Annotated in this window: 45 protein-coding genes and 2 pseudogenes (1 of these 47 cut by a window edge); 25 read left to right on the top strand and 22 right to left on the bottom strand. The window is 60.3% G+C overall.

Going from position 1 to position 49,965, the window contains the following annotated elements; all coding sequences use genetic code 11:
• Window positions 1-273: 273 nt before the first annotated feature.
• Window positions 274-427: pseudogene (locus tag GFM02_RS15930) on the top strand (helix-turn-helix domain-containing protein); the annotation flags it as partial.
• Between the two features lie 31 nt (window positions 428-458).
• Here GFM02_RS15930 and GFM02_RS15925 read toward each other — a convergent pair.
• From GFM02_RS15925 to GFM02_RS15910, 4 genes are all read right to left on the bottom strand, one after another.
• On the bottom strand, window positions 459-1,283 hold the full coding sequence (locus GFM02_RS15925) for an SDR family NAD(P)-dependent oxidoreductase (RefSeq protein WP_168273228.1): 825 nt from the start codon (window positions 1,281-1,283) through the stop codon (window positions 459-461).
• A gap of 20 nt (window positions 1,284-1,303) precedes the next feature.
• The gene (locus GFM02_RS15920; protein WP_205930326.1) at window positions 1,304-1,807 is read right to left on the bottom strand and encodes a nuclear transport factor 2 family protein; all 504 of its coding nucleotides are present in this window, start codon (window positions 1,805-1,807) and stop codon (window positions 1,304-1,306) included.
• A gap of 84 nt (window positions 1,808-1,891) precedes the next feature.
• Window positions 1,892-2,704, bottom strand: a complete 813-nt coding sequence (locus GFM02_RS15915; RefSeq protein ID WP_168273227.1) for an SDR family oxidoreductase — start codon at window positions 2,702-2,704, stop codon at window positions 1,892-1,894.
• Between the two features lie 34 nt (window positions 2,705-2,738).
• Complete coding sequence (locus tag GFM02_RS15910) at window positions 2,739-3,152, bottom strand: GlcG/HbpS family heme-binding protein (RefSeq protein ID WP_168273226.1); 414 nt, start codon at window positions 3,150-3,152, stop codon at window positions 2,739-2,741.
• 177 nt (window positions 3,153-3,329) lie between these two features.
• Here GFM02_RS15910 and GFM02_RS15905 point away from each other — a divergent pair, with 177 nt between their 5' ends.
• Window positions 3,330-6,113, top strand: a complete 2,784-nt coding sequence (locus GFM02_RS15905) for an ATP-binding protein (protein ID WP_168322123.1) — start codon at window positions 3,330-3,332, stop codon at window positions 6,111-6,113.
• A 3-nt stretch (window positions 6,114-6,116) separates the two neighbouring features.
• Here the strand turns inward: GFM02_RS15905 and GFM02_RS15900 are convergent, their stop codons facing one another.
• Together GFM02_RS15900 and GFM02_RS15895 are read right to left on the bottom strand one after the other, a co-directional pair.
• A complete protein-coding gene (locus GFM02_RS15900) occupies window positions 6,117-7,253 on the bottom strand; it encodes an MFS transporter (protein WP_168273224.1) in 1,137 nt (378 codons plus the stop codon).
• Window positions 7,254-7,419: 166 nt separating this feature from the next.
• Window positions 7,420-7,698, bottom strand: coding sequence for a hypothetical protein (locus GFM02_RS15895; protein ID WP_246764378.1), 279 nt, complete (start codon window positions 7,696-7,698; stop codon window positions 7,420-7,422).
• 184 nt (window positions 7,699-7,882) lie between these two features.
• Between GFM02_RS15895 and GFM02_RS15890 the strand changes: the two are divergent.
• Window positions 7,883-8,251 (top strand): annotated as a pseudogene (locus tag GFM02_RS15890) (helix-turn-helix domain-containing protein); the annotation flags it as partial.
• A gap of 75 nt (window positions 8,252-8,326) precedes the next feature.
• Here GFM02_RS15890 and GFM02_RS15885 read toward each other — a convergent pair.
• The 3 genes from GFM02_RS15885 to GFM02_RS15875 form a co-directional block, all read right to left on the bottom strand.
• On the bottom strand, window positions 8,327-9,352 hold the full coding sequence (locus GFM02_RS15885) for an ABC transporter permease (RefSeq protein ID WP_168322122.1): 1,026 nt from the start codon (window positions 9,350-9,352) through the stop codon (window positions 8,327-8,329).
• Between the two features lie 41 nt (window positions 9,353-9,393).
• Complete coding sequence (locus GFM02_RS15880) at window positions 9,394-10,935, bottom strand: sugar ABC transporter ATP-binding protein (protein WP_168322121.1); 1,542 nt, start codon at window positions 10,933-10,935, stop codon at window positions 9,394-9,396.
• Window positions 10,936-11,014: 79 nt separating this feature from the next.
• On the bottom strand, window positions 11,015-11,977 hold the full coding sequence (locus GFM02_RS15875; protein ID WP_131642690.1) for a sugar-binding protein: 963 nt from the start codon (window positions 11,975-11,977) through the stop codon (window positions 11,015-11,017).
• A gap of 349 nt (window positions 11,978-12,326) precedes the next feature.
• Here GFM02_RS15875 and GFM02_RS15870 point away from each other — a divergent pair, with 349 nt between their 5' ends.
• Window positions 12,327-13,415 (top strand): LacI family DNA-binding transcriptional regulator, encoded by a 1,089-nt coding sequence (locus GFM02_RS15870; protein ID WP_027665803.1) that lies wholly within the window; start codon window positions 12,327-12,329, stop codon window positions 13,413-13,415.
• Window positions 13,416-13,832: 417 nt separating this feature from the next.
• Entirely contained in the window at window positions 13,833-15,539 is a 1,707-nt protein-coding gene (ilvB, locus tag GFM02_RS15865) for a biosynthetic-type acetolactate synthase large subunit (protein ID WP_168322120.1), read from the top strand.
• A 182-nt stretch (window positions 15,540-15,721) separates the two neighbouring features.
• On the opposite strand, the gene GFM02_RS15860 is transcribed toward ilvB, so the two are convergent.
• From GFM02_RS15860 to speB, 5 genes are all read right to left on the bottom strand, one after another.
• Entirely contained in the window at window positions 15,722-17,158 is a 1,437-nt protein-coding gene (locus tag GFM02_RS15860; RefSeq protein ID WP_168322119.1) for an NAD-dependent succinate-semialdehyde dehydrogenase, read from the bottom strand.
• A gap of 17 nt (window positions 17,159-17,175) precedes the next feature.
• Complete coding sequence (locus GFM02_RS15855; protein ID WP_168322118.1) at window positions 17,176-18,765, bottom strand: gamma-glutamyltransferase family protein; 1,590 nt, start codon at window positions 18,763-18,765, stop codon at window positions 17,176-17,178.
• Between the two features lie 17 nt (window positions 18,766-18,782).
• A complete protein-coding gene (locus GFM02_RS15850; protein WP_168322117.1) occupies window positions 18,783-20,165 on the bottom strand; it encodes an aminotransferase in 1,383 nt (460 codons plus the stop codon).
• Window positions 20,166-20,289: 124 nt separating this feature from the next.
• Window positions 20,290-21,132, bottom strand: a complete 843-nt coding sequence (locus GFM02_RS15845; protein ID WP_020049964.1) for a transporter substrate-binding domain-containing protein — start codon at window positions 21,130-21,132, stop codon at window positions 20,290-20,292.
• Between the two features lie 80 nt (window positions 21,133-21,212).
• Complete coding sequence (speB, locus tag GFM02_RS15840) at window positions 21,213-22,259, bottom strand: agmatinase (protein WP_168322116.1); 1,047 nt, start codon at window positions 22,257-22,259, stop codon at window positions 21,213-21,215.
• Window positions 22,260-22,412: 153 nt separating this feature from the next.
• Here speB and GFM02_RS15835 point away from each other — a divergent pair, with 153 nt between their 5' ends.
• From GFM02_RS15835 to GFM02_RS15810, 6 genes are all read left to right on the top strand, one after another.
• On the top strand, window positions 22,413-23,138 hold the full coding sequence (locus tag GFM02_RS15835) for a GntR family transcriptional regulator (RefSeq protein WP_168322115.1): 726 nt from the start codon (window positions 22,413-22,415) through the stop codon (window positions 23,136-23,138).
• 33 nt (window positions 23,139-23,171) lie between these two features.
• Complete coding sequence (locus GFM02_RS15830) at window positions 23,172-23,897, top strand: ABC transporter permease (RefSeq protein ID WP_168322114.1); 726 nt, start codon at window positions 23,172-23,174, stop codon at window positions 23,895-23,897.
• The gene (locus GFM02_RS15825) at window positions 23,894-24,595 is read left to right on the top strand and encodes an ABC transporter permease (RefSeq protein WP_168322113.1); all 702 of its coding nucleotides are present in this window, start codon (window positions 23,894-23,896) and stop codon (window positions 24,593-24,595) included. The genes GFM02_RS15830 and GFM02_RS15825 overlap by 4 nt, the downstream gene beginning before the upstream one ends.
• 12 nt (window positions 24,596-24,607) lie before the next feature.
• Window positions 24,608-25,411, top strand: a complete 804-nt coding sequence (locus GFM02_RS15820) for an ABC transporter ATP-binding protein (protein ID WP_168322112.1) — start codon at window positions 24,608-24,610, stop codon at window positions 25,409-25,411.
• Window positions 25,412-25,560: 149 nt separating this feature from the next.
• Window positions 25,561-28,806 carry an adenylate/guanylate cyclase domain-containing protein gene (locus tag GFM02_RS15815; protein ID WP_168322128.1) on the top strand — a complete coding sequence of 1,082 codons (3,246 nt, stop codon included), beginning with the start codon at window positions 25,561-25,563 and terminating at the stop codon, window positions 28,804-28,806.
• A 73-nt stretch (window positions 28,807-28,879) separates the two neighbouring features.
• Complete coding sequence (locus GFM02_RS15810; protein WP_020049958.1) at window positions 28,880-29,560, top strand: peroxiredoxin-like family protein; 681 nt, start codon at window positions 28,880-28,882, stop codon at window positions 29,558-29,560.
• 73 nt (window positions 29,561-29,633) lie between these two features.
• Here GFM02_RS15810 and GFM02_RS15805 read toward each other — a convergent pair whose 3' ends face one another.
• From GFM02_RS15805 to GFM02_RS15790, 4 genes are all read right to left on the bottom strand, one after another.
• Window positions 29,634-30,188, bottom strand: coding sequence for a cytochrome c (locus GFM02_RS15805; protein WP_168322111.1), 555 nt, complete (start codon window positions 30,186-30,188; stop codon window positions 29,634-29,636).
• A 111-nt stretch (window positions 30,189-30,299) separates the two neighbouring features.
• The gene (locus GFM02_RS15800; protein WP_131666950.1) at window positions 30,300-30,632 is read right to left on the bottom strand and encodes a four-helix bundle copper-binding protein; all 333 of its coding nucleotides are present in this window, start codon (window positions 30,630-30,632) and stop codon (window positions 30,300-30,302) included.
• An 11-nt stretch (window positions 30,633-30,643) separates the two neighbouring features.
• Window positions 30,644-31,063 carry a CopM family metallochaperone gene (copM, locus tag GFM02_RS15795; RefSeq protein WP_168322110.1) on the bottom strand — a complete coding sequence of 140 codons (420 nt, stop codon included), beginning with the start codon at window positions 31,061-31,063 and terminating at the stop codon, window positions 30,644-30,646.
• Between the two features lie 39 nt (window positions 31,064-31,102).
• Window positions 31,103-31,432: a hypothetical protein gene (locus GFM02_RS15790; protein WP_168322109.1), complete on the bottom strand. Its 330-nt coding sequence runs from the start codon at window positions 31,430-31,432 to the stop codon at window positions 31,103-31,105.
• Window positions 31,433-31,586: 154 nt separating this feature from the next.
• On the opposite strand from GFM02_RS15790, the gene GFM02_RS15785 reads away from it, so the two are divergent.
• On the top strand, window positions 31,587-32,090 hold the full coding sequence (locus tag GFM02_RS15785) for a cytochrome b (RefSeq protein WP_168322108.1): 504 nt from the start codon (window positions 31,587-31,589) through the stop codon (window positions 32,088-32,090).
• On the opposite strand, the gene GFM02_RS15780 is transcribed toward GFM02_RS15785, so the two are convergent.
• Window positions 32,073-32,513: a YqaA family protein gene (locus GFM02_RS15780; protein ID WP_168322107.1), complete on the bottom strand. Its 441-nt coding sequence runs from the start codon at window positions 32,511-32,513 to the stop codon at window positions 32,073-32,075. The two genes, GFM02_RS15785 and GFM02_RS15780, sit on opposite strands and share 18 nt — an antisense overlap.
• A gap of 150 nt (window positions 32,514-32,663) precedes the next feature.
• On the opposite strand from GFM02_RS15780, the gene GFM02_RS15775 reads away from it, so the two are divergent.
• From GFM02_RS15775 to GFM02_RS15735, 9 genes are all read left to right on the top strand, one after another.
• Window positions 32,664-33,077: a hypothetical protein gene (locus GFM02_RS15775; RefSeq protein ID WP_205930324.1), complete on the top strand. Its 414-nt coding sequence runs from the start codon at window positions 32,664-32,666 to the stop codon at window positions 33,075-33,077.
• Between the two features lie 94 nt (window positions 33,078-33,171).
• Complete coding sequence (locus GFM02_RS15770; RefSeq protein WP_168263045.1) at window positions 33,172-33,399, top strand: hypothetical protein; 228 nt, start codon at window positions 33,172-33,174, stop codon at window positions 33,397-33,399.
• A complete protein-coding gene (locus tag GFM02_RS15765; protein ID WP_168322106.1) occupies window positions 33,396-34,862 on the top strand; it encodes a TolC family protein in 1,467 nt (488 codons plus the stop codon). Before GFM02_RS15770 ends, GFM02_RS15765 begins: the two co-directional genes overlap by 4 nt.
• Window positions 34,863-34,877: 15 nt before the next feature.
• Window positions 34,878-36,224 carry a multicopper oxidase family protein gene (locus tag GFM02_RS15760; RefSeq protein ID WP_168322105.1) on the top strand — a complete coding sequence of 449 codons (1,347 nt, stop codon included), beginning with the start codon at window positions 34,878-34,880 and terminating at the stop codon, window positions 36,222-36,224.
• Between the two features lie 31 nt (window positions 36,225-36,255).
• A complete protein-coding gene (locus tag GFM02_RS15755) occupies window positions 36,256-36,735 on the top strand; it encodes a cupredoxin domain-containing protein (RefSeq protein ID WP_020049948.1) in 480 nt (159 codons plus the stop codon).
• Window positions 36,736-36,757: 22 nt separating this feature from the next.
• The gene (locus tag GFM02_RS15750; protein ID WP_168322104.1) at window positions 36,758-37,045 is read left to right on the top strand and encodes a copper-binding protein; all 288 of its coding nucleotides are present in this window, start codon (window positions 36,758-36,760) and stop codon (window positions 37,043-37,045) included.
• Window positions 37,046-37,179: 134 nt separating this feature from the next.
• Complete coding sequence (locus GFM02_RS15745; RefSeq protein WP_168322103.1) at window positions 37,180-38,535, top strand: adenylate/guanylate cyclase domain-containing protein; 1,356 nt, start codon at window positions 37,180-37,182, stop codon at window positions 38,533-38,535.
• Window positions 38,536-39,154: 619 nt separating this feature from the next.
• Entirely contained in the window at window positions 39,155-39,490 is a 336-nt protein-coding gene (locus GFM02_RS15740; RefSeq protein WP_020049945.1) for a hypothetical protein, read from the top strand.
• A gap of 262 nt (window positions 39,491-39,752) precedes the next feature.
• Entirely contained in the window at window positions 39,753-40,286 is a 534-nt protein-coding gene (locus GFM02_RS15735; protein ID WP_131666959.1) for a YidB family protein, read from the top strand.
• Window positions 40,287-40,333: 47 nt separating this feature from the next.
• On the opposite strand, the gene GFM02_RS15730 is transcribed toward GFM02_RS15735, so the two are convergent.
• Window positions 40,334-41,842: a winged helix-turn-helix domain-containing tetratricopeptide repeat protein gene (locus GFM02_RS15730; RefSeq protein WP_168322102.1), complete on the bottom strand. Its 1,509-nt coding sequence runs from the start codon at window positions 41,840-41,842 to the stop codon at window positions 40,334-40,336.
• 124 nt (window positions 41,843-41,966) lie between these two features.
• On the opposite strand from GFM02_RS15730, the gene GFM02_RS15725 reads away from it, so the two are divergent.
• The 3 genes from GFM02_RS15725 (at window position 41,967) to GFM02_RS15715 (ending at window position 44,526) form a co-directional block, all read left to right on the top strand.
• Entirely contained in the window at window positions 41,967-43,187 is a 1,221-nt protein-coding gene (locus tag GFM02_RS15725) for an MFS transporter (RefSeq protein WP_168322101.1), read from the top strand.
• 116 nt (window positions 43,188-43,303) lie between these two features.
• Window positions 43,304-43,795 carry a MarR family winged helix-turn-helix transcriptional regulator gene (locus GFM02_RS15720; protein WP_168322100.1) on the top strand — a complete coding sequence of 164 codons (492 nt, stop codon included), beginning with the start codon at window positions 43,304-43,306 and terminating at the stop codon, window positions 43,793-43,795.
• A complete protein-coding gene (locus tag GFM02_RS15715) occupies window positions 43,792-44,526 on the top strand; it encodes a GNAT family N-acetyltransferase (protein ID WP_168322099.1) in 735 nt (244 codons plus the stop codon). Before GFM02_RS15720 ends, GFM02_RS15715 begins: the two co-directional genes overlap by 4 nt.
• On the opposite strand, the gene GFM02_RS15710 is transcribed toward GFM02_RS15715, so the two are convergent.
• The gene (locus GFM02_RS15710) at window positions 44,469-47,387 is read right to left on the bottom strand and encodes a M16 family metallopeptidase (RefSeq protein ID WP_168322098.1); all 2,919 of its coding nucleotides are present in this window, start codon (window positions 47,385-47,387) and stop codon (window positions 44,469-44,471) included. The genes GFM02_RS15715 and GFM02_RS15710 overlap by 58 nt on opposite strands.
• A gap of 191 nt (window positions 47,388-47,578) precedes the next feature.
• On the opposite strand from GFM02_RS15710, the gene GFM02_RS15705 reads away from it, so the two are divergent.
• Entirely contained in the window at window positions 47,579-48,559 is a 981-nt protein-coding gene (locus tag GFM02_RS15705; RefSeq protein ID WP_168322097.1) for a substrate-binding domain-containing protein, read from the top strand.
• Between the two features lie 723 nt (window positions 48,560-49,282).
• Here GFM02_RS15705 and GFM02_RS15700 read toward each other — a convergent pair.
• Window positions 49,283-49,965, bottom strand: the 3' portion of a protein-coding gene (locus GFM02_RS15700) for an ABC transporter substrate-binding protein (RefSeq protein ID WP_168322096.1). Its footprint extends 583 nt past the window's final position; only the last 683 of its 1,266 coding nucleotides appear in the window; the start codon falls outside the window, past its right edge; it ends in the stop codon at window positions 49,283-49,285.

Below are 49,965 nucleotides of genomic sequence, written 5' to 3'. Positions count from 1 at the left end.
TGCTGCAACTGTCAAAGCTAAAGCCAATGGGTGCGTCTCATCCGCCCCCTCCCTTCCCTTGCAACCCGGCCCAGCCGGTCCGGTCGGGGGCTTGCCTCAGCGCAAGTGGACATGCCGAGTGTCGCATGGCTGAAGACGCACCCAAAGTGACACTTCTACTTTGCACACAAACGGACATTCCAACCCTGCCGCCACAATCCTTGTAAGGGGGTACATTCTATTTCCAAGTGCGACATGCCAGAAAAAACAATGGCTTCCCTTTGGAGATTTTGGATGTCTCGATGCTATTTGCAATTGACCCTCGCCGACCGGCGCCGTCTGCACCAGCTTGTCGAACGTAAGGTGCCGGTCAATGAGATGGCGCGCCAGCTCGGACGACAGCGTTCGACGATCTATCGCGAGATCCGGCGCAATACGTTTCATTCCGATGGCATGCACTCAGACGCAGCACATCGTTGTCAGAAGTCAGTGGATACGGACGTTTGCCGCCACCGCCGGATGATCTCCCCGTCCGACATATGCTTGGCTTCTATCGCGGCGACGGTGTCGCTGCCGAAGGGCATGCGAACGGGCGGGCCCGCCACATCTGCGAATGCCACGACTTGCCGGGCGAATTTCTCCGGATCGCCGGGCTGATTGTGGTTCATTGCTGAAGCGTGGTCGCGCACGGCTCCTGCGGTTCCGTCGTAGTCCGGGATCCTGTTCCCGCTCACCGACAACGAACTGGAGTCCAGGAAGTCCGTCCTGAAGTAGCCCGGTTCTATCACGGTCACATGGATCCCAAGAGGTGCCAGCTCGGCGTGGAGTGCCTCCGACAATCCTTCGACCGCGAACTTCGTCGAACAATAGACGCCGAAGCCAGCTCCTGCGCGGTAGCCGCCGATAGACGAGATGTTGAGGATGCGTCCTGACCCCTGCGCCCGCATCTTCGGCAGTACCGCCCGCGTCACGGTGAGCAGACCGAACACGTTGGTCTGATAGAGGCGTTCGACCTCTTCGGCTGTCGCCTCCTCGACCGCTCCGATGAGGCCGAAGCCCGCATTGTTCAAAAGGACGTCAATGGAGCCGAAGTGCTCGACCGCCTGTCGGGCGGCATCTCGCGCGTGCTGTTCGCTTGTCATGTCGAGCGTAGCCGCGAGGAGGTTCGGCCGCTCTCCAAGGGCTTCCTTGATCGCTCCCATGCTGCGTGCGGTCGCGACGACGTTGTCGCCCCGCTCGAGTGCAAGCTGCGCGATGCGGGCGCCGAAGCCGCGCGATGCGCCGGTGATGAACCACGTCTTCATTGTGACCTCCTTCGCTCGCCTCACTCGGCAGGAACGAGCTTCCATAGTTCGTTGAACGCAATGCTGTCGAAGAACGCCGATGCGTTCACGATCTTGCCATCCTGCATATCGAGGAACCACGCATAGGTGTTCATGTATGGCTTTCCATCCTTTGCAGTCCCTGCCGCATCGAAGAAGACGATGACAGTATCACCGTCGGCATACATATTCCGGATCGTCGGCTTGAGGCCGACACTCATGCGCGCGTTGAACGGCTTGATCACCTCGCTGATGAAGGCGTCCCGGCTGCCGTAGGCCTTGGATGCAGCCGAATTGCCCGTGATGGTCCATTCCACGTTGTCAGCGAGGAGATCGTAAGGACTTCCGGTCCCTGATGACCACGCGTCAAACGCCTTCTGTACCGTTGCCTTATTCGCGGCTTCATCGGCAGCGGCGGCCACGTCGAATTGCGCCAAGAGTACACTAGAGAGGACCGCGGCGGCGACTCCTCTCGCAATGGCTTGGATTGGTTTCCTCATGCTCATCTCGAAGCTCCTTGAACGAGTCGTTGCTTCCGCCGGGCCGATCCCGGCGGTGGAGGTGAGCGGCGGAGCAACGCCGCGATATGCTTAGATCTGCGCTTCCCAGGCCTTGAGCTGATGATCCTTCAGCATGTCTTCGATGACTTTCGGGCAGACGTTGCGGAATCTGCCCGTGTCGGCCGGAACGATCTCGATCATGCGATCGATCATTTCCTTGGGGTCCATCTTGCCTTCAGGCGTGGCGAAGAAGTCGTCGAAGCCTTTCCGGAGATCAGCACGCTTCGTGAAGTTCTTGCTGTCATCCATCCAGCGGAACGGATTGTCGGCCATCGTCTCGTTGTAGCCGGTGTAGTAGGCGCCGGGATTGATGGTCTGGATCTTTATGCCGTATGCGGCGAGTTCCTGCTGCAATGCTTCGGCGATAGATTCCAGCGCATGCTTCGTCGATACGTAGGTCCCCCAGTTCGCCGGGGTGAACAGACCGCCCATGGACGAGGTGAACACGACCTTCTTTCCATGATGCTTGCCTTCACGGATCCAGCGCTGGATGACGCCCTGGGTGAGCGTCAGCGGAAGGAAGACGTTCATTTCGAAGTTGCGACGGACGATGTCGACAGGAATCTCCCAGACCGGACCTGGTTCGCCCTGCCCTGCGTTGTTCCACAGAACGTCGAAGTCCCACCCCTGAGCCTGTTTGATGTCGTAGGCATCCGTGAGATCGAGACGCTCGACCCTGATGCGCCCACCGAGATCCAGCGCTGCCACTTCTTCGCGCATGGCCGTCACCATCGGCGAAACCTGGCACGTCGCAATGATGTTGTGGCCGTTCCTGGCCATGCCTATCGCCGCTGCCTTGCCGAAGCCAGAGCCGGCGCCTGTGATGAGAATGGTCTTAGTCATGTCATTGTCCTCTCGTCGATGGTGGGGTTAGTGATCAGCGAAGTATCGCCTCGAAGGCCGCGAGCCCGGCCTTAGCGATCTTGGTGTCCTGTTCGATCGTTCCGCCGGAGACGCCGAGCGACCCGGCTAGCCCGCCATTCGGACATTTGAGCGCGATGCCGCCGCCGTAAGGGGCCAGTCCGTCATTGGTGAGTTCGAGATGCGGGGCTGGCGCACCGGGCTTCAGGTACTCCCAGACATCCTCGCTATTGCATTGAAAGAGCGCGGCAGTCCGGGCCTTCCGGATGGCGATATCGATGGATCCGAGTACCGCGCCGTCCATGCGGTGAAACGCCTTCAAGTGCGCGCCGTCGTCCAGGACGGCGATGATCGCGGCAAGTCCCATCTCTCGAGCCTTCGCCTCTGCGTGATCGATGATCGCCTGCGCGTTGTGAGCCGAAATCGGCATTAGCAAAACCTCCCATCCGTCTGTCCAAGTGTGCGATGGCCGAACTGTCGGACGGGAGCGCAGGTCGTTCAAGTTGGGAAGTGTTAGGAGTTGTTAAGACACGGTAGTGAGCGTCCTGAGGGGCCGCGGTCGCAGCAACTTGCCGCCTATTGGAACTTCGAGTACCTAAGGCGTGTCATGGCTCTCGCGGAGTTGGTCGTGCCAGTGCAACGGTTCACATTCGGCCCCTTCGAACTCGACCCTTTGCGGCTCGAGCTGCGGCGCGATGGCGTCAAGTTACGCGTCGGGGCGAAGGCTTGTCGGCTGTTGCTGGCACTCGTGGAGCGTCCTGGTCGCATTGTCAGTCAGAGAGAGCTACTAGCCGCTGCCTGGTCGGGGTTGAACGTCGAGGACGTCAACCTTCGTGTGCATATCGCGGCCCTGCGCAAGGCCCTTTCAGACGGAGTTGATCGCAGCTTCGATATCACCACGGTTCCGCGCGAGGGATACGTATTCGCTGGAGCGGTGTCAGTGGCGGGTGCCACAGAGATGTCAACCTCGCCCCCATCGCGCGTACCACGACAGCTCAATACCCTATTTGGCAGACGCGAAGCGTTGGCCCGCGTTGGAGACGCGCTGACAGTACACCGCATCGTGACGATCGTCGGGGCCGGAGGCATCGGCAAGACCGCACTGGCGCTGGCGGCCATTGAGAAGCATGTGGGTACGGACTGCGTGTTCGTCGACTTCTCCACGTCGGTGTCATCGCTCCATGTGCAGGGATGCATATTTGAAGCGCTTGAGCTGGATGGAACTCCGAACGACATCGCCGCTCATATCGTGCGCGCCCTCGTGAACAGGACGATCCTGCTCGTCTTCGACAATTGCGAACACGTCGTCGGCGAAGTCGCGGCGATGGTGGCAAGGCTGACGAGCAGAACCGAAGGCGTTTCAATCCTCGCTACAAGCCGTGAACCGCTGCGGGTTCCAGGCGAGTGCGTCATCCCACTGGAGCCATTGGGTTGTCCGCCTGAGGGCGCCGCGCTGACGGCGCAGTCGGCCATGGGTTACCCGGCAGTCCAGATGTTCGCGGAGGCGGCCGGACGTCGGTCGAACGCGTTCGCGATAGAAGACGGCAATGCAGTCCTGCTGGGCGAAGTTTGCCGCCGCCTGGATGGAAGTCCGCTTGCCATAGAACTCGCTGCGGCCACCACCGATACCATGACGATAACTGAACTCGCCCGTCGACTTGACGACAGGTTCACCGTTCTGACCCGCGGCACGCGCACCGCCTTGCCGAAGCATCGGACCCTGCAGGCAACCCTCGATTGGAGCTACGATACTTTGACCGAGGTAGAAGCCTTGGCGATGCGCCAGCTCGGCGTGTTCCCCGGACGGTTCACGGTCGACGATGCGCAAGCGATCGTTGGTATCGACGCATCGTCCGGCGCGGCAATTCATGACACCCTGGCGAACCTGGTCGCCAAGTCCCTTCTCACCGTGGAGTCGAGGGATGAGGCCTCTTCGTTTCGTTTCCTGGAAACGATGCGAGTCTACGCTAGGCTCAAGCTGCTTGAGGGCAACGAGGCTTCCACCGTCTATGCCCGCTTCGTCGGGTACACGCTGCTTCGACTTGCCGCGATAGCCGACCAAGAGGGTTCCGCCGCCGATCTCAAGCGAGGCCAGGTCGGCGTTGTGGACGATTGGCGCGCAGCGCATGATTGGTCGGTGAGAAACGGCGATTGGCACATGGCCCTGAGGTTGATGGCAGCAGGAATCGGCTTATGTCACTCCCTCAACATCAGGGCGGAATATGTCAACCGCTCGGCAGAGACCATCCGCGCAGTGCCGACCGATGCGCAGAATGGAGACGCCCTGCGGTTGGAGATGCTCGTCTGTGACCAAACGGCACAAATGCTTGTCGACACGCAACCGCCGGGCCCATCAGACTTCCTGGAACGGATCGAAGCCGCAGCGCTGCGAACTCTGGAACTCTCGAGGCAGTTGAACGCGCCCGATCAGCACATGAGCGCACTCGTGACCCTCACCGTCGCAGCAGTGACCGGGGCGAATATAGAGAAGATGGAAGTCCACGGGTCGGATGCATTTGAATTCGCGCAAAGTTCGCAAAACCCCGACTTCCTTCGAAGCGCCCACTACGTCAAAGGCTTCGTCAGGTATTACGGCTCCGACTTCGATGGTGCGCTGCGCGAGTGTGATCGCTCGCTGATCCTCGCCGGAGAGGTTAAACCTGGCGTTCCTATTGCGTTTGACCATACGCCGAGCGTTCGAATCCTCCGCTCGCGTGCGCTCTGGGTTTGCGGCGAATTCGAGGCGAGCTTGGAGGAAATGGAAGGGGCACATCGCTCTGCAATCGAGGGCGGCCACGCTCCGACGATCGCCTGGGCAGCATGGAGCGGCGTCTGTGCCTATCTGTGGGCGGGCGCCATTGAGCGGGCATCTGCCAGCGCAGAGCTCTACGAACAACTCGCAAGCGAATACAGCAATCCCGGCTGGGCAGGATATATTCCAAGTCTACGTGTGGCGATGGAGCGCCTTGGTGAGGGACGCAGGTCGTTTGACGCCGCACCACTAGATTGGACGCCGCATGTGCTCTCGCATGCGGACATTATGACGAGTATCCATTGCGCATTCCACAGGCCGACCGACCTCCAGCGCATCGAGACCACGCCGCGGCATTGGTGCGCGGCGGAGCACTTTCGCGCAGCCGGGGAACACCACCTTGTCGGGAGGCGGACGATCGACGCCGAAAAGTTCTTTCGCCGTGCGCTGACGACTTCCCAGACACAAGGCGCGATCGCATGGGAGATACGCGCCACCCTAAGTCTCGCGCGCCTCAGAGCTCAACAGGAGCAGGCTTCGGCCGTCCGATCGCTTGTGGAACCGCTCATCGACCGCTTTGCAGGTTCCCGCGTCAACGCAGATCTCGTCTACGCCGAGCAACTGCTCGCCTCCTATTGACGGCTACTGCGTCGATGTGGATGTAGTTTCCAGCAGGGAGTTGGATCTTTGTCGTGAAGACCATGCGGCACACCCCACGTAGAGAAGGAAGGATGCAGCGGTCATGGCGACGGCGGCCCAGCCGCCGCCGAGCACATCGGCTTCGGTCGTCGCGAACGAGGCGATCAAAGGACCCAGCCCATTGCCGAAGAGGATCATCGGCAAGATCAGGACGGCCGCTTTCCTTGTCGCGTCAAGTCTAACGATCTCGGCCATCTGGAAAGCCTGCAGAGCACATGCGGCACCCGCGAAGATACAGACCGCAGCTATGAAAGTCGTTGGCAAATCGGTGATGATGGCAAGCGCGATGAACCCGGCCTGCGCAAGGACAGTCATTAAAAGGGTTGGCCACTTTGCCATTTTCGGAACAAGCCATGCCGAGAGCCATGCTGCAGCCACCTGGGTGGCAAGACTGGCAGAAAAAGCTAGTCCGACCACAGAAGGGCTGAAACCGTGCTGACTTGCGACGCGCTCTATATAAGTCCAGGCCGCGCCTAGCCCGCCAGCTTGAAGGACGGTTGCGGTTCCGAACAATAGTACCGTTCCACCAAGCCGCATTCCCGTTCGTTCAGGGTGCTCCAGGTCACCGAGCTTGTCCAACAAGGTGACAGAAAAGAGAGCGGCGATCACCCCTCCGGCGGCGAGCGTGTAAAGCCCCGCTGCGACGCCGAAGCTCGGTATCAAAAGAACGGGGAAGAGATAGGCGAGCCCGATCTGGGGAACCACAGATGCGCCGCATAGGATTCCGGTAAGGCGGTCGGGATTGTTCGAACGCACGATGATTGCATTCGCCGCTCCGAAGAGAAATCCCGCAAGGAGGCCTGCAATGGCCCGGTCGAGCAGCACCACGGCCGTGGTTTCCGCGTGTGCGTTCGCAACGTTGATCGCCACCAATCCAAGCGCGACAGCAGCAGTCTTCAAGCGCATCGCACCCCGCGCCATCCAGTAGCCGCCACCAGTAGAACCCAAGGCGAGGCCGAACAGTTCGAGCATCGCTGCTTGGCCGACGCCCGCCTTGGTCAAAAGCCCTGCGTCGTCGAGCCCACCAAGAAGGATCGGAAGGACGCCCAGCGAAAGAAGTGATGCGGTGCCGATGACCATGGCCCCGCATATTGTTATCGGACTCATGCTCACCAATCCCCTAGGACATAGTTGATGCCCGACGGAATTACCATTTCCTTGAAGTATTGATAAGACTTCAGCGAGCACGTTGGTGAAATTTGCTAAAGACGACGCAGGCGTTGCTGGGCGGCCTAACCCGGAGCACTTACGGGACATATTCGAGAACGAACCGCACAACCTTCTCGGACGACATCTCGCAGGGCTTCAGTACGGGAAGATTTGCGGATGCGATGTAAAGATTGAAGGAGACCACGTCCGTGCCGCCAAGTTCCTCGGCATACAGCCAGGTCCGACGGCCGTCGTCCGAGCGCTTTATGGTCGATCCCCACTTCCGCCCTTGGAAGGTTCCCTCGACGTAGCCGTCCGGAAGCCTTTCGAGCGCCTCCACGAAGTCAGGCGTAACAGCTTCGACAGTCCGGTTCACGGCGACAGGCACTCTTCGCAGATGCCACAACAGTCCTCGTCCATCACGGCCGGCCGGCCCTTTCGTCCGGGCGGCTACCCTGCCCGGCTGGCATCCGACGAAGAAGTCCGTGCGCGGCATCGTGCGGACGCGAGAGCCATTGATGGCCGACGCGATGATCCACATCGACACCAACCCTTTCAACATGGCGGTGACGTCGGCGGCGCATGTGCTTGATCTGAGTACGCGCCAGGTGCGTCGTCTGCTGGAGCGGATCAGCACGGGCGGTGCGGCGTCGATCCGGCACAAGGCGATCGGCCAACCGTCGAATAACCGGATTTGTGACGGTGTTCGCGATTACGTCGTGACGCTGGTTCGCGAACGCTATGCGGATTTCGGTCCGACATTGGCGGCCGAGAAGCTTTCCGAACGCGATGGATTGCGGGTGTCGCGCGAGACGTTGCGCGGCTGGATGACGGAGGCCGGACTTTGGCTGTCGCGCCAGCAGCGGCGAACGTTTCATCAGCCGCGCTTGCGGCGTGAAGCCTATGGCGAGTTGGTACAGATCGATGGCTTAGTGCCCCTCACCCGCCCCGATCTAATCTTGCAACGGGGCAAGGTCACGACACGCATGGCCCGATGCACCGACCTAATCCTGATTGGCAACCACTGGCAAACTGCCTTCGTTCGAAAGACGAGTTTCGGTCTGCCGGGCGGCCGAGACAAGGCGGCGCCTTGCGCGGATCGCGTGCCATTGTTGGTCGATCAAGACGCCGATGAGGATCACGCCACCCATGACAGCGAAATTCAACGACGAGGGTATACCCAGTAGATTCACGAGATTCTGCAGCTCCTGGAGCAGGACCGTGCCCAGCACGACGCCGACGATCGATCCCTCGCCGCCGCGGAGCGAAAAGCCGCCGAGTACGGCGGCGGCGATCGCGTAGAGTTCGTAGAACTGACCATGGCTCGCCGGCGAGATCGAGCGTGTGTACATGGCGAAATAAATCGCCGAAAGCGCCGTCAGCAGCCCGCAGATGACATAGGCCGACATGACCATGCGGCCGGTACGGATACCGGAATAGCGGGCCGCCTCCTCGTTCTTCCCGATCGCGTATAGATAACGCCCGAAAACAGAGCGATGCAGCATGATCCACATGACCACGGCAATGATGACGAGTGCGATGAAGGTGTTGGGAACGCCGTAAGACCGTCCGGCGGTCAGGAATTCGAGGTCTGGAAAATTCTGGCCGAAAGCAAAGCCCGCGGTTCCGTCAGCCGTATAGAAGCGCGCTGCCCCACGATAAATCAGGAGGCCGCAGAGGGTGACGACGAAGGGCTGCAGGTTGAGCCGAGTAATCAGCCAGCCGTGGACGGCGCCTATGACCGCGCCGAGCGCGAGAATGAGCGGCAGCGCCAGCATCCATGACATATCCTGGACCGCGATGAAATCGACGAAGAGCACGCCGAGAAGTGCTACCAGCGAGCCCACGGAAAGCTCGATACCGCCTGTAATGATGACAAAGGCCTGGCCGATCGACAGGATGCCGAACAGACCGATCAGGTTGGCAGTGTTGGCCAGGTTGATCGGCAGCAGGAAGCGCGGGTTGATGATGGCGACGACGATGCCGACGACGACGATCAAAAGCAGCAGTCCAAGATCTTTTTTGATCATTCGAGATCCATCCCCCGATACTTATTTGTGGGTCGCAGCCGCTATTTTACCCTTTTGCCGACGGCAAGCAAAAGGACGCTTTCCTGGCTGATTTCGTCCTCTTCCAATATGCCGGCGATCTGGCCCTCGTGCATGACGGCGATGCGGTCAGAAACGCCGATCACCTCTTCCATGTCGCTTGATATCATCAGGATCGCCACTCCGGCATCGGCAAGCGCTCGCATCAGGCCATAGATCTCGTTCTTCGCGCCGATATCGATGCCGCGTGTCGGCTCGTCGAAGATCATCACCTTCGGGCTCATCGACAACCATTTGGCAAGCACCACCTTCTGCTGGTTGCCGCCGGACAGAGTGCCGGTTCGCGTCGAAACGGAGGGCGCCTTGATACCAAGGCGAACGCGCTGCTTTTCGGCCGCCGCCCTCTCCCGCTCGGCAGAAAGCATGAAGCGGCTGGAGAGCTTGGGGAGATCGGCAAGGGTTATGTTCTGCGCGATCGGGAAATCAAGAAGAATGCCGTTGCGCTTGCGATCCTCCGGGACCAGGAAAATGCCACGAGCGACGGCGTCCCGGGCAGAACTTACCGCAATTTGCCGCCCGTCCTGCAGGATGGCTCCGCCGTAGCTCCGGTCGATGCCGAAGAGTACTTTTGCAAGCTCGGTGCGGCCCGACCCCACGAGCCCTGCAAGCCCCATGATTTCTCCATACCGGATTTCCAGATCAACGGGACGGCCGGGATAGGCCTCGGTGCGCACGCCACTTGCCTTCAGCGCAACCGAGCCGGGCGAGCGCTGCGGTTTTGCGGTCCGGGCCGCAAGCACCCGGCCGATCATCAACTTGACCATCTGGTCGTGACCGATATCTCTCTTGGCAAGCGTGCCCACTAGCGTGCCGTCGCGCAGGACTACGACCCGGTCTGCGACGCGCTCAACCTCGTGGAGGCGATGCGAGATGAAAACCACACTGATGCCATCGGCTTTCAGCGATTTGATAATGCTCAGGAGACGCTCGGTTTCGGCCAGCGGCAGGCTGGACGTGGGTTCGTCGAAGATGACGAGCCTGGCATTGATGGACAGCGCCTTGGCGATTTCCACCATCTGCTGCTCGGCAAGGGAAAGCGATGCCACGGGTGTGTCGGCGGAAAAATGAGCCCCTACCCGCTTCAAGAGCGGCTTCACCATGTCTCGCAGCCGATTGCGATCGACGAGCTTGAGAGGTCCGGCCTTCAGCGGCTCGCGGCCCAGGAAGATATTGGCGGCAACGTCGAGATTCTCAAAGAGATTGAGTTCTTGGTGTACGAAGGCGATGCCGGATGCGATGCTCGATTCCACAGTGAGGAAACGAAGCTCTGCGCCGTCGAGCAGAATCGTGCCTCGGTCCGGTGCGATCACGCCGCCGAGAATCTTCATCAACGTCGATTTTCCAGCCCCGTTCTCGCCGACGAGGCCGATGACCTCGCCCGGTATGATGTCGATTGACAGGCCCTCAAGCGCAACGACGCCCGGATAGGTCTTGCCAACGCCGGAAAGCGAAAGGAATGGCGTTGCAAGCGCGTCCGGTGACGGGATGTCGGAGCTGTGGTTCATCGCCTGTCCATGGCTGCCAATACTGTCGGCATGAGACGTCTTTCGCGGCGGCGGCAAGTGCCCCCGCCGCGAAGGAGGGTTATTTTCCAGACATGGCCTTCAGGCTGGCGGCATATTTGTCAACGTCATCCTTGCCGATGATTACCGTCGGGATGATGATCAAGCCGTTGCTGGGAACGCCGGATTTGTCGCCCTTGAGGTAGGCCGCCATCAGCTTCATGCCCTGATAGGCCCATTCGAACGGCTGTTGCACGACGGTCGCTGCGACCGTGCCTTCCTTGACGCCGCCGAGCGTGATCGGATCGTCATCAAAGCCGACGACAGTGATCTGGCCGAGTTTGCCGGCGTCGCGCAACGCTTCATAGATGCGCGGCGTATTGTAGGAGTAGAAGCCGACCATGCAGGTGACGTCGGGGCTGGCCACCAGCGCGTCCTCGACGTTCTTCTTTGCGCGCGTCTGGTCGATATCGTCGCCGCGTACATCTGTCAGCTCGATCTTCGTGCCCTTCAGGCCGTCCTTCATGCCCTGGATGCGTTCCTTGGCATTGTCGGCGCCGAGCAGGCCAACGAAGCCGATGCATTTGCCGCCGTCCGGCATCGCTTTCTTGGCGATTTCGGCGGCCTGCATGCCGGCGTCGATATTCGATGAGCCGATATAGGCGACGCGGTTGGTCTGCGGCGCGTCGCTATCTGTGGTGAAGAGAGCAGTCTGCGAGCCGATCTTGTTCAAGCCGTCCGTCTGGGTCTTGGGATCGACTGCGGAAACCATGATCCCCTTGACGCCGGCACTGACCAAGTCTTCCATAAGCCGCTGCTGAACGGCGACAGATGCCTGCTCAGGGTACTTCAGCTCCATCTGGTAGTCGGGCATCTCGCCCTGCGCCTTCTTCACGCCCGCCTCTGCGGCTTTCCAGAAGTCGGATGCGCCGTTGACGACAAATGCGAGTGTCGGCTTGTCGGCAGCATTTGATACGGCAATCGGTGCCGCGCTCAGCATCAACCCGGCGAAGAACAAGGCTGCATTGCGTTTCAGCTGTTTCATAATACACCTCCCGAGGGGCCGCAGTTGCACGGGCCCGTTTCCGATTTACGGCCGGCCGGATGCGCGCCCCCTCCTAGGGCCGTCGCAAAGCGACGAGTGGCATAGGTTCCGATCGCTCCTTGACGGTATACAAGAAATTTAATTAGTAAATAGTATTATCAATGCAGATCAAAACATTTCATCGTGCAATGGCTACGATGGCGATTTTGTACTGACACTTGCCAATAACTGATAGAGTTGCAACAATTCCTGCAATTGCCAGCGCTTTCAGATAGATGATAATATTAATTACCAAAACCGACAATCAATCACCCTGAACCGTTATCCCAAGCAGAGACAGTCTCCACGAATGCGAAAGTCCAAGACCCAAAATAAGCCTGTGCGCGTGACGATGATGGACATCGCCGCGGCGGCTGGCTGCTCGCAGGCGGCCGTCTCCTTCGTCCTCAACGACACACCCGGCACCCGCATCTCACAGCAGACGCGCGATCGCGTATTGGAGGCGGCGCGCGCGCTCGGTTACATGGAGAAGACCTATACGACGAAGGCCTCTTATTCGGGACTGGACAACGTCATCGGTTTCGCCGTGGATCAACTCGCCACCAGCCCGGAAGCGATCGTTGCGATCGAAGGCGCGCGGCAAGCCTCCTGGAACGCCGGCAATGTCCTTCTGGTAACCCAGACGCTCAGTGACCCCGTCATGGAGCCGAAAGCAATCGAGGCGTTGACGAACGGAGGCATATCGGCGCTCATATATATGACAATCTATACTCGCCAGGTGGAGCTTCCATCCTATGTCAGCAAGCTCAACATCCCGACGGTCCTGCTGAACTGTTATACCGCGGACCATGCCTTTCCCGCCGTGGTGCCGAGTGAGATCGCGGGAGGGCAGAGCTCCACCCGGCATTTGATCATGCACGGACACCATCGCATCGCGACGATCACCGGCGAAATCTGGATGCAGGCGGCGCAGGACCGGCTGACGGGATATCGCCGCGCATTGGCGACCGCCGATATCCCCTTTGATCCGGAATTGGTCATTGAAGGCGACTGGTCGGCCGGTGCCGGCTATGCCTCCACGATGAAACTGCTTGCTCTGAAAGAGCCGCCCACCGCGATCTTCTGCCAGAACGACCGCACTGCCATCGGGTGCTACGAAGCGCTCAAGGATGCCGGGCTTCGCATTCCCCAGGACATGTCGGTGGTGGGTTATGACGACGAAGAAATTTCACGACATCTCGTCCCTCCGCTGACGACTTCGGTTCTTCCACATCTTGCCATGGGGCAATGGGCGATCGAACATCTCAACCCGGAAAGTACACCCGGCAAGCGCTATCCCATTGCGAAGCTCGAATGCTCGCTCGTCAAGCGTCATTCCGTCGCCGCGCCGCGGGCCGAGGCGCGGCAGATCCTCGATGGTGCATATACCTCGCCATAGAACTTGGGCTCGCGCCGGTACCGGACGCCGGTGGCTGGCTCGGAAACCCTGACGGGCGCACACTGGAAGACGTGGTCGAAATCGCTTGGGGGCGATGGAACGGGCAGAGTTTGCCTTGTCGATCGGTTGCGAACGGGTTGCCACCCTGCCCTTGCCTCATCATTGACCGAACCAACCGATCTCAAATATTCTCAACCACAGATACGATCTGCGCAGCGACGTCGTTGACGACGTGTAGATTTAGAGCTAGCTCTATCGCCGATGAAAATCGCAATGGTTCTCGTAGTGGTGATATCGCGCATGGGCAGGACGGTCTGATCGTCCGGCAATAGCCACCCATGCGCCGAAAACAGGTCCCTGACGGGGCCTTTTTTATGCCCCGTCGCACCATCACCTCACTCACGACGGAACCCAGATATGACCGGCGAGACAGCCAACTCTTTTCTCAACACCCCCTCCGATCGTCGCATGAACGGCGGCGAGATCGTTCTGCAAGCGCTGCGCGACAACGGTGTCGAACACATTTTCGGTTATCCCGGTGCAGCGGTGCTGCCGATCTATGACGAAATCTTCCAACAGGAGGACATCAAACATTTCCTGGTGCGCCATGAGCAAGGCGCCGGACACGCCGCCGAAGGCTATGCCCGCTCGACCGGAAGAGTTGGCGTCATGCTGGTGACATCGGGACCAGGCGTTACAAATGCGGTCACGGCGCTGCAGGATGCCCTTATGGACTCCGTCCCGCTCGTCTGCCTCGCCGGCCAGGTGCCGACAAGTCTGATCGGTACCGACGCTTTTCAGGAATGCGATACGGTCGGCATCACCCGCCCCTGCACAAAGCACAATTTCCTCGTCAAACACGTCGACGATCTGGCCAAAACGATCCATCTGGCTTTCCGGATCGCGACGGCCGGCCGACCCGGCCCTGTTCTCGTCGACATGCCCAAGGACGTGCTCTTCGCTAGCGGGACCTACGTTGCACCTGACCAGGTAGCTACGCTGCCGAGCTACCAGCCGGCAATGCAAGGCGATCGGAACGCGATCCGAGCGGCGGTCGCATTGATGGCCGGAGCCCGGCGACCCATCATCTGTGCCGGCGGCGGCATCATCAATTCGGGACCGGAGGCGTCGAGATTGTTGCGTGAGTTCGTCGACCTCACCGGCTTTCCCGTAACGTCCACTATGATGGGGCTTGGAGCCTATCCCGCCAGCGGGCGAAACTGGCTGCGCGTCGCCGGACAGGACGGATCGCATGAAGCCAATATGGCAATTGGCGACTGCGATCTGATGGTCGCCATCGGCGCGCGGTTTGACGATCTCGCGATCTCGCGCGTCCATGAGTTTTCGCCTCACTCGAAGAAAATCCTGATCGATATCGATGCCTCGTCGATCAACAAACGCGTTCCCGTCGATATCGGCATTCAAGGCGACGCCGCGCACGTGCTGGCGGATATGATCCATGCCTGGCGGTCGCTCTCCACCATGCCCGACCAGAAGCGGTTGCGGGCGTGGTGGTCGCAGATCGACCATTGGCGAGCCCACCATTCGTTTTCCTACGAGCGGCTGGACCACGCAATCATGCCGCAACATGCCCTGCAGCGCCTGCATGCGTTGACAAAGCCGCACGACCCGATCATCGCCACGGAGATCGGTCAGCAGATGTGGGTGGCGCAGTTCTTCGGCTTCGACAAACCCAATCGCTGGATTACGTCAGGGGGGTTGGGGACGATGGGTTTCGGTCTTCCCGCCGCGCTGGGGGCGCAGATCGCACATCCCGGCCGTCTTGTCATTGACATTGCCGGCGACGCGTCTGTGCAAACGACGATGAAGGAGCTGTCGACGGCGATACAGCATCAAGCACCGATCAAGATCTTCATCTTGAGCGATGAACATCCGGGCATGGCGCGAGAATGGGGTCAAGTGCCGGAGGGCAGTGGTCGATTTCGCTCTTATTCGGCTTCGCTGCCCGATTTCGCCAAGCTCGCGGAAGCCTATGGCGCCATCGGCCTTCGTTGCGAGAGCCCGGGCGAACTCGACGCCAGGATCGGGGAGATGATCGACGCGGACCGGCCGGTGCTCATTCACTGTCGGGTCGCGAGGCTCGCCGGCACCCACCCGCAGTGATGGCGGCAGCTCCCATCCGTTCAATGTGCTTGATCAGGCCCCTCCTGGGGGCCTGAGGATTGACGGTACACAGGCGGGCGCCTGGTCCGTCTCCGGAGAACGGGCGGTTCTGGCATGGCTGAGCGATACCACGAAGCATGTCGCCCACGAGTGAAAGCGCCAAGTGGGTGGGATTCGGTCCGCTAATTAACCGTCTCGGTTACCAGCTTCGCATTGAAATAAGCTTCTAGCGCTTCGCTGCCGCCTTCTGACCCGTAGCCGGAATCTTTTATGCCGCCGAAGGGTAGCTCTGGCAGCGCCAGTCCATGATGATTGATCGAGAGCATGCCACTTTCGATGTCGCGGGCAAGGTCGGCGCTCGTCTTCGCAGACGTCGTGTAGGCATATGCCGCCAGCCCGTATGGCAGGCGGTTGGCTTCCGCAATGGCAGAACCATAATCCGAAAATGCACTGACGATCGCCATCGGACCGAAGGGTTCTTCGTTCAGCACGCGCGCATCTTGTGGAACGTCGGTCAGAACTGTCGGCTGGAAGAAGTTGCCGAGGTTGCCGATTCTTTTGCCGCCGGTTGCGATCTTTGCGCCACGCATCACCGCGTCGGCCGTCAGCGACTCCATGGCCTCGACCCTTCGCGGATTGGCAAGCGGCCCCATGGCTACGCCGTCGCGCAATCCATCGCCGACATCGATTGCCTCGGCCGCCTTCACGAAGCCATCGAGGAATTTTTCAAAGACGCGTTCCTGGATGAGGAACCGCGTCGGTGCCACGCAGACCTGGCCAGCATTTCGAAACTTCGCACCAGCCAATAGTCTGACCGCAAGATCGATATCGGCATCATCGAAAACGAGAGCTGGCGCATGGCCGCCGAGCTCCATCGTCACCCGCTTCATGTGGGCGCCGGCCAGTGAGGCCAGTTGCTTTCCAACGACGGTCGATCCGGTGAAGGAGATTTTGCGGATAACAGGGTGGGGGATGAGGTGATTTGAAATATCGGCTGGAATTCCGAAAACGAGATTGAGTACTCCTGCCGGCAGGCCTGCGTCAGCAAAGGCGCGAACAAGCTCGGCGCAGCTTGCCGGCGTCTCCTCCGGCCCCTTCAGAATAATCGAACAGCCGGCGGCAAGGGCCGCCGAAACCTTCCGTACGGCTTGATTCAACGGGAAATTCCAGGGACTGAAGGCCGCCACCGGACCGACAGGCTCCTTGACAACCATTTGCCTGATATTGGTCGCTCTGGGTGGAACCAAACGGCCGTAGGCACGGCGAGCCTCTTCGGCAAACCAATCGATAGTGTCGGCAGCTCCCGCCGTTTCCGCTTTGGATTCGGCCAGCGGCTTGCCCTGCTCCAACGTCATTATTCTCGAGATCGCCGCTGAACGGTCGCGCAAGATCTCGGCGGCTTGGCGCATAAGCTTTGACCGCTCGAACGCACTTACGCGCCGCCATTGTTCAAAGCCGGCGGCAGCGGCTGCAAGCGCTTCATCGAGATCACCCTTGCTGGCATTCGAAACGCTACCGATGACCTCGCCCGAAGCAGGATTGACGATGGAGAGATGGGCGTTTGACCCGTCCCTCCAAAGGCCATTGATGTAAAGTTGGGTATCCGGATATCCCGACATATCGCTCTCCATTGCCGTCAGTAGCCGAGTGCGCAACCATCTTTTCGATGATCAGAAGCGCCCAACAGTGTGTTGTGTTGATCGTCAATCCAGATCGCCTGGGCACCGCCAATCGCCCAATTCGGAGCGACAACCCTGAAGCCGCGCGCTTTGAGATCATCGCCGATCGAGATGCGAAGACGTGCTTCGGCTTCGATCGTCGCCGTGCCGGGAAGCGGAAAGAGCCGAGGTAAATCGATTGCGCTCTGAATGTCCAAATTGAAGTCGAACAGCTTGGAGAGGAAGTGGGCGTGGCCCATCGCCTGATAGTGTCCCCCCATGACGCCGAACGACAAAACAGTTTTGTCATGGCGTGTCACCAGCCCTGGGATGATCGTGTGCATAGGCCTCTTGCGCGGCCCTATCGCGTTCGGATGGCCCTGCTTCATAACGAAGCTTTGCCCCCGATTGTGGAATAGGACGCCGAAGTTTGGCGCCATCAAGCCGCTTCCGTAGGGATGGAAGACCGAGTTGATGAAGCTGGCAACATTTCGATCCTTGTCGACAACCGAAATATAAACCGTGTCCGAATGCTCGACGCCGTCGAGAACCGCCTCGGCGTCGGAGGCCGTGGTCATATCGATCTTGGCAGCAAGACTGTCGGCGAGTTCGTCGGACAACAGAAAGTCGACCGGAACATCTACTGCCGCGTCGGCTACCCATCGATCACGGGCGGCATAAGCCAGCCGTGTGGCTTCGATTTCGACGTGCAGATTGTCGACGCCCAGCGGATCGCCTTTGCGTTCGAAACGCTCCAAGATCTTCAGGATCATCAGAGCGATGATCCCCTGCCCGTTTGGCGGGCATTCATGCACCGTCCATCCTCGATATGTCGCGCTGACGGGCTTCACATATTCGCCGGCGGCAGATGCAAAATCTTCAAGTGTATGGAGACCGCCAAGCGAATTCAGCCGTGTCACCATGTCGTCCGCCACTGGACCACGATAGAAGCCGTCACGGCCTGAAATCCCGATCGCTTCCAGTGTCTGTGCCAGTTCCGGCTGACGTTGAACCGATCCGACAGGCGGCGCCTGATCGTCGATCAAGAAAATACGGCGTGTCGAAGGATCACGCAGCAACAAATCACGTTGGTTCGAAATATCGACGGCAACGCGTGGCGTGATCCCATAGCCGTCGCGCGCCAGCGCTATTGCGGGAGCAAGGATTTCAGCCAGCGACATCCTTCCATGATCGGCAACGAGACGCGTCCATGCGTCCACCGCACCGGGAACGGTCACCGCATGCGGCGACGATCGCTCGATCGAAGTGATGCCGTTTTCCCTGAACCAATCAAAATGTGCCGCCGCCGGCGTGCGTCCCGAGCCATTATAGGCAACGACATCATCATTTCCGTTTGATGTCAGCAGCGCAAAGCAATCGCCACCTATGCCGGTGGATCCGGCCTCGACCACGCATTGCACGGCGCAGGCACCCACCGCAGCATCGATCGCCTTGCCGCCGGCTTTGAGGATCTCGATCGCGGTCAAGGTCGCCATGGGGTGCGATGTAGCTGCCATCCCATTGCGGCCGACAGCTATCGATCTTCCCGGCATTTCGAAGTTTCGCATATCGTCGGTTCCTTCGCTCAGTAGAGGCCGGTCGCCCTGGCCCAGGTGTAGGTGTCGTCCAACGCCCGGGTGGAGCGGTCGAACAATTCATTGATCTGTGCTTCGGTGATGATCAGCGGCGGGCAAAGCGAGTAGTTGTCGCCAAGAGCGCGCGTGATGACGCCATGGACCTGGGCCTGCTTGCCGGCGTGAATGGCAATGCCGTCCGCTGGCTTGAACTGCTCTTTGGTTTCCTTGTTGCGAACCAGCTCGAGTGTGCCGATGAGGCCACGACCGCGGGCGTTGCCCACAAGCGGATGGTCGCCAAGTTCGTTCAACCGTCGCTGGAACACCGTCGCGACGTCCCTGACGTGGCCGACAATGTCGCGCTCCTCATAGATTTTCAGGGTTTCCAAAGCGACGGCGGTCGCAACAGGATGGCCGCTATAGGTGAAACCATGTCCGAATGTTCCGATTTTCTCGCTTTCGGCAACGACCGCGGAATGGACCTTTTCGTTGATCATCAGGGCGGATATCGGCTGATAGGCCGCCGAAAGCTGCTTTGCCATGACGATCATATCCGGCTGAAGCCCGAAGCTTTCCGAGCCGAACATCGTGCCGAGCCTGCCGAAGCCGCAGATGACTTCATCGGCGATCAGCAGCACGTCGTATTTCTTGAGGATTGCCTGGATCTTCTCGTAATAGGTCGGCGGCGGAACAATGCAGCCACCGGACGCCATCAATGGCTCAGCGAAAAATGCACCGATGGTTTCCGGCCCCTCGGCGAGGATCATCTGTTCAAGCGAATCGGCACAGCGCGTCGCAAATTCTTCCTCAGTTTCGCCCGGGCGGCCGTAGCGATAAAATTCGGGGCAATCCGTATGCAGCACCCGATCAATAGGCAGATCGAAATCGCGGTGGTTGTTCGGAAGCCCCGTCAGGCTCGCCGAAGCGATGGTCACGCCGTGGTAGGCCCGCATCCGCGATATGATTTTCTTCTTTTCCGGCTTGCCGATGGCATTGTGATAATACCAGACAAGCTTCATGGCCGTATCGTTGGCCTCGGAACCCGAATTGGCAAAGAACACTTTCGACATCGGGACCGGTGAAAGCTGAATGAGCCGGTCGGCAAGCTCGACCGCGGTCTCATGCGTCTTGCCGCCGAAGCTGTGATAGAAGGGCAATTCCTTCATCTGGCGGGTTGCCGCGTCTACCAGCCGTTGTTCGCTGAAACCCAGCGAGGCACAAAACAGCCCGCCAAGACCCTCGATGTATTTATTGCCGTCGCTGTCGATGATGTGGATCCCCTCACCCCTGGCGATGACCAGCGGGCCGTCCTTCAAATGCTGCGAGGCGTTGGTATAGGGATGAAGAACGAACGCGGCGTCGCGGGATTCAAGGGAGTTGAGAAGGATGGTCACAGGGTTCTCCAAATATTAGCTTTGTTTCGATTGCGACGCTTGGCAAAGCTCCGTCCGTCAGCCGGTGCGACCTCTCGGTGCACCGGCTGCCGATTGCTGCCGGAATAGGAGCCTTACCGTTTAATCAATCAAGAGTTGTCTTTATCCATTTCTCTGCGAGCTTATTGATCGTGCCGTCGCCTTCGGCCGCTTCGATCGCCGCATCGAACATCGACTTCAAAACGGTATCGTCCTTGCGAAGGCCCGCCGCGATGCCTTGTCCGAAGACCCCGCCTTTGAAGGTCGGACCCGCGATCTTGTAATCTTTGAAGTCGTCCTTGCCGAGCGTTGCAGTCAATGAGGTTTTCTGGGCAACGACGGCATCGATCCGACCCGCCTGGAGGTCCAGATCATGCTGTTCGACGGTCTTGTATTCCCTGGGATCGACGACGCCCTTGAAATAGGTATCGAGAAACGCAGTGTTCGCTGTCGAGACCTGGGCGCCGACGGCCTTGCCCTTCAGGGCGTCTCGAAGCGGCTGCAATTCCTGCTCGACCTTCGCCTTGTCGCCAGCGAGGTCCACCGTCGTCCCGGTTCCCGGCAGATCGGCGAGAGGACCAGTTTTTTCGACCATGAAAGCGGCCGCGGTCGGGGCATAGGGCATGCTGAACGAGATCACGGCAAGGCGCTTTTCGGTAACGATCATCGAAGCCATGATGGCGTCGAACTTCTTCGCAGTGAGCGATGGAATCAGTCCATCCCAGTCCTGGGCGACGATGGTGCATTTGACCTTCATACGAGCGCAAAGGTCGTTGGCAAGATCGATCTCGAACCCTGCAAGCTTGCCGTCAGGACCGGTAAAATTCCAAGGCTCGTATGCGCCCTCGGTCGCAATGGTGATCTCGGTTGGTTTTGTCTCAGCGGCGGCGGCGCCGACAGAGACGACGCCGAGCAGAGCGGACGTCAACAAGAGTTTTGATATTTGCATTTTGCATTCCCCTTTTTGGTAGACCCTACCCTTTTCCCAAGGCAAGGCTGTTGCAGACTCCGCGACATCCAGCCCGTTTGCTAGGACGCGCGAACCTTGATTGCCTCGGCCGTCAGGCAGAGGAGTTCGAACAAGACCTGAGCGGCAATTTGCGCCGTGTTCGACGTTGGATCGTATTGCGGAGCGATCTCGACGACGTCGCCGCCGACGATGTTCAAACCTGCAAGACCGCGCAGAATTCCGAGTGCCTGGGCAGACGTCAGCCCACCGACCTCAGGCGTTCCCGTGCCAGGCGCAAATGCCGGATCAAGAGAATCGACGTCGAAGCTGATGTAGGTTGGGCCTGATCCGGCGACTTCTCTCGCTTTGGCGATGACGGCCTTTATGCCGAGGTCGCCAACGTCTTCCGCATGGATGACGGTCATGCCGGACGCGTAGGAAAATTCCCACAGATACTCGGAATTCCCTCGAATTCCGATCTGGATCGTCCGCCTGGGATCAAGCACACCGTCCAGAACCGCTTGGCGGAACGGTCCGCCATGATGGAATTTGCACCCCTCGAATGAACCACCGGTGTCGCAATGCGCATCGATGTGGATCATCCCGACGGGCTGATGCTTGCCAAGGGCCTTGAGAATTGGAAGGCTGATCGAATGGTCGCCGCCGACTGCCAGAGGCACAACGCCCGCTTCTACCAGCCCGCGGACAAATCGTTCGATATCTTCATGGGATGCAGCAAGATCAAAGCGGCTTTTGAACGGAACATCGCCCACGTCGGCAACGCGTGCATGGGCAGTCGGGACGGCTCGCAAGACATGATCGTAAGGACCGACCCGATCGACATTGCGCACGGCCCTCGGCCCGAATCGCGCGCCTGATCGGTTCGTCACCCCGAGATCCATCGGAATTCCGAAAAGCGCTATGTCTATATCGGCAAAATTGGGTGATGCGTCGGGACGATACGGTGCCTTCAGCAATGTCGGAACACCGCAATAGGGCGCCTGACGACTGTCTCCCTCGCCGAAGACCAGTTCGGCAACCTTTCGAAACTTCGGATCGAATACTTCGCCGCCCGAAGCGTTCGAAAAACGCTTGCGCAATTCGTCCAGGCTGAGAATCTCCGGCATCTGGCCTCCATGTGTTCTGAAGCAATCTCAAGCGACATTCAAAAAGCGAATGAGGAGCCATTGCTTGTTGTCGCCAACATTGTATACATAATCGTATTCTTCTTGATCAAGCAAGAGGGAAAAAGTTATGGTGACGCTCGCCGGGCCCGGTGAATGGACCAGAGATGGAAGGGGAATCGATTGGTAGCGACCAAGACGGAACAGCGAGGGTCATTGCGTGAGAGCACATATGCCCAATTGAAGGACCTGATCCTCAGCGGCCAACTTCGCCCCTCGGAGCGCCTTTCGGAAGTTTCGCTTGCCAAGCGCTTTGGCGTCAGCCGCACGCCGTTGCGTGAAGCGCTGATGAAGCTTGAAGAGGAAGGGCTTATCGTTGGGCAGCGCAATTTTGGCTACACTGTGACCGATCTCGACGTCACCAAATTCTGCAATCTGCTGGTTGTTCGCGAAGCGCTCGATGTTTGCGCGGCACAACTCGCCTGCGAGATGGCGACCGAGGAAGACCTCGATCGGCTTCGCGGCGTCATCGCCCAGATGGTGGAACTCAAGGAAACGACCAACGAGACGCCGTCGGACGCGGCGCGGAATCTCGATCTTGGACTGCACATCCATCGCGTCATCGTCGAATCGACCCGAAACGAGGCCCTCGTGAGGGCAACGGATCAAATTTACCAGCAGCTTCGGCTGGCACTTTGGCTCGAAGTCCTTTGGGTCGATCTGGAGCACACGGATCTCGACGAGCACCGGGCAATCGCAGACGCCATCTGCTCACGCGACCGGGAGGCCGCCGCCAGTGCAGCGCGGGCGCATGTTCAAAGCTCGCTTAAAAATATGTCGAAGCTCCAGCGCATCTGGGCGCATCGCCGGGCAGCCGACTGACACAAACCTGATCTTTCACCAAGAGGTCCACGCATGGCACCTATCGATAGTTACCTGGCTCTCGTTGGCTTCGGGCCGACGGGTTGGGGTTGGCTACTTCTGACCGCAGCCGCCATGACAATCGGTGTATCCGTCTGCGGTTTTCTGGCTGGAACGGTGATCGGCTCGATTGTCACCTTCATGCAGTTGTCCCGCCACATGGCCGTCCGGTGGCTGGCGGACTGTTACACGACGGTTCTGCGCGGCGTGCCGGACCTTCTCGTCATCTATCTTTTCTATTTTGGCGGCAGTGCGTTCCTTGGATCTGTGGGCGGCCTGTTCGGCTATCAAGGGTTCATCGGAATGCCGGCCTTTTTGACAGGAACCCTGGCGCTCGGCGTGGTTTCGGCAGCCTATCAGGCCGAAGTATTTCGCGGGGCCTACAGATCGGTGGCACGCGGCGAACTCGAAGCCGCCAGCGCCGTCGGTATGCGGCCATGGCCTAAATTCAGGCGTATCATCGCGCCGCTCGTCCTGCGCTATGCCATTCCCGGCCTCGGAAACACCTGGCAACTCGTCTTGAAGGAATCGGCATTGATCTCCGTCACAGGTCTGGTCGAACTGCTGCGCCAATCGCAGATCGCCGCCGGATCCACACGCCGCCCCTTCGAGTTCTACCTGTCGGCGGTTGTTCTCTATCTCATCGTCACCTGGTTCTCCTCGATTGTATTCAGGCGAATGGAAGCTCGAACGACCCAGGGCGTAAGGAGGGCGTTATGACGGATATCGGTTTCATGTGGGATACGTTTCTCACGCTTCTGAGCGGTGTGCCGCTCACCCTCGAGCTTGCGATCACGTCCATCCTGGCAGGCAGCGCGTTGGCGCTTGCACTCTCGCTGCTGGCCGTGACCGGCGGCGCAATGGGACGATCCATAGCCGGTGCCTATGTCTTCGTCTTCAGAGGTTCACCTCTCCTCGTGCAAATGTTCCTGATCTACTATGGCCTCGGCCAGTTTCGGCACGGGTTACAGGACCTCGGGCTCTGGTCGTTCTTTCGCGAACCCTATTGGTGCGCGGTGCTCGCACTCACTCTCAACACTGCTGCCTACTGCAGCGAAATTTTCCGCGGCGGCCTGCGCGCCGTCTCCAGCCAGGAAATCGAGGCGGCACGCGCCTGCGGCATGTCGGGCGTTCTTCTGTTCAGACGGATCATCCTGCCGATTGCCATCAGGCATGCGCTGCCGGCCTACGGCAACGAGATCATCCTGATGCTCAAGGCAACGGCACTCGCTTCTGTCATCACGATCATGGAAGTCACCGGCCTGGCCGGGAAGTTGATCGCCGACAGCTTTCGCGCTTTCGAGATCTTCATCGTCGCAGGGGCGATCTACCTTGCGATCAATTTCGTCGTCACGCGCATTCTCATGGTGGTCGAATTTTGGCTTTCGCCTCACATGCGCATGCGGCTGCAATCTTAAACGGGAGTGTGCATGTCTGGCAGGGGATCAGTTTTGGCTAGCGACAACAACGACAAAAACGCTGCCGTTTCGGTTAAGGATCTTCGGAAATGCTTTGGCCCATTGGAGGTCCTGAAGGGAGTCTCGCTGGAAGCACATGAAGGCGATGTGATTTCCATTCTCGGTTCATCCGGCTCTGGCAAATCGACGATGCTCAGATGTCTCAATATGCTCGAAGTCCCCGACAGCGGTGAAATTCGTATCGGCGGGGAGATGTATGCTCTGAAGAAAGCCGGGCATAGAACCGAGCCGGCGGACCGCCGGCAAGTCGATCGGATGCGCGAGCACATCGGCATGGTGTTTCAAAGCTTCAATCTTTGGTCGCACATGACCATCCTGGAGAACGTGATCGAAGCGCCGGTGCACGTGCAGAAACGCAACCGCGCAGAATGCATCGCGGAGGCCGAAGTCCTGCTCGAACGGGTCGGTATCGCCGACAAGCGAAATTTTTATCCCGCGCACTTGTCCGGAGGGCAGCAACAACGGGCTGCAATCGCGCGCGCACTTGCGCAGCGGCCGAGGGTCATGTTGTTTGATGAACCGACCTCTGCGCTTGATCCCGAACTCGTCGGCGAAGTGCTCAAGGTGATGCGCTCCCTCGCTGAAGAAGGCCGGACCATGCTGGTCGTGACGCATGAGATGGCCTTCGCGCGCGACGTTTCCAATAAAGTGGTGTTTCTCCACAAGGGTGTCATCGAAGAAACCGGCGCGCCTGCTGAGCTATTTACGCAGCCGAAGTCTGAACGATTTCGACAGTTTCTTGCGGGAACGAGGTGACGTCGCCTGACGTCCGGAACGGATCTCGCCGGCAGCGCTTGTTTAGCGCTTGCGGGCCTGGGGCAGCAGGTTCATGCTTGTTTCCTATTCTGAGGCCTGCTGGTTGCGGCTGAAATAGCCGTACATCGGGGTTTCGTGAGATGCGTCCGATGGAGTGCGCCGGCTGCGGGTTCGATATTCAGAGCGGTTTTGCTTTCTGTCCGCGATGCGGCGCAAGGCAACCGATCTCGTGCGCTGCCTGCGGCTATCCCTGTCAGCCCGATTTTGCCTTCTGCCCCAGCTGTGGCGCGTCGGTTTCGGGCAAAGTCCAACCCGCGTCGAAGCCAAACATCGAGGCGGTGCAGTCTAAATCTGACGGTGATGCCGACCGGCGGCCGGTGACCGTGCTCTTTGCCGATCTCTGCGGCTTCACGACGCTGAGCGAGCAGATCGACCCTGAAGTCATGCGGGTGCTGCAGAACGAATTGTTCGAAGAGATGACCCAAGCGGTCGAGGCCTATGGCGGCTTCGTCGACAAGTTCGTCGGCGATGCGCTGCTGGCGCTGTTCGGCGCGCCGGTCGCTCATGAGGACGATCCGGTCCGGGCGCTTGGTGCCGCACTCGATATGATCAGTCGGGCCACGCAGGTCGGCGAGCGCTGGCACGCCCGCGCCGGCGTGCCGCTGCGTCTGCATATCGGAATCAATAGCGGCCCTGTCGTTACCGGCGGCTTCGGTGCGGTCAGTACAAAATCCTATTCGGTGACCGGCGACACGGTGAACACCGCCCAACGCCTGCAATCTATGGCCGGCGAAAACGATATCCTTGTCGGGCCGCTGACCTATCGCCTCACCCGCCATGCCTTTGCCTTCGAGAGTCTCGGTGCGCAGGCGTTGCGCGGCAAAAGCGGAAACGTCCTTGTCCATCGGCTGACAGGACTGTTGGAAGCGCCGCATACGGCGCGCGGGCTCGAGAGTCTCGGCCTTCAGGCGCCGATGATCGGACGGGATACGGAAATGTCGCGGTTGCTGACATGCCTCGATCTTGCCTGCGGCGGGGCAGCACAGCTTGTCCGCCTGATCGGCGAAGCGGGTATCGGGAAGTCGCGGCTGGTCAATGAATTCGTCGCGATAGCCAGCAATGCCGCCCGTTTCCAGGGCCTCGCCATCCGCAAAGCGACCTGCTCTCCCCTCGGCGAACAATCCTATGGCACGCTCGGCGCGGTCGTGCGCAGCGCCTACGGCATTGGCGAGCGAGACGATCTCGACAGGGCGCGGCAATTGCTGGCAACGGGGTTTCGCGCGCTCGATCTGACGCAGGAGGAGGTCGAAGGACTTTTGCCGCTCTTTCTGCATGTCCTCGGCCTCGGCGATCCCGATGGCGCGTTGCGGTACATCGAGCCAGAGCAGCTGCGGCGGCAGATCTTCTATGCCGTCCGCACCGTCTTCGAGCGGCGGCTGGCGCAAGGTCCCCTGCTGCTTGTCATTGAGGATCTGCATTGGGCGGACGCTGCCTCGCTGGAAGTGCTTCGCTTCATGATGGACCGGCTGGAGCGCAGCCGGTTGATGCTGCTGGCGGTCTACCGGCCGACATCGCAGACCGACCCACTGGACTCCAATCGTGTCAGCGTCACCGTCCAACGTCTTGCCCCACTCTTTGCGGCCGACGGGCAGAAGCTGCTTGCTGCGTTTTTTGGCGAGAGCTATGCCAAGTTGCCAGTGACGATGCGCAAACGCATCCTCGACCGCGCCGGCGGCAATCCGCTTTTCATCGAAGAAACCCTTCGGGCGCTGATCGACATGGGCACGTTGCACAATGACGGCCAGCGCTGGCATGTCGCAACGGAAGACACGGATGTGGATATCCCGGTGAACCTGCAAGCCCTGTTGCTTGCCCGCGTCGATCGTCTGCCGCAGGAGATCAGACGGCTGGCGCAAGAGGCGGCGGTGGTCGGCCCGAAGTTCGATACCGCCCTGCTCCGCACCGTCGCCACAGACCCGGCCGCCATCGATGCTGCATTGGATCATCTCTGCGATGCCAATATCATCGAGGAGTTGCGCGGGCCGGATGCCGGCGGGTCGCCGGGCTATCGCTTCAGCCAGACGCTGATGCACGACGTCATCTATCACAATCTTCTGCTGCAACGGCGCATGGAGCTTCATCAACGGATCGGCCGGGTTCTGGAACGTCAATATGGTGCAGCGCCCGACCGGCCCGAGTATCTGGCGCAGCTCGGCCATCACTTCAGCCTGACCACCGAAAAGGCCAAGGGCGCCACCTATCTGATGGCGGCTGGCGATCTGGCGCGCAAGGCCTACGCCAATGACGACGCAATGCGCCTCTACCGTCAGGCCCTTGCGGCCTTCGCAAACGAGGCGGAGGTGACACCGGAGCAACAGGCGCTCCTGGAGCGTCTTGCCGATCTCTGCGGCCCTGCCGGCCTGCGCGACGCCGCCTTGAACCATTATCAGCGAGCGCTGGCGATCCACCGCACCAAAGACGATCCTATCGCCGCAGCGCGGATATTGCGCAAGATCGGCCGTTTGCATCTCGATGCAGGACGCCGCGATCAAGCGGAGACACATTTGGCCGAAGCCGAAGCGATGATCGCCACAATCGATGCGCCGGTCGAACGTGCACATGTCCTGCAGGAGCGCGGCCATCTGGCCTTCCGCATGGGGGATCAGGCCGCTGCCGCAGAGTGGGCGACGCAGGCGCTGCAATGCCTGCAAACCCTGCCGATCGACGGGACGACCGAGGCCGGACGGGAGACAGCGCGAGCGATGGCGGAGGCGCTGAACACGAAGGGTGCAGCCTTTGCGCGGCTCGGACGCCGCCGCGAGGCCGTGCAGGAAGTGGAGCGTAGCCTCTCTGTTGCCGAAAAGGCCGATCTGCAAAGTGCTGCCTGTCGCGCCTATTCCAACCTCGGCGTTCTCTACACGATTGTCGATCCGGCCAACGCCATCAAGATCTGCCGGCGCGGTCTGGAGGTTGCGACCCGTATCGGCGATCTCGGCTTCCAGGCGCGCCTTCTCGCCAACCTCGCAGTCGCATGTTGTACCTTCACCGATCGCTGCGCCGCCGAGGGTGTACCGGCGGCGGAGAAGGCCGTCGAAATCGACCGGGGGCTCGATCAGCGCGACCATCTCTCCGTGCCGCTGATCGTACTGGGCCAGATTCATCAATGCCACGGGCAGCCGAAGCTAGCTCGCAAGTATTACGAAGAAGCCCTTGAGGTTGCGAAGGAAATTGATGAACCGCAACTACTCTTTCCGTGCTATGATGGCTTGGCGACACTCAGCCTTGAGCATGACGACATGGACGAGGCGGAACGGTATTTCACGCTGGCACAGGATGTCTGCATCCGCCACAACCTCGACCCCGGCACGCTCGTCGTCTTGCCGTTTCTCGACTGACTTGTCCTCGTGCAGTGATCGCCGGAGATCGATTAGGCAAATCGATTCAAGAAGATAAAGGGAGGAACGAAACATGCAGGAGAACCACGCCGCAAGACCGTTACAGCCGGGAGATCGCGCGCCGAACGTGGTGCTGGATGCGATCACCCGCCAGGGCAAGGTCGCCATCGACGATTTTCGCGGCCAGAAGCCGGTGCTCGTCGGGTTGTTCCGCGGATTGCATTGCCCGTTCTGTCGCCGGCAAATTGCCGCCATGGCCGAACTCACCGATGCCTTGCAGGAGAAAGGCATCGACTGCCTGACCGTCGTCAACACGCCGATCGACCGCGCTCGCCTCTATTTCCGCTACCATCCGCTTCCCAATCTGCTGGCCGCCTCGGATCCGGAACGGGTATCGCACAGGGCCTTCGGCCTACCGAATCTGCAGTTCACCGAAGATGAGAATGAGTGGCCGCGCAAAGTCAGCATGAACACGGTGATGTCGATGCGCATCGACATGCCGGGCGAGCTTCCAGTGCCTATGGACCCGATGGCGGCGTCGGAATTCCTCGACAAGGCGGACGGCTATGAAATCACCGAGGATGACAAGCAGATGATCGCCACCGGCCACGGCCAGCTCGTCGGCGAATTCCTGCTCGACCGGGATGGCGTCGTGCGCTGGTGTTTCACCGAAGTCGAGGAGGATGGCCGCCATATGTTTGGCGGTCCCGCCCCTCGGGAAGTGATGTCGGCAGCGTCGAACATGGCTGTTTGAAGCGAATGCGGCCGTGGTTGAAAGGTCGGACGCTTGAACAAGGTGAGCAATTCCCGGTCCCGCGTGATCGCCCTTATTCCATCCTGAACTTGGCGTGGCAGGTCGTACAGGTCTGAAGCATGAGGTGGAACGCATGTTCTGCCGGCATTGCCAGCAGTTCCTGCTCGTTACGGACGCGGCTGCCGAGCGGGCCGCCGCCCATGGCTTCCCCAGGCTTCATGCGCATGCTGGCGGACATCTGTCCTGGGTTGTTCTGCGCGGCGGCGTCCAGCGCGATGGCGTAGTCGCGCAGATCGTTGGCGATGCGGTCGAACCGGTCGCGCTCTTCGAGGATGTTCGACCCGGCCTTCGACTGCGGACTGGCGGCCTGGGAGGCGAAATGTGCGGAGAGAACGCTCCCGGACTTGTCACGGATGGTGTCGGCCGCCCATTTGAACTCATTGGCCTTGTAGGTTGTCGGATCCTTGAACATGCCGGAGATCGTCTTCGCCGCGGCGGCCATGGCCTTCATGTCCGCCTGCCGACGGGAGACGAGGTCCTCCGCGGCTGGCGACGGAACCCCCGCCATCAGGACCGCTCCCACGATGGAGAGCAGTCCAATCTTCTTCACGTAAGCGGTCTGCTTCATAAACGCTGCGTCCAAACCGGGCCATGCCACTTGCTTCGGATATCCGTCGCTTCACCGGATATTCGTTCTCATCTGGGCAGGAAGAGGGCGAACGGACACCGGCCTCCCCGATCACGCCGCCATCTTGCGGCAGCTATCGGCGCAACGGCGGCAGGCGTCGACGCAGCTTTGCATGTCGCCCACCCGCTCGCAGTCTTCGGCGCACTGGCCGCAGATTTCTGCGCATTCCCCGCAGACATGCTTGTGGTGCTCCGAGCCGATCAGCATGAAGTGCGCTGAGGTCCGGCAAATCTCCGCGCATGCCATCATCAGCTTGAAGTGCGGAGGCTTGGTGTGCTCCCCACCCAGTTCCAGGCAATGTCCCATGGCCATCGACAGGCATTCGCTGTAGCAGGCGAGGCAGTTGTCGATGCAAGCTTTCATTTCAGTCGACATATGATGCATGGCGCAATCTCCTATTTGACTTCCTTGTCCACCCACTTGGACATCTCTTCGATCTCCTTTTTCTGGGCTTCGATGACCTTCTGTGCCATCTGCTTGGCCTCTTCATTGTCGCCGTACTTGAGTTCGACCTCCGACATGCTGATCGCGCCCATATGGTGGGCGATCATGCCGCAGACGAAGGAGACGTCGGCGTCCTTCTTCATCATCCCCTGCATCATGTTCATGTGCATGCCCTTCATGCCGTCCATCGACGCCTTCTGGTAGTCGGTCATCTCTCCCATCGGCGTGCCTCCGGACATGTCCATCTTCATGCCTGCGGACTTGCATTTCTCCGGATAGGCCATCGTCGTCTGGGCGGAAACCGCCGACGGCAGGATAGCAAAGCCGGCGGCAACTGCCGCGTACAGGGTAAGGCTGGTGAACGTTTTCATGTTTCGATCTCCGAAATCTGGTTGATTGTTTGGTCCGTCTCAGCCCGCCTGAAATCGGGGCGGCGGATCGATCGCACGGATCAGCAGGAGCGACCTGTCGACGGACTGCGTCCGTTCATGCCTCCCCGGTTCGAAGTGCCGAGCCGCGACCTTGGCAAGTTCCGGAAGGATCGGACAGCAGTGCATCGCCGAACAGCACCCGGCCTGCATGCCGTAGGCATGCCCCATATGGTGATCACGCTCCCCCACGACGGCACAGTGCTGGCCTGGAACGGTGCTCGGCGCCGTGGCCATGCCGAAAGGATTCGCCGCCACCAGGAGAGCGACGACCAAAAGCTGAGCGTACCGGAAGATGCTTCCAAGTCTCATTCGGCTGGGTTTCCTTCCGGCGCCGAACTGTGCGGCAGCCGCAATGTTCCACAGTACCAGTGATGATCTGTGGCGGCCTTGCGTTTTGGCAACGGCCGATGAGAAAGCATTAACCGTCGCCGGCTAGTCTGCGCCTCTCGCTCGGAAGAATTCGATGAAACCTGGCTATTCGCTGGCCCAGATAGGACTTCACTGGCTGATCGCCCTCCTGGTGCCGGTCCAGTATCTGACGGGCGGCAGCATCGAGAGAACCCACCACGCCGTCCACATGGGCATGACTCCGGCGTACTGGGACGTCGTCCAGCACCATCTTCACAACTACGCGGGAATGGCGATTGGCCTGCTGATGGGCCTGCGGCTGGTTCTTCGTCTTCTTCAGCCCCCCGAAACCAGCGCACCCAGCTCATGGAGTGGGCGAGCAGCCGCGGCTCTTCACCACGCCTTCTACGCCGCGATTATTGGGCAGGCCTGCATGGGCGTCGTCGCGAGCTACTTCTGGTTCGGGATTGCGCCGTACCACGTCATCGGATCGAGGATCATCCTGGCGATGGTGGCGCTGCATCTCGCGGCGGCGATTTGGCACACGGTCGTAGCCCGTGACGAGACAGTCGACCGGATGGTGCTCCCGCGCCGGAAGCGGTCAGCCGACGATCTGTAAGGTAATCAGCGTCAACACGACATAGCGGCCGGTCTTGGCGACGAACACCAGGATCGTGAAAGGGAGAAGCGGCTCCCTGAGTACACCGGCGACAACGGTCAGGGCGTCGCCAAACAGCGGCATCCAGGACAGAAGCAACGTCCATTTTCCGTATTTCCGATACCAGCGGGACGAACGTTCGAGCGCCTTCTCGCCGACCGGAAACCAACGCCGGTCACGAAACTTTTCGATTCCGCGTCCGAGGAACCAGTTGACGATGCTTCCAAGCGTGTTTCCGACGCTGGCGACGGCCAGCAGAACCGGAACGGAGAGCTTTCCGCTAAGAAGAAGGCCAACCAGCACCGGCTCCGACTGCATCGGCAGCACTGTTGCCGCGCCGAGAGCCGCGGCGAAAAGGCCGAGATAAGACGCGAGATCGATCATCGTCGGAAAAGAACTGCTCCTGTTGACCTTGCCACTATTGGAAGCCCAGCTTGTGCACGACGTGATGTTAGCGCCACATAAAGGACTCGAACGTCGGCGAGATATAGCTCCTAGTTGAAATCGATCTGCTTTGCATGTAGTTCGAGGAGAATGGGCAAGATGTACCGAATCGCAATGAGCAGGCTGCTCGTGATGATGCGGCTGGTGATCATCGTATCACTGGCTGGGTACTCGTTGTCGAACGCCAGCGCCGCCATGCATGGCTCCTCCTTCCCCGAGGCGGCAGCGGTCCTGTCCGAGTCCGATGCAATGCAGCATCACGATGGCCATGACATGACGAAGATGGCTGTCCATGACCATTCGCAGGGCGACGTCAGTGATGACGCAGATGGCGTATCGAAGCCTGTCAAGCAAGAATGCTGCAAGGATTTCTGCGGCGGACTCGGCATCATGTGTGAAGGCCAGGATGTCGACGGACCCGTCGTAACCTCGATCCGGCAGTTCATCGACGACCGGACCACCCTTGGCGAGCTGCCGCCCCTCCACCGTCCCCCGAATATCTGAATAGAGACCTACCCGTTTGATCGGGTCTAGTCGGACGCTTGCCTGCTTCCGGGCGAGCGCGCCGTAAGGCTATCTCCTATTCGGAAATTTCATAATGAAACCCTCGCTTTTCGTGGTGGGGCTGCCGCTTATCGTCGGCGGCTGCGCATCCACACTTCCTCCCGACGTGGTGGTGTTTCCCACCGCGGTCGACCAGCCGTCCGCACCTCCGGCGGCATACAGGTCGCCGATCGCAGGCTACGTCGCCCGGCAGCCGGTCGATCCCAAGCCCTGGCGCAGACAGAACGATCTGCAGTCTCCCATGAACGGAGACGACTCATGATCGGCACCAAAAAACTGATCTTGGCGCTGGCATTTCCGTTCGCTTTAAGCGGCTGTGTCACAGGCGCCGAGTATTCTCGGAAGGAGGCGGGCTTCACTTCCGTTGCCAACAAGACCGCCACCGTCACGGCGAAAGAGACCGTCTGGATCCAGAACCAGAACCAGGCTCGATCGGCGGCCGCTCAAGTCAAAAGCCTGCTTCCTCGAACGAAGCCTCTCGACGTCGAGACGGCCGTCCAGATCGCGCTGCTCAACAACAAGGGACTGCAGGCCGCCTATGCCGACCTTGGCGACAGCGCGGCCGACGCCTGGCAAACGACAATGTTCCTGAATCCGACTGTAGCCGTTGGCTTGACGGGCATCGGGACGCCCGGGCTGGAAGCCTTCAAGACAGTCGAAGGGGCCGTCGTCACCAACATCCTGGCGCTTGCCACGAAGAAGCGTGACATCGAAATCGCTGACACGCGGTTCCGGCAAGCACAGTTGAACGCTGCTGTGCGTACGCTTCAGCTTGCCGCTGATACCCGTCGCGCCTGGATTAACGCCGTTGCGGCCTGGGAGAATGTGGGCCAGTTGCAACGCGCCCAAGCGACGGCCGATGCGGCCTCCGAGCTGGCACAGAAGCTGGGCGAGACCGGAGCAATGGCCAAAGGCGCTCAGGCTCGCGAGCATGTGTTCGTGGCTGAACTGGCCGGAGAGACCGCAAAGGCACGTCTGGCGGCCCGGCTCACAAAGGAAGAGCTGACACGCCTTTTGGGGCTTTGGGGTTCAGACCTCGACTATCAAGTCCCGAACAGTCTGCCGTCTCTGCCAAAGGTTGTCGTGAAGCGCGACACAATCGAGGCGGAGGCGCTTCGCAACCGCATCGATCTGCAAGTCGCCAAACTTGAGTTGGAGGCAACCGCTCGCTCCTATGGGCTGACCGAGGCAACTCGACATGTGACCGATCTGGAAATCCTAACCGGGCTTGAAACGGAGCGCGAAATCGAGGACGGCGACAAGAAGGTCGACACCACAGGATTTGCCGAGCTGGAATTCGCTATTCCAATCTTCGACACCGGCAAGGCTCGCATGAGGAAAGCCGAGTTGGCTTACATGCGGGCAGCGAACCAGCTCGCCGAGAAGGCAGTCAATGTCCGGTCGGAGTCGCGATCTGCCTACCAGGCTTACCGCTCGAACTATGACATCGCGCGGCACTACCGCAACAGCGTCGTGCCGCTGCGCACCAAGGTCGAAGAGGAATCCCTGCTGACCTACAACGGCATGATCACCAATACATTCGAACTGCTCACCGACACGCGCGACAAAATCAACTCCATCCTGCTCTCCGTCAACGCGAAGCGCGACTTCTGGCTGGCCGAAGCCAACCTCGCGCCAGCGATCTACGGCGGCGGCGCTTCGGCTGCGTCAGCAGAGACCGAAGTTGCCTCTGCTTCTGAGAGCAGCGCTGGCGGCGGTCATTGAGAAAGGAACATCGCTATGTTCAATAGAAGACAGATCATTGGAGCCAGCGCCGCTCTGCTTTCGACGGCCGCCTGGACGAAGACGTCGGCAATGGGCTTGCCGGACGCACCGACAATGGAATCGGCGGATATGCAGCCGCCGCTCCAACCAACATCGGGACCAGATTACCAGCCAGTGGTTACGCTGAATGGCTGGACCCTGCCCCATCGGATGAACAACGGCGTCAAGGAGTTCCACCTCGTCGCCGAGCCCGTCGAACGCGAGATGGCCGACGGCATGACCGCCTATCTGTGGGGCTACAACGGCCAATCTCCGGGGCCAACCATCGAGGCCGTCGAAGGAGATCGCGTCCGCATCTTCGTCACCAACAAGCTGCCGGAGCACACGACGATCCACTGGCACGGCATGATCCTGCCGTCGGGCATGGACGGCGTCGGCGGCCTGACGCAGCCGCATATTCCAGTCGGCAAGACCTATGTGTACGAGTTCGACCTCGTGAAATCCGGCACCTTCATGTACCACCCGCATTCCGACGAGATGGTGCAGATGGCCATGGGCATGATGGGTTTCTTCGTGATCCATCCGAAAGATCCCAAGTTCATGCGCGTAGACCGGGACTTCGTCTTCCTGCTCAACGCCTACGACATCGACCCCGGCTCCTACGTGCCGCGGATCATGGAAATGACCGACTTCAACATGTGGTGCTGGAACAGCCGCGTGTTCCCGGACATCAGCCCTCTCGTCGTGTCGAAGAACGACAGGGTGCGCGTCCGCGTCGGCAACCTGACGATGACCAACCATCCGATCCACATGCATGGCTACGATTTCGAGGTGACCTGTACCGACGGTGGCTGGGTGCGGCCGGAAGCGCGGTGGCCGGAGGTGAGCATCGACATCCCCGTCGGCGCGATGCGTGCCTACGAGTTCGACGCCAAGTATCTCGGCGACTGGGCGATCCATTGCCACAAGTCCCACCACACGATGAACGCCATGGGTCACGACATTCCAACCTTCATCGGTGCGGACAAATCGAAGGTCGCCGAAAAGATCAGGAAGCTGCAGCCGGAATACATGCCCATGGGCACCAAGGGCATGGCCGACATGGGCGAAATGGAAATGCCCATCCCCGAGAACACCGTTCCGATGATGACCGGCTGGGGGCCGCATGGTCCGATCGAAATGGGCGGCATGTTCTCAGTCGTGAAAGTCCGCGAGGGGATCTCGGCGGACGATTACTCAGATCCTGGCTGGTACGAAAACCCGCCCGGAACGCAGGCCTTCGAGTGGACCGGAGAACTTCCGGACGCGACCAAGGCCAAAGACGCAAAAACGCAAATCACGCCGAAGCCGACAAACGGCTGAGGTCCGATCTCAACATCGAAAGGATCTACGCATGAAGAACTATGTACTGGCACTGGCGCTCGTCGCCCTCGCAACCCCAGCGCTCGCTTCCGGCAATCATGCCGGTGGCCACGGTGAGAAGATGGCTGTCGGAGAACCCGGCGACAAAGCCAAGGCGACACAGACCATCCGCGTCACGATGAAGGAAACCGACGACGGAAAGATGCTCTTCACCCCCGCGGTCTTCAACGTTCGCAAGGGGCAGACCGTCAAGATCGCGATCAAGAATGCCGGAACGATCGACCACGAATTCGTGCTCGATCAGGAAGACAAGATTCTGGAGCACAAGAAGGTCATGGAGAAGTTCCCGGAAATGGAACATGCCGACGCCAATTCCATCCGCCTTCCGGCGGGTCAATCCGGCGAGATCGTCTGGAAATTCACCACCGACGGCGAGTTCAAGTTCGCCTGCCTGATCCCCGGTCACTATGAAGCCGGCATGCACGGCGACGTCACGGTCGCCGGGAAATAATCCGCAAAGAGGAGCTACGAACATGAAAACTGCCATGATCAAAATCGGCGTGGCCGCCCTGATCTCTGCCAGCGCGGCCTTCGGTGCGTTCGCTCAGGAATTCACCAAGGGTGTCGTCAACAAGATCGACGCCAAGGCGAACAAGGTGACCATCAAGCATGAGGACCTGAAGAACCTCGACATGCCTGCGATGACGATGGTTTTCCGGGTCGAAGACCCGGCTCTGCTTGAAAGGCTGAAGGAAGGTTCGAATATTGAGTTTGTCGCAGAGCGCGTCAACGGCAAGCTCACCGTCACAGAGGTCAAGTAAGCCAACTCCACGTCGCTGATGTCACTTGGTACGCGGCCGTCGCTGACGGCCGCGTACCACCATCCGCCAACTGTGACAACGAATGCGTCCATTATCGCGAGGCGCAATCGAATACCTTCCGGTAACGACCCGCCATGAAATCTGCAATCGGCGTTCATTGGGACTACGCGCGAGAAATTCGCTCAATCTTGCTGCGCTTTGTCGCCTTCGCCATTCTTCTTGCCAACCTCTTGCTGGGCGGCAACGCAGGTGCCGAAAGAATGCTTTTAATCGTCGTCGTCAGTTATCTCGTCATCAGCATCACTTCTGTCGTGACAGCACGATTCCTTCTTGATCGCTCCTGGCTGAAAATCCTCTTTGTCGTACTCGATGCCCTGTTGGTTGTCTCAATTTTATATGGGCATATCCTTGGCGGACCGGTGACCGAAAACCACAATTTGACGACCACCAGCTTGGTGGTGGCATTTATCCTGCTCAATCATGTGGGTCTCAAGCTGGATCGTCGCCTCGTCCTCATCTTCTCTGGCATCGTCCTTGTTTCCTGGGTGGCCATGCTGGCGGCCACGGCCGCCAGACATCATACGGCTGACACGGTGTCGTTGGTCGGATCGTTCTTCAATCAGGACCTGGGTCTGACGGTCAGCTTCGGCTTCACCGCCTTTGCGATCTATCTTCTTGCGAAGGACCACGACCGGACTCGCAAGGAGGCGTTGCGAGCGGATGAGCGACGTCTCAATCTTTCACGCTTCTTCTCGCCGCTCGTGGTCGCGGACCTTGAGGAAGGCAGCTCGGCACTCGATCTCGAACGTCGCAACGCGGCGATAATGTTCGTTGACTTGCGGGATTTCACGAGCTTTGCCGAAACTGCGCCAGCACGCGAGCTGGCTTGGGTGCTGCGGGAATACCGGCAGCTTGTTTCCGGCATCATTTTTGAACACGGCGGGACCGTCGATAAGTTTATCGGCGACGGCGTAATGGCAGTCTTCGGCCAACCCTCCCCCACAGTAGACGATGCAGACCGCGCCTTGGCATGTGCTCTAGACCTCGTCGATGCGCTCACGGATTGGAAGAACTACAATGTACAGAACGGCTGCCCTGCCCTGAACGCAGGTATTGGCTTGCACTACGGCACGGTCGTCGGCGGCGTCCTAGACAGCGGATGTCATAGCGAGTTCACGGTGATCGGTGATGCGGTTAACGTCGCCCAACGCTTGGAATCGTTGGCCAAATCATTCGATGCGCCACTCGTCGTATCGTCAGCGCTGATGGCCCAGCTGCGTAAACCAGTTCCGACCGCCCTTTGGATACCTGAGAGTTCGGTGGGTCTGCCGGGACGTCGGCATCCAATAGACGTGTGGTATTTGCACCGCGAAGCGGGGTTTACTCCCGCCGAGGAAAACACCGGTTACGAGACGGGCGGCGCGCAGACCGCCCTCCATAGATCGTCCTTCCAGTCATCGCCTCCCGCGCCCGATGTGTGCACGGGGTAGTCAATACCTCGGACGGACACCTTGGCTGGATCGCCACATTTAACGAATGCTCGGTGCTTTCCCGGATCGCTGTAACCAGCACCCGCAGCATTGTCCTGCGAAAGCGAGATCAGGACATCGAAATCGTATCCAGCTCGCTCTGCGGTGTGGTTGCTTAAAACGCCAAGGCTAACAACGGTGTCATCGTCGAAATGAGCCGTATGAAAAATCAATGGTTCCGCTGCCTTCGCATTCGAAACTAATGACAGCCCGGCAACAAATACAGTAAGAAACCAACGCATTCACCCCTCCCGTGGTTCATGCGAATGCGAGATCATATCACTTCAACGGCCGGGCTGCTATCCATTCTACTGTATGAGCAGCCATGGCAGTATAGCTACGCAATTGCGCTCGACCTGGTCGCATTTGGCTAGGCGAAGCACACCATCCAGTTCGATCACTATTTGGAAAGTAACCGGTGTCTGGTCGCCATATGTTCGGCGGTCCCGCCCCGCGGGAAGCGATGTGGGCGGCGTCGAACATGGTTGTTTGAAGCGTCCGCGGCGGCGCCTCCTGGTTTGAGGAACAAAACTCTCTTGTCGATGTTGTCATTGCGATGGCATGGCCATGGGAGGTACTCATGCGAAAATCTCTTCAATTCATACTCATCGGCTCGGCGGCTTTAACCGGGTTGACGATCGCGCCGACGATCGCGGCCGCACAGGACTTGGAGCTGCGGGTCGGCCCCGGTGGCCTCGGCATATACGACCGTGATCGAGACCGGTATGACCGATACGACCGGCGCGGACCACGCGGCTGCGATCCGGATGATGCTCTCGACATCGCACGCAGCGAAGGACTTCGCAGGGCGCAGATCGTCCGCATGTCCCCCCGCAGCATCGTTGTCCAAGGGATGACGCGCCGCGGACCGGAACGAATAGTCTTCGCAAACCGGCGCGGCTGCCCGGAGATCTGACCGCGGCGTAAGCTGGCCGACGCCCGAGCCCGCGATCGCGGACGAAGGCGGTCGTGGGCTTATTTCGACCCGGTGCGGAACCTTTTTGCACTTTGGGCATTGCTGCTACATGGCCCGGAGTTCGCCGTAGCTTCGCGTCCATCCGACGGCATAATCAGAATCGACTCAATTGGAAATATATCGGAAATTCAAATCATTACAGCGTCTTTTGCATGTCTTGAATGACACGCGGCGCTGTAGACGCACCATGGGAGGATTTATGATGATGAGCGGTCCAATGAAGGCGCTTCTCGCCGTTCTTGCCGTTGCCGGTTACCAGAACAGAGACAAGATTGGGGAACTCCTGCGCGGCATCCAGAACCCACAGCAGGCCGGCGCGGGAAATCAGCAGCCAGGCGGGCTTGGGGGCCTTCTTGGTGGATTGGCCGGTTCGGGCGGACTCGGCGGCCTTCTCGGCGGCCTGTCGTCCGGCGGCATCGTCAGCGGCGGGCTCGGCGATCTGCTGAAGACATTTCAGCAGAATGGTTACGGCGACAAAGCGGAGTCATGGGTACGCCCCGGCCCGAATGCCGACATCGACGACGGCCAGCTCGCGGAAGCACTCGGCCCGGACGTTCTGAACGAGATCGCGGCGAATACCGGCCTGTCGCATGAAGAGATTCTTGGGCGGCTGAAGCGCGATCTTCCGAAAGCTGTCGACGACCTGACTCCAGAGGGAAAAGTACCCACCGCCGAAGAGAGCTTTTTGTCTTCTGCAAGTCAAGCGACCACCATCGGACGGCCCGGCACCCTCTAATTTCGGGCCGTCTTTGCGTCGCACCGGCGCATCACTCGGCCAGCGCATCACTCGGGGAGACCGGCCTTGCGGTAGCCGTCGATGAAATGCGCAAGCGTCCGAGCGTCGCGGAACGGCTCGGCCGCCGCCCAGTGGCGGGTCGAAAAATGCGGGTTGGCGACGAGGAACAATTCGGCCTCGGCATACGCCTCATCGAGCCGGCCGAGTTGGGCAAGGCTTGCCGCCAGGAAACGGCGTGAGCTCGTGCGATAGGTCTCGTCCCGGCGCAGTGTCTCGACGGCGGCTTCGTATTGGCCGGCGGCATATTGCGCCTGGCCGAGCGTCAGATAGTACCAGCTTGCCGGGAACGGGTTCAGCCGAAAGGCCTTGGCGATATGCTCAAGCCCCTCCCCGACCCGCCCGGCGAGAACCGTGATGTCGGACAGGGCCGCAAAGGTGTCGGCCTCATTCGGGTCGAGCTCGATCGCCTTGGCGAATTCCGCATCGGCCTCAGCGAAACTGCGCTCATAGGCAAGCAGGTAGGCGAGGATCCAACGGCAGCCGGCATCGTTGGGATCGATCGCCACCGCCTTGCGCGCCAGTTGCAGAGCAGTCTTACGCGTTGGCTCCGTCGGTCCGCCGGAATGCACCTCACCCATCCAGTGGTTTATGGCAAGCCAGCGATAGGGCTCGGCATAATCAGGGTCGAGCGAAATCGCGCGCGTCAGCATCAGATGTGCTTCCCGCGCCGTCTGCGGCGAGTCGTCCATCAGCTTGCGCGCCCGCACGCAGAGATCGTAGGCTTCGAGATTTTTGGGCCGGTTGCGCGGCGGCGGTGCGCGCAGCCGGCCAAGCAGCGCTTCCACTATCTTGGCCGTCACCTCGTCCTGAACGGCAAAGATATCGTCCAGGCTGTGATCGAAGCGTTCCGCCCATAGATGATCGCCAGTTGCCGCATCGACCAGTTGGGCGTTGATGCGCACCTGTCCCGCTGCTCGTCTTGCGCTACCCTGCAGCAGGTAGCGCACGCCGAGCTCCTCGGCGATCTCGCGCACGTCCCTCGCCTTGCCTTTGTAGGCGAAAGCCGAGTTGCGGGCGATGACGAACAGGCCCGGCATCCTGGAGAGGTCGGTGATCAGGTCTTCGGTCAGCCCGTCCGCGAAAGACTCCTGCTCGGGATCGTTGCTGATATTGACGAAGGGAAGCACCGCTATCGACGGTTTGTCGGGCAGCGGCAAAGGTTTTCGCTTGACGCCGCCGAGCTGATTGATGGTGCCGATAAAGCGATAGCCGACACGCGGCACCGTGGAAATCCATTCACCGCCGTCGGCGGGCGGACCAAGCAGCTTGCGCAGCTGGGCGATCTGGACAGTGAGGTTGCCTTCCTCGACTGATATGCCCGGCCACGCCGCGTCCATCAGCTCGGCTTTGCCGAGAATTTCGCCGGGTCGTTCAACGAGTGCAGCGAGCAGCTTGACCCCGCGGTGGCCAATGGCAACGGGATCATCGTTCCGAAGGAGCGTTCCAGCCCCCGGATCAAGCACGAACGGACCAAAGGCAAAGCGCGATCCCTGCATAGGGCGCATCTATAATCGGTTTGGACGTTTTTGAGAACTTTTTGGGAAAGCTCAAGTACGACGCTCACCATGTCCTGCAGAATTCGTCCTCTTTCAGGTGAAAGGCCCCGGCCCTTCAAACCCTATGGAGGTTGCTGTGAACGATATTTCCTGCGTGGAGCCGTCGGACGTGTCGGATCGGCACTTGCGCGGCACGACATCGCTGCAAGCGGATCGGATCCTATGGGCCGCGATGGCGGGTATCATCGCGACCGTCACGGTATTTGCCGTGGCGCAGGGGCTGACCTATCCTCTGCTCAGCTTCATCCTGGAGCGGCAAGGGACGACGTCAGGCCTGATCGGATTGTCGGCGGCTATGACGCCGCTCGGTTTCATTCTATCGGCGCCCTTCATTCCGGCGCTTTCGCGGCGCGTGGGTGGGGCGCGGCTGGCGATCCTGTGTTCGATCCTGGCCGCGCTCACCCTAATGACGATTGCCTGGGCGCAGGACGTCTGGGCCTGGATGCCGCTGCGCTTCCTGCTCGGCGTCTTCGCCAATCCGCTTTACGTGATCAGCGAAACCTGGCTGATCTCGCTCACGCCGGCGGCGCGCCGGGGCCGGATTATGGGCCTTTATTCATCGATCGTTTCGGCTGGCTTCGCCATCGGCCCGCTGTCGCTCTGGCTCACCGGCACTGAGGGTTGGCCGCCCTTCGTGATCGGCACTACGGCCTTCCTCCTCTGCGGCCTGATCGTGCTTGCGGTCGTCCCACACCTGCCCGACATACCTGGTGAAGGCGAGGCAACAACGGTGAGCCGCTTCTTCGCGCTGGCACCACTGCTGTTGTTTGCCGTTTTTACCGCTGCCGCCTTCGAGCAGATTCTGCTTTCCCTCTTCGCGGTCTACGGTGCAGCACTCGGTAGCGCCGAGGAGCGCATCGCTTCGCTCATCACCTGTTTCATCGCCGGCAATGCCGTGCTGCAGATTTTGCTCGGGCGCTTGGCCGAACGGTTCGGCTCGACGCGGATGATGCTCTTCTGCGTCCTGGCTTGCCTCGCCAGCTGCCTGCTGCTGCCGTCGGCCTTCAATTCGTGGCTTATCTGGCCGCTCGTTTTCGTCTGGGGCGGGGTCTCGTTTGGGATCTACACCCTGTCGCTGATCCAGCTCGGCGAGCGTTTCACCGGCCAGGCCCTGATCGCCGGAAATGCGACCTTCGCCTTGGTATGGGGTATCGGCGGCATCGTCGGATCGCCCGCGACAGGACTGGCGATGCAACTGATCGGACATCAAGGTCTGCCATTCTCCCTTGGCCTGCTCAGCTGTGTGCTGGCGGCGCTGCTGATGGCCAGGAGATGGCGGGGCTGATCGAGGCGCTTGCTCATGCCGCCCTGCCCCGGCTTGACCTGCCGGCCCTTTGCTCAGAAGAATTGCCATTTTATGTATAACATGTTATATAACTTCCTATACAAATGGAGATCGGTATGGTCGAGGATGTGGTCCGAACGCTCGGGTTTCTTTGCATGGGCAGCCGGCTGCGGCGCATCGGAGAAAGGCTGCAGGCCGATACGCAGCAGGTCATCGACGAGGCCGGTCTCAGCATTCAGGCGGGCCAATATCCATTCCTTGCAGCGATTGATCGGTCTGGGCCGCTGACGATCGGCGAGCTCGCGCAGGCGGTGGGCATCACCCAGCCCGGCGCAACCCGCACCATCGGCCAGCTTCTCGAACTCGGTTACGTCGACATGCAGCCGGCCCCGGATGATCAGCGTCGCAGATTGGTCTCGCTGACCGACAAGGGACAGGACCTCGTCGATCATTCGAAAAAGGTGATCTGGCCGCGCATCGCCGCCGCCGTTGCGAATCTTTGCGGCGATCTCGACGGACCGATCCTCGAACAGCTCGCGGCCATCGAGGACGGGCTTGCCGCGATGCCGCTTGCGAGCCGCAACGCCGCCAAGGAGGAAAACCCATGACCCATGTCCTCGACCGGCCGATCTGGAGCGCGCTGGAGACTGCGCATGCCGATCTTGCCGAAGGCGGCAAGTTCGCGCGGCGATACCCTCCCTCCATCGTTCCTTTCGCGGCGTCCGCCGATGAAACGCCGGAGAGCCTCGACGCCCTGGAGAACCTGCTTTCGCAGGAGGAGAGCATGATTCTCGTCGAATCCGGGCCGATCGCCATTCCACCGGGTCTTGCCGTCGCAACGGAGGCATCGGTGGTCCAGATGATTGCCGAGCGGCCGCACGAGCGAATTTCGGATTCCCGCATCCAGCCGCTGACCGAGGCCGATGCCGCCGACATGCTTGATTTGGCGACGCTGACCAAACCCGGGCCGTTCACGTTGCGAGCCCAAAGCCTCGGCAGCTTCTGGGGGATCAAGAGCGAAGGCCGCCTCGTGGCGATGGCCGGGCAACGGATGCGGCAGACAGGTTTCATCGAGCTCAGCGGGCTTTGCACCCATCCCGATTTCCAGGGACGCGGCCTCGGCACCCTGCTCTTCCGCTTCGTTGCCGGCGAAATCGCGGCGAGCGGCGACACAGCCTATCTGCACGCCTATGCGGCGAACACGTCGGCCATTTCGCTCTACAAGACACATGGCTTTGCGCTTCGCGCGGTGATGAACATGCGCGTCGTCAAACGCCGTTCCTATCGCACCGCCGGCGGCAGCACTTCGAATTTCCAGAATTTTTCCGGGCTGAAATAGGCCGTGGCAAAAGCGCGGATATCTGCGGCGGCAACCTTGTCGTAGCCGCTGAGATTGTCGCGTATCCGGTCTAAGCCACGCGAATCCGTCTGAGCGCCGCGCAGATATTCAATCCAATATTCGTTACTCTGCTGCTGATGCTTCAGTGTCTCGATAATGGGTTCACGGGCGCGCGTGAGTTCGTCCGGGGAGACATCACGCGACCGCAGATCCTTGGCGATGCCGTCGACGAGTGCGTAGAAGCGGGCGACCTTTGCCGGGTCTGTCTCGACGTAGAAATATGCGTAGCCGTAGCCGGGGACTTCACTTGACAGGTCAGCATCGCCCTCCAGAACATAGCTTGCTCCTTCTGCGACGCGAAACTGATCGACCAACCTGTTTTGGAAAATCTGGGTGGCGAGATTGGCGGTGAAGGACCGCGGCAGGTCGGAAAGCAAATCGCCAATCGGAGCCCCTACCGCGGCGGCGGCGTTATCCGCCCTGCCCTTATGGGCCTCCACAACGGGCTTCTCGTTCGTCGCCGGAAAACGCACGTCGTTGCGATCGTCGCTCGACGTCGTCTCCGGGCGCGGCGGCAAGGCGCCAAAGGTTTCAGCTGTCAGCCGGATCGCGTCGTCCACCGTCACGTCACCGACGATGGTGATATCGATCGGGCCGTTGGAGATCATAGGTTGGAACAGCGCCTCGAAATCCTCTGGATGAGCGGCCGACAACTGCGCGCGATCGGGGAAGGTCCAACGCGGGTCGCCCGAATGCACGAGACTTGGGAAATCGCGGCTGACAATGCCGCCGGGCGTCGCCTCATACTGATCGATACCGCTCAAATAGGCTTGCTGCACACGCTTGAAAGCCTCGGGGCGATAGGCGGGATCGGAGGTGTATGCGGTCATGAGCTGCAGTTGCGTCGCAAGATCTTCAGTCCTTGTACGACCGTCGAACCTGAAGGAGCTATCGCCGACCGAGAAATCGATGCCGACGATGTTGGCCGTCAGCGCTTTCTGGATATCCTGGTAATCCATGGCCTTGACGCCGGACAGCACGACGGCCGCAGATGCCCAGATCGGGGCGGAACGGTCGTGCGGCAGATCCAGCCGACCACCGCCGATATCTTCACGCACCAGCACTTCGTTGGCGCGCAGCTTGGTTGGCTTGACGGTAAGCCGCACGCCGTTGGAAAAGCGCACCATGGTCAAGCCGAGATCGTCGACGGCGCGGCGTTCGACCACAGCGCCCGGCGCGCCGAAATGGGCGTAGGGCCAGGCGACGTCAGCTGCACTGGATAGTGCCGAGACGGCAACGGCATTTGACGCATCGTAGACTTGCCGAACCGCGCCGGCTCCGTCCTCAGGTGATTGGGCCGTCTGTAGCACGACCTGCGGACCGTTGCCGGAGAAGGCACGCTGCAGCGCCTGATTGACCTCGGCCGCCGTGACGCCGTTCGTCATCGTCTCGAACAGCGAGAGCTCTTCGGCAGGCGAGGTGAAGACTTGATCGTCATCGACGCTGCTCACCAGCATGGAAGCGACGTCGGTGGTCGTGCGCGTCGCGGCTCCGGCCGCAGCAGCCTGCAGGGCCGAGCGATAGTCGAGTATTTCGCGATCGATCTCCGCCTGCGTAGCGCCGAACTCCTGGATACGACGCTGTTCCTGGTCAATGGCCGTGAGCGCCGCCTGCCATTTGTCCGGCTCGGAGTTTGCCGCGATCAGCACGACATGAGCGGAATCGACGATATCCTGAGAGCCGACGCCCGCACTGATGAATGGGGCATCCGCCTTGCCGGCGATGGTGCTCACCCGGCGATTGAGCACAATGAGACCGATATTTTCAATAAGCTCAGCGCGGCGCTTGGCGAAGGTGTCAGGCGCCGCGTCAAAGAGACGCGTCCAGGCGACCTGTACGCTCGTCATGCCGCCGGGAACAACGATGAGGTCGGCGCTTTTGCCTTTCGTCACCAGCGTGCCGAGATCCGGTTTTGCCGGCGCCGGATCGACGGCCTTCCAATCGCCGAAGCGCTGCCGGATTTCTGTTTCCACGGCGGCGGGGTCGATATCACCCACCACCATCAGCGTTGCCCGATCGGGTCGGTAATTGGCCCGGTAATAATCACGGACAAGGGTCACAGGCGCATTGCTGATGATGTCGGCTTTACCGATCGGCGCCCGCATGGTCACGCGTTTGCCGGCGAGCAACGAATTCATGATTTCGAGCGCTGCGCGATACTGCGGTGTGTCGCGCAGCCGCTCCTCCGACAAGATGACGCCGCGTTCGCGATCGAAGGCGTCGGCGTCGAGGCTCAACTCGCTCGCCGTTTCTCGCATCAGCATCAGGCCCGTCGAAACCGTGTCTGCATCGACCTCGGGCAGATCGAGTGCATAGACAGTCTCGTCATAAGAGGTATGGGCGTTGGTGTCCGGCCCGAAGGCCAAACCCTTGCGCTGCAAGATACGGATCATCTCCCCTTCGGCAACATGTGTGGAACCCTTGAAGGCCATGTGCTCGAGAACATGCGCCAGACCCTGCTGGTCGTCGTTTTCGTCGAGCGAACCGGAGCCAATACGAAAACGGATCGCCGCCTGTCCCAGCGGCGTGAGATTGCGCATGATCGCAAATCGCATGCCGTTGGCGAGCATGCCGAAACGCACATGGGGATCGGCTTGGATGTCGCTTTGCGTTTGTGGCCAGGGCACGGACGGGCTGTCCGCATAGGCTGGCGACGTGAAGTTTGCGACGAGGGAGACCGTCGCGAGAAACCACCACACCGTGGAGCATTCCATTTTTTTGTGAGACATTCTTGTCCAGGTGATGAGAATGAAGTGGGTAGATGGCGCCAACCTGACTATTCCACAGGTTGCATTCCCCATCAACTTCCATGTTTGTAATGAATAAGAAGTAGATAACTCTGCATAGACAGGATGATTTTAGGCCGGGTCGGCCTGAAATCCGAATCCTGTTCTCAATTAAAGAGTTAGAGCACGATGTCGTCCGAAAACCGCTCACACTTTTCGGCATCATGCTTTGGGTGTCAGACCAATGTCACCAGGAGGTCTTTTCGATGGCAACATTGGAGCAGGTCGCGTTCCGGGCAGGATGCTCGCTGGCGACCGCAAGCAGGGTTCTCAACCGCAACGGACCGGCCAGCGACCTGATGGTGCGCAAGGTGCGCCGTGCGGCCGCCGAACTCGGCTATCGCCCGGCCGGCTCGTCCGCCGGCAGGCTCGGACGCAGGCCTGTGGTCGGCGTGCTGATCCCGAGCATTACCAATCCGGTCTTTGCCTCGTCGCTGTCGAGCATCCAGAACCGCATGCTGGTGGCCGGCCATGGCGTCTTAATCGCCCAGTCGAATTACGATCCGGCACGCGAGGCCGATGCCGTCGCAGCACTCTTGAACGACCGGCCGACCGGGCTGATTCTCACCGTCTGTGACCCCTCGACCAGCCAGGCGCTGCTTGCGAAGCTCCCGCCGACGGTACTGCTCAACAACCTGCCGACAGCGCAGTTTCCGGCGGCCGTCACTGCCGACAATCGCGGCGCCGGCCGCGAGATCACGACCTTCCTGATCGGCATGGGCCATCGCCGCATTCTGTTTCTCTCCGGCAATTTCGCCGCCTCCGACCGCGCCCACCTTCGCTACCGCGGTTATCTCGAGGCCATGGCAGAGAACGGTCTGACACCGCTCGACGCCGTGCAGATTCCTTTCGTCAGCGGCTATGACCAGCTCGATCTTGGCGTCGTGATGACTTCGCTTGCACCGACGGCGATCATCGCCTCCAACGATCTCCTGGCGCTCGGCGTCATCGGCGCGCTGAAGCGCGAAGGGCTTTCCGTGCCGGGGGATGTTTCGGTCGCCGGCTTCGACGGCATTGCCATCGGCCGGCTGATCGATCCACCGCTGACGACCATCGAAATGCCGGATGCCAGCATGGGGGCGACGGCCGCCTCGCTGCTGCTCGACATGGCGGAGAATGCCGCCCCTGCCCGCCATCTTAATGTCGCCTATACGCTTCGCCGCGGTGGCACCGTGCGCGCCATCTGACGCTTGCGATCGGGTAGGAGGGAGCCTTGCGGCGTCCCTCCTCCCACACCACCGTGCGTACGGTTCCGTACACGGCGGTTCATGTCGCGCTCGGTTTCATGGTCCCCAATGCCCGCCGCCCTACAAGCGCCCAGCCCTATCTCGCGGGTTCCGCCCGCTACCTCCGGCTTAGGCCCTCTTGCGAGGCATCTGCTCAAGGCGGTCAGAAAAGCGGTCCGGCCTCCGTCGACATGTTCGGCCCTTCACCGCTTGGTCCGGCTACTACGGCGTCTGCTGACTTCTGCCGCCCCATCCCGACACCTTTCGACGCCGGTAGCAACACCTGAAAACCAGGGGCAGGTCGGCAGACCTCCCAGGGTAAGACGCGTGACCTTCGTGCCAAATACCTGTCGCATCTACGGCCGCACCCTCCGGGTGATATCGGGCTTCGGGTGTGTTTGCCCCCTCGCCCGGATGCAGTCGCCTCATATGCGCTTCCTGTTCGTCAGGCCGGCACTTTGCCTCCAGCTTCCTTCAGACCCCGCCTCGCGACGACGCCCTTGCTGTTCGGCTAGCGGTTCCCATCACCAGGGCCCGCAGAGGACTCTCACCTCCAAGTCATCGGCCGGATACCACCCCGGCCAAACGGTGTTCTCACACCACGCGCCATGCCTGGCGCACAAACAACAAGGCCGCCACGCGCTCGGCGTGGCGGCCCTGCCCTGTTCCCGATTGGGAAACCGATCAGCTGCGCGGCAGCATGCCCTCGACATCGGCGGCTGCGTCATCGAGCGCTTCCTTCGGCTCGGCCGACTGGTCGACGATGCGCGAGAGATTGTCGACGATGGTCTGCGTGACCTTGACGCCATTCGAGCCTGGGAAGGCATACCAGGGGATCATCACCGGCATCTGGCTGAGGCCTGCCTGGAACAGCGGGTTCTGCTTGTAGAAATCGCCGAGATAATCGGCCGACTTCGCAGCGAGCTCGTTGTTCGGGACATAACCGGTGCCGGGCACGACGACGGAAGCGCCATAAGGGCCGGCGGCGAATTTGGCGAACTTCCAGGCGGCATCCTGCTTGGCGGCGTCATGCGTCAGGATGACGACGGCGTTGCCGCCAGTCGGCAGGCGGCCGTTCACCGGATCGATCAACGGGATCTTGGCGGTGCGCAGATCGAACTTGTTGCCGACATTCTTGATCGTGTTGCGCAGCGCGCCTGTGGTCTGAAACTCAAAACCGACCTTGCCGGCTGCGAAAGCCTGTTCGCCGGCGGCCTTGGTGAACACAGGCATACCGCCTTCGGTGACCAGGCGATGCAAGACCTCAACGGCCTTCTGGCCTTCCGGGCCGTTGAAGGCAACCTTGCTTTCGTCGTCGCTCAGCATCTTGCCGCCGGCGCCGAAGAGCAGTGCCGAAAACATCCAGT

This window comes from Rhizobium leguminosarum bv. viciae (assembly GCF_012276115.1).
In the GTDB taxonomy this organism is placed as follows: domain Bacteria; phylum Pseudomonadota; class Alphaproteobacteria; order Rhizobiales; family Rhizobiaceae; genus Rhizobium; species Rhizobium leguminosarum_T.
This window is presented reverse-complemented; position numbering and strand designations above follow the sequence as displayed.

Coding starts and splice junctions, on each gene's coding strand:
- GFM02_RS15885 (WP_168322122.1), bottom strand. CDS start 9,352: ATGATCAAAAAAGATCTTGGACTGCTGCTTTTGATCGTCGTCGTCGGC.
- GFM02_RS15800 (WP_131666950.1), bottom strand. CDS start 30,632: ATGCATCATATGTCGACTGAAATGAAAGCTTGCATCGACAACTGCCTC.
- GFM02_RS15900 (WP_168273224.1), bottom strand. CDS start 7,253: ATGGTCATCGGCACCGCATCACTTCTTTCGCTGGGCGTCCTTCCGATC.
- GFM02_RS15710 (WP_168322098.1), bottom strand. CDS start 47,387: ATGGGGAATGCAACCTGTGGAATAGTCAGGTTGGCGCCATCTACCCAC.
- GFM02_RS15705 (WP_168322097.1), top strand. CDS start 47,579: ATGGCAACATTGGAGCAGGTCGCGTTCCGGGCAGGATGCTCGCTGGCG.
- copM (WP_168322110.1), bottom strand. CDS start 31,063: ATGAAAACGTTCACCAGCCTTACCCTGTACGCGGCAGTTGCCGCCGGC.
- GFM02_RS15910 (WP_168273226.1), bottom strand. CDS start 3,152: ATGCCGATTTCGGCTCACAACGCGCAGGCGATCATCGATCACGCAGAG.
- GFM02_RS15780 (WP_168322107.1), bottom strand. CDS start 32,513: ATGATCGATCTCGCGTCTTATCTCGGCCTTTTCGCCGCGGCTCTCGGC.
- GFM02_RS15925 (WP_168273228.1), bottom strand. CDS start 1,283: ATGAAGACGTGGTTCATCACCGGCGCATCGCGCGGCTTCGGCGCCCGC.
- GFM02_RS15785 (WP_168322108.1), top strand. CDS start 31,587: ATGAAACCTGGCTATTCGCTGGCCCAGATAGGACTTCACTGGCTGATC.
- GFM02_RS15905 (WP_168322123.1), top strand. CDS start 3,330: ATGGCTCTCGCGGAGTTGGTCGTGCCAGTGCAACGGTTCACATTCGGC.
- GFM02_RS15790 (WP_168322109.1), bottom strand. CDS start 31,432: ATGAGACTTGGAAGCATCTTCCGGTACGCTCAGCTTTTGGTCGTCGCT.
- GFM02_RS15715 (WP_168322099.1), top strand. CDS start 43,792: ATGACCCATGTCCTCGACCGGCCGATCTGGAGCGCGCTGGAGACTGCG.
- GFM02_RS15820 (WP_168322112.1), top strand. CDS start 24,608: ATGTCTGGCAGGGGATCAGTTTTGGCTAGCGACAACAACGACAAAAAC.
- GFM02_RS15740 (WP_020049945.1), top strand. CDS start 39,155: ATGCGAAAATCTCTTCAATTCATACTCATCGGCTCGGCGGCTTTAACC.
- GFM02_RS15725 (WP_168322101.1), top strand. CDS start 41,967: ATGGAGGTTGCTGTGAACGATATTTCCTGCGTGGAGCCGTCGGACGTG.
- GFM02_RS15845 (WP_020049964.1), bottom strand. CDS start 21,132: ATGCAAATATCAAAACTCTTGTTGACGTCCGCTCTGCTCGGCGTCGTC.
- GFM02_RS15825 (WP_168322113.1), top strand. CDS start 23,894: ATGACGGATATCGGTTTCATGTGGGATACGTTTCTCACGCTTCTGAGC.
- GFM02_RS15735 (WP_131666959.1), top strand. CDS start 39,753: ATGATGAGCGGTCCAATGAAGGCGCTTCTCGCCGTTCTTGCCGTTGCC.
- GFM02_RS15870 (WP_027665803.1), top strand. CDS start 12,327: ATGCGAAAGTCCAAGACCCAAAATAAGCCTGTGCGCGTGACGATGATG.
- speB (WP_168322116.1), bottom strand. CDS start 22,259: ATGCCGGAGATTCTCAGCCTGGACGAATTGCGCAAGCGTTTTTCGAAC.
- GFM02_RS15730 (WP_168322102.1), bottom strand. CDS start 41,842: ATGCAGGGATCGCGCTTTGCCTTTGGTCCGTTCGTGCTTGATCCGGGG.
- GFM02_RS15805 (WP_168322111.1), bottom strand. CDS start 30,188: ATGAAGCAGACCGCTTACGTGAAGAAGATTGGACTGCTCTCCATCGTG.
- GFM02_RS15720 (WP_168322100.1), top strand. CDS start 43,304: ATGGTCGAGGATGTGGTCCGAACGCTCGGGTTTCTTTGCATGGGCAGC.
- GFM02_RS15815 (WP_168322128.1), top strand. CDS start 25,561: ATGGAGTGCGCCGGCTGCGGGTTCGATATTCAGAGCGGTTTTGCTTTC.
- GFM02_RS15760 (WP_168322105.1), top strand. CDS start 34,878: ATGTTCAATAGAAGACAGATCATTGGAGCCAGCGCCGCTCTGCTTTCG.
- GFM02_RS15745 (WP_168322103.1), top strand. CDS start 37,180: ATGAAATCTGCAATCGGCGTTCATTGGGACTACGCGCGAGAAATTCGC.
- GFM02_RS15835 (WP_168322115.1), top strand. CDS start 22,413: ATGGACCAGAGATGGAAGGGGAATCGATTGGTAGCGACCAAGACGGAA.
- GFM02_RS15775 (WP_205930324.1), top strand. CDS start 32,664: ATGGGCAAGATGTACCGAATCGCAATGAGCAGGCTGCTCGTGATGATG.
- GFM02_RS15770 (WP_168263045.1), top strand. CDS start 33,172: ATGAAACCCTCGCTTTTCGTGGTGGGGCTGCCGCTTATCGTCGGCGGC.
- GFM02_RS15915 (WP_168273227.1), bottom strand. CDS start 2,704: ATGACTAAGACCATTCTCATCACAGGCGCCGGCTCTGGCTTCGGCAAG.
- GFM02_RS15860 (WP_168322119.1), bottom strand. CDS start 17,158: ATGTCGGGATATCCGGATACCCAACTTTACATCAATGGCCTTTGGAGG.
- GFM02_RS15920 (WP_205930326.1), bottom strand. CDS start 1,807: ATGAGCATGAGGAAACCAATCCAAGCCATTGCGAGAGGAGTCGCCGCC.
- GFM02_RS15830 (WP_168322114.1), top strand. CDS start 23,172: ATGGCACCTATCGATAGTTACCTGGCTCTCGTTGGCTTCGGGCCGACG.
- ilvB (WP_168322120.1), top strand. CDS start 13,833: ATGACCGGCGAGACAGCCAACTCTTTTCTCAACACCCCCTCCGATCGT.
- GFM02_RS15755 (WP_020049948.1), top strand. CDS start 36,256: ATGAAGAACTATGTACTGGCACTGGCGCTCGTCGCCCTCGCAACCCCA.
- GFM02_RS15855 (WP_168322118.1), bottom strand. CDS start 18,765: ATGCGAAACTTCGAAATGCCGGGAAGATCGATAGCTGTCGGCCGCAAT.
- GFM02_RS15750 (WP_168322104.1), top strand. CDS start 36,758: ATGAAAACTGCCATGATCAAAATCGGCGTGGCCGCCCTGATCTCTGCC.
- GFM02_RS15765 (WP_168322106.1), top strand. CDS start 33,396: ATGATCGGCACCAAAAAACTGATCTTGGCGCTGGCATTTCCGTTCGCT.
- GFM02_RS15875 (WP_131642690.1), bottom strand. CDS start 11,977: ATGAAACAGCTGAAACGCAATGCAGCCTTGTTCTTCGCCGGGTTGATG.
- GFM02_RS15810 (WP_020049958.1), top strand. CDS start 28,880: ATGCAGGAGAACCACGCCGCAAGACCGTTACAGCCGGGAGATCGCGCG.
- GFM02_RS15880 (WP_168322121.1), bottom strand. CDS start 10,935: ATGAACCACAGCTCCGACATCCCGTCACCGGACGCGCTTGCAACGCCA.